The 54,858-nt window shown below is 60.1% G+C and carries 62 protein-coding genes, 1 tRNA gene and 1 pseudogene (2 of these 64 only partly in view); 49 read left to right on the top strand and 15 right to left on the bottom strand.

What is annotated here, in order from left to right; translation table 11 throughout:
* The 37 genes from ACLB1Z_RS12795 to ACLB1Z_RS12615 all read left to right on the top strand — a co-directional run.
* A protein-coding gene (locus tag ACLB1Z_RS12795) for a hypothetical protein (protein ID WP_409560204.1) crosses the window boundary here: on the top strand, positions 1-454 show its 3' portion. The gene continues 248 nt to the left of window position 1, outside the view; the window shows 454 of its 702 coding nt (coding positions 249-702); its start codon lies off the left edge, out of view; its stop codon occupies positions 452-454.
* Positions 384-2,429: a terminase gpA endonuclease subunit gene (locus ACLB1Z_RS12790; RefSeq protein WP_409560203.1), complete on the top strand. Its 2,046-nt coding sequence runs from the start codon at positions 384-386 to the stop codon at positions 2,427-2,429. The genes ACLB1Z_RS12795 and ACLB1Z_RS12790 overlap by 71 nt, the downstream gene beginning before the upstream one ends.
* Before the next feature lie 7 nt (positions 2,430-2,436).
* Positions 2,437-4,110, top strand: coding sequence for a phage portal protein (locus ACLB1Z_RS12785; protein WP_024275973.1), 1,674 nt, complete (start codon positions 2,437-2,439; stop codon positions 4,108-4,110).
* Positions 4,111-4,121: 11 nt separating this feature from the next.
* A complete protein-coding gene (locus tag ACLB1Z_RS12780) occupies positions 4,122-4,361 on the top strand; it encodes a hypothetical protein (RefSeq protein WP_024275972.1) in 240 nt (79 codons plus the stop codon).
* A 4-nt stretch (positions 4,362-4,365) separates the two neighbouring features.
* On the top strand, positions 4,366-5,415 hold the full coding sequence (locus ACLB1Z_RS12775) for a head maturation protease, ClpP-related (protein ID WP_409560202.1): 1,050 nt from the start codon (positions 4,366-4,368) through the stop codon (positions 5,413-5,415).
* Between the two features lie 52 nt (positions 5,416-5,467).
* Complete coding sequence (locus tag ACLB1Z_RS12770) at positions 5,468-5,839, top strand: head decoration protein (RefSeq protein ID WP_409560201.1); 372 nt, start codon at positions 5,468-5,470, stop codon at positions 5,837-5,839.
* A 91-nt stretch (positions 5,840-5,930) separates the two neighbouring features.
* The gene (locus ACLB1Z_RS12765) at positions 5,931-6,944 is read left to right on the top strand and encodes a major capsid protein (RefSeq protein ID WP_409560200.1); all 1,014 of its coding nucleotides are present in this window, start codon (positions 5,931-5,933) and stop codon (positions 6,942-6,944) included.
* 11 nt (positions 6,945-6,955) lie between these two features.
* The gene (locus ACLB1Z_RS12760; protein WP_409560199.1) at positions 6,956-7,345 is read left to right on the top strand and encodes a hypothetical protein; all 390 of its coding nucleotides are present in this window, start codon (positions 6,956-6,958) and stop codon (positions 7,343-7,345) included.
* Positions 7,346-7,348: 3 nt separating this feature from the next.
* Positions 7,349-8,140, top strand: coding sequence for a hypothetical protein (locus ACLB1Z_RS12755; RefSeq protein WP_409560198.1), 792 nt, complete (start codon positions 7,349-7,351; stop codon positions 8,138-8,140).
* Complete coding sequence (locus ACLB1Z_RS12750; protein WP_409560197.1) at positions 8,137-8,670, top strand: phage baseplate assembly protein V; 534 nt, start codon at positions 8,137-8,139, stop codon at positions 8,668-8,670. Before ACLB1Z_RS12755 ends, ACLB1Z_RS12750 begins: the two co-directional genes overlap by 4 nt.
* Positions 8,671-8,682: 12 nt before the next feature.
* Complete coding sequence (locus ACLB1Z_RS12745) at positions 8,683-8,865, top strand: hypothetical protein (protein WP_409560196.1); 183 nt, start codon at positions 8,683-8,685, stop codon at positions 8,863-8,865.
* Between the two features lie 2 nt (positions 8,866-8,867).
* On the top strand, positions 8,868-9,269 hold the full coding sequence (locus tag ACLB1Z_RS12740) for a GPW/gp25 family protein (protein ID WP_409560195.1): 402 nt from the start codon (positions 8,868-8,870) through the stop codon (positions 9,267-9,269).
* Complete coding sequence (locus ACLB1Z_RS12735) at positions 9,266-10,132, top strand: baseplate J/gp47 family protein (protein WP_409560194.1); 867 nt, start codon at positions 9,266-9,268, stop codon at positions 10,130-10,132. Before ACLB1Z_RS12740 ends, ACLB1Z_RS12735 begins: the two co-directional genes overlap by 4 nt.
* A complete protein-coding gene (locus tag ACLB1Z_RS12730; RefSeq protein ID WP_409560193.1) occupies positions 10,129-11,442 on the top strand; it encodes a phage tail protein I in 1,314 nt (437 codons plus the stop codon). The genes ACLB1Z_RS12735 and ACLB1Z_RS12730 overlap by 4 nt, the downstream gene beginning before the upstream one ends.
* Before the next feature lie 16 nt (positions 11,443-11,458).
* Positions 11,459-13,702: a hypothetical protein gene (locus tag ACLB1Z_RS12725; RefSeq protein WP_409560192.1), complete on the top strand. Its 2,244-nt coding sequence runs from the start codon at positions 11,459-11,461 to the stop codon at positions 13,700-13,702.
* Positions 13,703-13,759: 57 nt separating this feature from the next.
* On the top strand, positions 13,760-13,984 hold the full coding sequence (locus ACLB1Z_RS12720) for a hypothetical protein (RefSeq protein WP_024275960.1): 225 nt from the start codon (positions 13,760-13,762) through the stop codon (positions 13,982-13,984).
* A 40-nt stretch (positions 13,985-14,024) separates the two neighbouring features.
* Positions 14,025-15,917, top strand: a complete 1,893-nt coding sequence (locus tag ACLB1Z_RS12715) for a hypothetical protein (RefSeq protein WP_409560191.1) — start codon at positions 14,025-14,027, stop codon at positions 15,915-15,917.
* On the top strand, positions 15,917-16,477 hold the full coding sequence (locus ACLB1Z_RS12710) for a hypothetical protein (RefSeq protein WP_409560190.1): 561 nt from the start codon (positions 15,917-15,919) through the stop codon (positions 16,475-16,477). The genes ACLB1Z_RS12715 and ACLB1Z_RS12710 overlap by 1 nt, the downstream gene beginning before the upstream one ends.
* Before the next feature lie 21 nt (positions 16,478-16,498).
* Complete coding sequence (locus tag ACLB1Z_RS12705) at positions 16,499-16,867, top strand: hypothetical protein (protein WP_409560189.1); 369 nt, start codon at positions 16,499-16,501, stop codon at positions 16,865-16,867.
* A 45-nt stretch (positions 16,868-16,912) separates the two neighbouring features.
* On the top strand, positions 16,913-17,320 hold the full coding sequence (locus ACLB1Z_RS12700) for a hypothetical protein (protein ID WP_409560188.1): 408 nt from the start codon (positions 16,913-16,915) through the stop codon (positions 17,318-17,320).
* The gene (locus ACLB1Z_RS12695) at positions 17,320-17,715 is read left to right on the top strand and encodes a hypothetical protein (RefSeq protein WP_409560187.1); all 396 of its coding nucleotides are present in this window, start codon (positions 17,320-17,322) and stop codon (positions 17,713-17,715) included. Before ACLB1Z_RS12700 ends, ACLB1Z_RS12695 begins: the two co-directional genes overlap by 1 nt.
* The gene (locus tag ACLB1Z_RS12690; RefSeq protein ID WP_409560186.1) at positions 17,715-18,401 is read left to right on the top strand and encodes a hypothetical protein; all 687 of its coding nucleotides are present in this window, start codon (positions 17,715-17,717) and stop codon (positions 18,399-18,401) included. Before ACLB1Z_RS12695 ends, ACLB1Z_RS12690 begins: the two co-directional genes overlap by 1 nt.
* A gap of 12 nt (positions 18,402-18,413) precedes the next feature.
* The gene (locus tag ACLB1Z_RS12685) at positions 18,414-18,962 is read left to right on the top strand and encodes a DUF4376 domain-containing protein (RefSeq protein WP_409560185.1); all 549 of its coding nucleotides are present in this window, start codon (positions 18,414-18,416) and stop codon (positions 18,960-18,962) included.
* 34 nt (positions 18,963-18,996) lie between these two features.
* On the top strand, positions 18,997-20,316 hold the full coding sequence (locus ACLB1Z_RS12680; protein WP_409560184.1) for a hypothetical protein: 1,320 nt from the start codon (positions 18,997-18,999) through the stop codon (positions 20,314-20,316).
* Positions 20,313-20,660 (top strand): hypothetical protein, encoded by a 348-nt coding sequence (locus ACLB1Z_RS12675; protein ID WP_024275951.1) that lies wholly within the window; start codon positions 20,313-20,315, stop codon positions 20,658-20,660. The genes ACLB1Z_RS12680 and ACLB1Z_RS12675 overlap by 4 nt, the downstream gene beginning before the upstream one ends.
* Before the next feature lie 79 nt (positions 20,661-20,739).
* A complete protein-coding gene (locus ACLB1Z_RS12670) occupies positions 20,740-22,236 on the top strand; it encodes a phage tail sheath subtilisin-like domain-containing protein (protein ID WP_024275950.1) in 1,497 nt (498 codons plus the stop codon).
* A 76-nt stretch (positions 22,237-22,312) separates the two neighbouring features.
* Positions 22,313-22,825 carry a phage major tail tube protein gene (locus ACLB1Z_RS12665; protein WP_024275949.1) on the top strand — a complete coding sequence of 171 codons (513 nt, stop codon included), beginning with the start codon at positions 22,313-22,315 and terminating at the stop codon, positions 22,823-22,825.
* 75 nt (positions 22,826-22,900) lie between these two features.
* Entirely contained in the window at positions 22,901-23,497 is a 597-nt protein-coding gene (locus ACLB1Z_RS12660; protein ID WP_024275948.1) for a phage tail assembly protein, read from the top strand.
* 127 nt (positions 23,498-23,624) lie between these two features.
* Entirely contained in the window at positions 23,625-25,874 is a 2,250-nt protein-coding gene (locus tag ACLB1Z_RS12655; RefSeq protein WP_409560183.1) for a phage tail tape measure protein, read from the top strand.
* Positions 25,874-26,272, top strand: coding sequence for a phage tail protein (locus ACLB1Z_RS12650; RefSeq protein ID WP_409560182.1), 399 nt, complete (start codon positions 25,874-25,876; stop codon positions 26,270-26,272). Before ACLB1Z_RS12655 ends, ACLB1Z_RS12650 begins: the two co-directional genes overlap by 1 nt.
* A complete protein-coding gene (locus ACLB1Z_RS12645) occupies positions 26,272-26,493 on the top strand; it encodes a tail protein X (protein ID WP_409560181.1) in 222 nt (73 codons plus the stop codon). The genes ACLB1Z_RS12650 and ACLB1Z_RS12645 overlap by 1 nt, the downstream gene beginning before the upstream one ends.
* 4 nt (positions 26,494-26,497) lie before the next feature.
* A complete protein-coding gene (locus ACLB1Z_RS12640; RefSeq protein ID WP_409560180.1) occupies positions 26,498-27,547 on the top strand; it encodes a phage late control D family protein in 1,050 nt (349 codons plus the stop codon).
* 46 nt (positions 27,548-27,593) lie between these two features.
* Positions 27,594-28,604: a hypothetical protein gene (locus ACLB1Z_RS12635; RefSeq protein WP_409560179.1), complete on the top strand. Its 1,011-nt coding sequence runs from the start codon at positions 27,594-27,596 to the stop codon at positions 28,602-28,604.
* On the top strand, positions 28,604-29,200 hold the full coding sequence (locus ACLB1Z_RS12630) for a hypothetical protein (RefSeq protein WP_409560178.1): 597 nt from the start codon (positions 28,604-28,606) through the stop codon (positions 29,198-29,200). Before ACLB1Z_RS12635 ends, ACLB1Z_RS12630 begins: the two co-directional genes overlap by 1 nt.
* Positions 29,201-29,410, top strand: coding sequence for a hypothetical protein (locus tag ACLB1Z_RS12625; protein ID WP_409560177.1), 210 nt, complete (start codon positions 29,201-29,203; stop codon positions 29,408-29,410). It begins immediately after the preceding gene.
* 44 nt (positions 29,411-29,454) lie between these two features.
* Positions 29,455-29,889: a hypothetical protein gene (locus ACLB1Z_RS12620; RefSeq protein WP_409560176.1), complete on the top strand. Its 435-nt coding sequence runs from the start codon at positions 29,455-29,457 to the stop codon at positions 29,887-29,889.
* A gap of 11 nt (positions 29,890-29,900) precedes the next feature.
* Positions 29,901-30,086 (top strand): hypothetical protein, encoded by a 186-nt coding sequence (locus tag ACLB1Z_RS12615; protein WP_409560175.1) that lies wholly within the window; start codon positions 29,901-29,903, stop codon positions 30,084-30,086.
* Positions 30,087-30,340: 254 nt separating this feature from the next.
* Here the strand turns inward: ACLB1Z_RS12615 and ACLB1Z_RS12610 are convergent, their stop codons facing one another.
* On the bottom strand, positions 30,341-30,694 hold the full coding sequence (locus ACLB1Z_RS12610) for a response regulator (RefSeq protein WP_409560174.1): 354 nt from the start codon (positions 30,692-30,694) through the stop codon (positions 30,341-30,343).
* A gap of 247 nt (positions 30,695-30,941) precedes the next feature.
* Between ACLB1Z_RS12610 and ACLB1Z_RS12605 the strand changes: the two genes are divergently transcribed.
* The 3 genes from ACLB1Z_RS12605 to ACLB1Z_RS12595 all read left to right on the top strand — a co-directional run bounded on the left by ACLB1Z_RS12605 (position 30,942) and on the right by ACLB1Z_RS12595 (position 32,110).
* Positions 30,942-31,190 (top strand): hypothetical protein, encoded by a 249-nt coding sequence (locus ACLB1Z_RS12605; RefSeq protein ID WP_409560173.1) that lies wholly within the window; start codon positions 30,942-30,944, stop codon positions 31,188-31,190.
* A gap of 325 nt (positions 31,191-31,515) precedes the next feature.
* A complete protein-coding gene (locus ACLB1Z_RS12600) occupies positions 31,516-31,770 on the top strand; it encodes a type II toxin-antitoxin system RelE/ParE family toxin (RefSeq protein WP_409563273.1) in 255 nt (84 codons plus the stop codon).
* A gap of 10 nt (positions 31,771-31,780) precedes the next feature.
* The gene (locus ACLB1Z_RS12595; protein ID WP_409560172.1) at positions 31,781-32,110 is read left to right on the top strand and encodes a HigA family addiction module antitoxin; all 330 of its coding nucleotides are present in this window, start codon (positions 31,781-31,783) and stop codon (positions 32,108-32,110) included.
* A 348-nt stretch (positions 32,111-32,458) separates the two neighbouring features.
* Here ACLB1Z_RS12595 and ACLB1Z_RS12590 read toward each other — a convergent pair whose 3' ends face one another.
* Together ACLB1Z_RS12590 and ACLB1Z_RS12585 are read right to left on the bottom strand one after the other, a co-directional pair.
* Complete coding sequence (locus tag ACLB1Z_RS12590; RefSeq protein ID WP_409560171.1) at positions 32,459-32,896, bottom strand: calcium-binding protein; 438 nt, start codon at positions 32,894-32,896, stop codon at positions 32,459-32,461.
* The gene (locus ACLB1Z_RS12585; RefSeq protein WP_409560170.1) at positions 32,893-33,993 is read right to left on the bottom strand and encodes a linear amide C-N hydrolase; all 1,101 of its coding nucleotides are present in this window, start codon (positions 33,991-33,993) and stop codon (positions 32,893-32,895) included. Before ACLB1Z_RS12585 ends, ACLB1Z_RS12590 begins: the two co-directional genes overlap by 4 nt.
* Before the next feature lie 742 nt (positions 33,994-34,735).
* On the opposite strand from ACLB1Z_RS12585, the gene ACLB1Z_RS12580 reads away from it, so the two are divergent.
* A complete protein-coding gene (locus ACLB1Z_RS12580) occupies positions 34,736-35,644 on the top strand; it encodes a hypothetical protein (RefSeq protein ID WP_409560169.1) in 909 nt (302 codons plus the stop codon).
* Positions 35,645-35,733: 89 nt separating this feature from the next.
* On the opposite strand, the gene ACLB1Z_RS12575 is transcribed toward ACLB1Z_RS12580, so the two are convergent.
* Entirely contained in the window at positions 35,734-36,645 is a 912-nt protein-coding gene (locus tag ACLB1Z_RS12575) for a helix-turn-helix domain-containing protein (protein WP_409560168.1), read from the bottom strand.
* Between the two features lie 267 nt (positions 36,646-36,912).
* Here ACLB1Z_RS12575 and ACLB1Z_RS12570 point away from each other — a divergent pair, with 267 nt between their 5' ends.
* Complete coding sequence (locus ACLB1Z_RS12570; protein WP_409560167.1) at positions 36,913-38,529, top strand: DUF1254 domain-containing protein; 1,617 nt, start codon at positions 36,913-36,915, stop codon at positions 38,527-38,529.
* A 241-nt stretch (positions 38,530-38,770) separates the two neighbouring features.
* Here ACLB1Z_RS12570 and ACLB1Z_RS12565 read toward each other — a convergent pair whose 3' ends face one another.
* The 5 genes and pseudogenes from ACLB1Z_RS12565 to ACLB1Z_RS12545 form a co-directional block, all read right to left on the bottom strand.
* Positions 38,771-39,028: a hypothetical protein gene (locus tag ACLB1Z_RS12565; protein ID WP_409560166.1), complete on the bottom strand. Its 258-nt coding sequence runs from the start codon at positions 39,026-39,028 to the stop codon at positions 38,771-38,773.
* 69 nt (positions 39,029-39,097) lie between these two features.
* A complete protein-coding gene (locus tag ACLB1Z_RS12560; protein WP_409560165.1) occupies positions 39,098-40,051 on the bottom strand; it encodes a DUF2950 domain-containing protein in 954 nt (317 codons plus the stop codon).
* Positions 40,052-40,068: 17 nt separating this feature from the next.
* Positions 40,069-41,616, bottom strand: coding sequence for a DUF3300 domain-containing protein (locus ACLB1Z_RS12555; protein ID WP_409560164.1), 1,548 nt, complete (start codon positions 41,614-41,616; stop codon positions 40,069-40,071).
* A 106-nt stretch (positions 41,617-41,722) separates the two neighbouring features.
* Positions 41,723-42,142 (bottom strand): universal stress protein, encoded by a 420-nt coding sequence (locus tag ACLB1Z_RS12550; protein ID WP_409560163.1) that lies wholly within the window; start codon positions 42,140-42,142, stop codon positions 41,723-41,725.
* Positions 42,143-42,283: 141 nt separating this feature from the next.
* Positions 42,284-42,454, bottom strand: a pseudogene (locus tag ACLB1Z_RS12545) (SDR family oxidoreductase); the annotation flags it as partial.
* A gap of 84 nt (positions 42,455-42,538) precedes the next feature.
* On the opposite strand from ACLB1Z_RS12545, the gene ACLB1Z_RS12540 reads away from it, so the two are divergent.
* Together ACLB1Z_RS12540 and ACLB1Z_RS12535 are read left to right on the top strand one after the other, a co-directional pair.
* Complete coding sequence (locus ACLB1Z_RS12540) at positions 42,539-43,081, top strand: flavin reductase family protein (RefSeq protein WP_409560162.1); 543 nt, start codon at positions 42,539-42,541, stop codon at positions 43,079-43,081.
* Between the two features lie 441 nt (positions 43,082-43,522).
* The gene (locus tag ACLB1Z_RS12535) at positions 43,523-44,422 is read left to right on the top strand and encodes a Ku protein (protein ID WP_409560161.1); all 900 of its coding nucleotides are present in this window, start codon (positions 43,523-43,525) and stop codon (positions 44,420-44,422) included.
* Positions 44,423-44,668: 246 nt separating this feature from the next.
* Here the strand turns inward: ACLB1Z_RS12535 and ligD (ACLB1Z_RS12530) are convergent, their stop codons facing one another.
* Both ligD (ACLB1Z_RS12530) and ligD (ACLB1Z_RS12525) read right to left on the bottom strand, forming a co-directional pair.
* Positions 44,669-45,622 (bottom strand): non-homologous end-joining DNA ligase, encoded by a 954-nt coding sequence (ligD, locus tag ACLB1Z_RS12530; protein ID WP_409560160.1) that lies wholly within the window; start codon positions 45,620-45,622, stop codon positions 44,669-44,671.
* A 121-nt stretch (positions 45,623-45,743) separates the two neighbouring features.
* A complete protein-coding gene (ligD, locus tag ACLB1Z_RS12525) occupies positions 45,744-47,423 on the bottom strand; it encodes a non-homologous end-joining DNA ligase (protein WP_409560159.1) in 1,680 nt (559 codons plus the stop codon).
* Between the two features lie 354 nt (positions 47,424-47,777).
* On the opposite strand from ligD (ACLB1Z_RS12525), the gene ACLB1Z_RS12520 reads away from it, so the two are divergent.
* Positions 47,778-48,320 (top strand): hypothetical protein, encoded by a 543-nt coding sequence (locus ACLB1Z_RS12520; RefSeq protein ID WP_409560158.1) that lies wholly within the window; start codon positions 47,778-47,780, stop codon positions 48,318-48,320.
* Positions 48,321-48,411: 91 nt separating this feature from the next.
* Here the strand turns inward: ACLB1Z_RS12520 and ACLB1Z_RS12515 are convergent, their stop codons facing one another.
* Positions 48,412-48,738, bottom strand: coding sequence for a hypothetical protein (locus ACLB1Z_RS12515; protein ID WP_409560157.1), 327 nt, complete (start codon positions 48,736-48,738; stop codon positions 48,412-48,414).
* A 105-nt stretch (positions 48,739-48,843) separates the two neighbouring features.
* Positions 48,844-49,194: a hypothetical protein gene (locus ACLB1Z_RS12510; protein WP_409560156.1), complete on the bottom strand. Its 351-nt coding sequence runs from the start codon at positions 49,192-49,194 to the stop codon at positions 48,844-48,846.
* Positions 49,195-49,410: 216 nt separating this feature from the next.
* On the opposite strand from ACLB1Z_RS12510, the gene ACLB1Z_RS12505 reads away from it, so the two are divergent.
* Positions 49,411-49,486 (top strand) — tRNA-Arg (locus ACLB1Z_RS12505).
* A gap of 154 nt (positions 49,487-49,640) precedes the next feature.
* A complete protein-coding gene (locus ACLB1Z_RS12500; RefSeq protein ID WP_409560155.1) occupies positions 49,641-51,548 on the top strand; it encodes a murein L,D-transpeptidase in 1,908 nt (635 codons plus the stop codon).
* Positions 51,549-51,567: 19 nt separating this feature from the next.
* Here ACLB1Z_RS12500 and metC read toward each other — a convergent pair whose 3' ends face one another.
* A complete protein-coding gene (gene metC, locus ACLB1Z_RS12495) occupies positions 51,568-52,752 on the bottom strand; it encodes a cystathionine beta-lyase (RefSeq protein WP_409560154.1) in 1,185 nt (394 codons plus the stop codon).
* Positions 52,753-52,939: 187 nt separating this feature from the next.
* Between metC and ACLB1Z_RS12490 the strand changes: the two genes are divergently transcribed.
* Positions 52,940-53,977, top strand: a complete 1,038-nt coding sequence (locus tag ACLB1Z_RS12490) for an amino acid ABC transporter substrate-binding protein (RefSeq protein WP_409560153.1) — start codon at positions 52,940-52,942, stop codon at positions 53,975-53,977.
* Between the two features lie 53 nt (positions 53,978-54,030).
* The gene (locus tag ACLB1Z_RS12485; protein ID WP_409560152.1) at positions 54,031-54,609 is read left to right on the top strand and encodes a hypothetical protein; all 579 of its coding nucleotides are present in this window, start codon (positions 54,031-54,033) and stop codon (positions 54,607-54,609) included.
* Here the strand turns inward: ACLB1Z_RS12485 and ACLB1Z_RS12480 are convergent.
* Positions 54,596-54,858, bottom strand: the 3' end of a protein-coding gene (locus ACLB1Z_RS12480) for a hypothetical protein (RefSeq protein WP_409560151.1). It continues 811 nt past the right edge of the window; the window shows 263 of its 1,074 coding nt (coding positions 812-1,074); its start codon lies off the right edge, out of view — the gene reads right to left on this strand; the stop codon is at positions 54,596-54,598. The genes ACLB1Z_RS12485 and ACLB1Z_RS12480 overlap by 14 nt on opposite strands.

Raw genomic sequence — 54,858 nt, 5'->3', positions numbered from 1 at the left:
CGGCGTCGGCGAGCGTTGGGTCCAGCAGTTGGACGCGCAAGGCATTCTGACGAAATCGGCGCGCGGCCGATATCCGCTCGCGGCGTCGGTGCAGGCCTATACGCAATTCAAGGTCGAGTCCGAAGTTGCGCGAGCCATCCCCGAGGAAACATCGGCGGGTGAGCGCGTGAAAGCCGAACGGGCTCGCAAGCTCAAGCTTGAGAACGACGAAAGGGAATTGCTGCTGGTGGCGATGCCGGAAGCACTGACTGCGCTGGACGTCATCGTCGGGCCGCTGAAGGCGGGCCTTGCGGGCGTCCCGGCGCGCGTGACGGACGACATCGCGGAACGCCGGCGGATCGAAGATGCAATCGAGGTCGTCCTTAAGGATCTCGCCAAGCGGCTTGAACAAGCTGGCGACGCTATGCGACAGGGCCGCGACCCTTATTCGGCCGTCGAAGCGGCAGACGGCTGACGGCTGGGCGTTCGAAAACCGCATCTACCCGCCGAGCATGGATCGGCCGGGGCCACGTGATCCGAGGCTGACGCCTTACGTCATTGATTTCGAGCGCGCCTTTGAGGACCCGCGCTATTCGACCGTCACGCTCGTTTGCGGTTCGCAGATGGGCAAGTCGGAAACGGTGCTCGACGTGCTCGGGCATCGCTTCGATCAGCGGCCGACGCCTTCGCTCTACGTCGGGCCGAGCCAAGATTTCATCGTCGATGAAATCGAGCCGCGCGTGATGGACCTCATCAACAACGCGCCAACGCTGCAACAGAAGCTGGCGCGCGGAAAGAAGAACAAGCGGTTCCGCAAAGTCATCGGCGGCGTGCCGCTCAAGTTCGCATGGGCCGGGTCCGCGACGCAGTTGTCGGGCACGACTGCGGGCCTTGTGATCGTCGACGAATACGATCGCATGATGGGCAACGTCAAAGGCGAGGGCGATCCTCTCGTTCTGACGAAGGCTCGCGGCTTCACGTTTCGCGACCGCAAGTACGGCGTCACCTCAACGCCGCTCGTCGGTAACGTCGACGTCCTGAAGGACGCCAACTCAGGCTTAGAGTTCTGGAAACGCATGCCGCCCGAGGACATTGAAAGCCCGGTCTGGAAGCTTTTTCAGAGCGGCACGATGTATCATTTCGCGTGGCCATGCCCGCACTGCGCGGAATTCTTCATTCCGCGCTTTAAGCAACTCGCGATCGACGACAAGTGGTCGGCGTCCGAAGCGCTCGAAAACGCTTACGTCACCTGTCCGCGCTGCGGCGGTGTCATCGAGAACGACCACAAGGCGGACATGAACGCGCGCGGCGTCTACGTGGCGCCGGGACAGCGCGTCGAGCCTGATGGCACTGTTATCGGTTTGCCGCCGCGCTCGCCGACCATATCGTTCTGGGCGTCGGGTTTGTGCTCGCCGTTCGTGACATTCGGCGAACGCGCCGCGGCTTACGTCGAGGCGAAGCACTCGGGCGACCAGGAGAAGCTGCAGGGTGTCATCAACACCGGCTTTGGCGAACTATGGTCGCCGGGCGGTGGCGATGCACCGGAGTCAACGGAGCTCAAACGGCTCATCGTCCCCTACAAGCTCGGCGATCTCCCGGCGGGCTTGGTGCATCTGACGGCCGGCGTCGACGTGCAGAAGAACCGGCTAGTCTATGCCATTCGGGGCTGGGGCGCACGATCGACGAGCTGGCTGATCGAACGCGGCGAGCTTTATGGCGAGACGCACGAAGAAGAAGTTTGGAGCGATCTTTCGGATCTGTTGCAAACGCCCATCCACGGCATGTTGATCCGGCTCGCATTGGTCGACTCGGGCTTTCGTCCGGGCAAAGAATTCGGCGTCCCGGTCAACCGCGTCTATGAATTCTGCCGCCGCCATGCGCGGATCGCGCGTCCGTCGAAGGGCCGCGCGACGCAGCTTATGCCGGTGAAGAAGTCGAAAATCGACGTGACGCCCAAAGGCGACCCGCGAAAGTATTCGCTCGAACTGACGCTCATCAACACCGATTGGGCCAAGAGCTTCGTCCACGAGCATATTCGCTACCCGATTGACGCCAGCGGCGCGTGGCTTCTGCCCGAGGATATCGACGATGGGTACCTTGATCAGATCGTCTCGGAATCGCGCGTTAAGCGGCCGTCGGGACAGGTGCAATGGATCCAGCGCAGCCGGGAAAACCACTTTCTCGATTGCGAGGCATTGAACGCCGCGGCGGGCCACCTCTTAAACGTCCAGCGCATTCGCGAAGGTCGCGGGCTTCGCGAAGCGCTTTCGTCGGGCCACGGCGACGCCGCTCCGCTTGAAGACGACAAGGTAACGGTCGAGACGACCGAGCCGCCAGAGGGCGAGCGCTTACCAAATCCGCTGCCGGGATCGAGATCGGCAGCACGTACCGCCGCTGCACCTCCGCGGCGCAGAACATGGGCCGAGATTTCGGCGCTTCTGAACAAGTAGGATCGACATGGCTTATGCCGGCGAGATCAGCGGTTCCGCGCCACTAGCGGGCCGTTTCAAATCCGCGATCAACAGTATTGCGACGCGCCTCGTTTCGCAGTCGCAGGCCGTAGCGCGCGCGACGCGGGCCGCGCCGGTGGCGCGCTACATGCGCGACTCGTCGGCGGGCTTCCTGTCCTCATGGCAGCCCGCGCTGCGCGATGCGCGCGACGATGTTCGCGTCAGTTGGCGCAAGGCCGCCGCGCGCACGATCGATAGCCTGCAGAACTCTGGCTGGCTCGCCGGTGCGATCACGCAGGCCTCCGCCGACACCATCGGCACCGGCCTTCGCCTCAATGCCAAGCCCGATATTGAATCCCTGGGCTGGAACGATGAATTCGCGCACCAATGGTGCCGCCGCGTCGAACGCCGCTGGCGCATCTGGTCGAACAATCCGCTCGAATGCGACGCGCGCGGGAAGCTGACGGTCGCCGACATGACCGATGCGGCGATCATGCAGCATTTTGCGTTCGGAGAGGTGACGGCGTTGCTTCCCGCCATCAGCCGGCCGGAAAGTCAGTCGTCGACCAAGGTCATGATGTTCTCGCCGCACCGGATGGCGGATACGACTGAAGAACTCGGCCGCCTGTTTCATGGCGTGCGCACCGACGCCAACGGTTTGCCGACGGCCTATCGGGTTCTCCGCCGCACACCGCTCGGCGCCGACGAGGAAATCGAGATCAAGGCACGGTCGTCAAAAGGCCGCCAGCAGGTCATTCACATCTTTGACGGCACCCCAGATCAAATCCGCGGTATCTCGCCAATGACGCCGGTGCTCAAAGTGCTGCGTCAGTACGATCAGCTTGCCGACGCGACGCTGACGACGGCTCTGATCCAAACGATCATTGCCGCCACGCTGAAGTCTCCGAATTTGAGCGGCGAAGCGTTCGAAGGCTTGCAGGGAACGGCCGAGGCTTCCGGCGGTTCGGATTTGCCGGTGTCGGAGGAAGTGCAGGCCTACATGCTCGCGCGCGCGGCGTGGTGGCAGAACAAGTCGATCGACCTCGGCGTCCACGGTAAGGTGCAAAGCCTATTTCCCGGCGAGGAATTCCAGCTTCACAGCGCCAAACATCCGTCCGACACCTATCTGCCGTTCTCGAAAAACCTCTTGCGCGAGGTCGCGCGCTGCATCGGCACGACCTACGAAGCGATGACCGGCGATTACGAGGGCGCGACCTATTCGAGCGTCCGCATGGGCACGGCGTCGATCTGGTTTGTCACGATGCGGCGTCGCCAGCGCATCGCCATTCCCTTCGTACACTCGATCTATTCGACGTGGCTCGACGAGGAAATCCGCGAAGGGCGCATCGAATTTCCGGGCGGCTATGAGCGTTTCCGCGCCATGCGCAATGAAACGGTGCAGGCCGAATGGTTCGGACCGGCAAAGCCGACCGCCGACGATTTCAAGACGGCGCGCGCGCAGTCCGAACGCCTCACGAATGGAACGACCTCGCTCGCCTATGAGTGCGCCGAGTACGGTCTCGATCCCGAGACGGTCATGGAACAGCGCTCGCACGACCGCAAATTGGCCGAGCGCTACGGCCTGCCTGATCCTTATCCGCCGCGGCTTCCCGTCGGTGAAGCGGCCGAGCCGCCCGAGGATGACGACAATCAGAAGACGCCGCCGAAGCGGCTCAATTAACGGAGTGCGCGATGGCCGTCGAATGGGATGCCCTCGACTACAGCGATCCGGCTGCCCTGCTCGAAAAGCTGCAGCCGCTCTATTACCGGCTGCTTGCGGGCGACGGCGAAGAAGAAATCGAAGGCACCGACCGTCGCCGCGTTCGCTTCCACAAGCCGGATATCCCGCGTCTTGAGCGGCTGATCGCGGTGTTGAAAGCCGACGTCGCCGGCAAACGCAAACGCTTTGCCCTCGTCGGGCGCATGAGGTGAACACATGAACGTGCTGGTCGATGGTGAGATCGTGCTCTACGGCACGGTCGGCGATAGCTATTGGAGCGACGGCTTTTCGTCGATGGACGTCATCGAAGCGCTGGCAACGCTCGGCCGCGACAGCGACGTGACCGTCCGCATCAATTCCGGTGGCGGCGTCGCTTGGGAAGGCGCTGCGATCTTCAATGCCTTGAACGCGCATCGCGGCAGGGTGACGGTCTACATCGATGCGATCGCGGCGTCGGCCGCCTCGATCATCGCGATGGCTGGCGACGAGGTCGTCATGCGGGTCGGCTCCCTGATGATGATCCACGATCCGTCGACGATCACCTACGGCGACGCCGCCGATCATCAGAAGTCGATCGAAGTCCTGAGCAAGCTCGCCGCGCAAATGGCGTCGATCTACGCCGAGAAGACCGGCGAAAGCGCCGAAGCGATGCGCGAGGTCATGCGCGCCGAGACGTGGCTGACGGCCGACGAGGCCGTTGCGCAGAAGTTCGCAGACAAGTCGGACCAGGCGCAGGCCGAGGAAGTGACGGCATTCGATTATCGCGTTTACGCGCACGCCCCCGCCCAACTCACAGCGCTCGCCAGCGAGCGCAATTGGAAGCCTAAGCAAAAGGAGCCTGCAATGTCCGACAAGAAGGCGAAGCCCGCCGCTTCGGCCGTGGAAACCCCGGCGGCCAATCCGTCAACGGAACCGGCGGAAAAGGAAACGGCAACGTCAGATCCGTCAACCGCAGAGCCGGAAGCGTCAACGGCAAATGTGGACGCCCGCACTGCTGAACGCCAGCGCATTGCCGCCATTCTGCAGGCGCCCGAGGCCAAAGGCCGGGAGCAGCTCGCTGCGCACTTCGCGTATGAGACCGATTTCGCGCCCGCCGCCGCCATCGCCGCGATGGCGACCGCGCCGACGGCATCGGCGGCCGAGCCTGCGCGTACTTCGGCTCCCGGCACCGTGATTGCAGGCCTCGAACTCGCCGCACCCGTCGCGAGCGCCAAGAAAGAGACGTCCGCGCTCGATCACACCGCGATCTACGCCGCGCGCCGCTAACGCGGACCGGATTTTCACGGCCCAACGTCACCAAAAACGGAGGCACTAAACCATGACGACACTGACCGAAGGCCGTCACACGGCCGAATACCTGTTGAGCGAGGCCGAAGGCCACCGCTCGCGCGACAACATCAAGATCGCCAGCGGCGCCGGCGTCGTCGATCCGGGCACAGTGCTCGGCAAGATCACCGCATCCGGCAAATACGTGCCCCACGCGCCGGCCGCGGAAGACGGCTCGCAGACTGCCGTGGCGATCAATTACGCCCGCGTCGACGCCACCACGGCCGACGTTGTCGCTGCGGCTCACACCCGCGACTGCGAAGTCCGGGCGGATGCGCTCGTGTTGAACGTCGCCACCGATACGGACGCCGAGAAGGCAGCCGTCTTCGCCTCGCTCGCCAGCGTCGGCATCGTCGTTCGCTAATCCCTGCATTGCCGGGCCGTGCTTTGCGCGGCCTCGGCCCTGACGGGCCTGCCGCCCGCAACCTCACCCGGCAAAATGGAGATCCCTGCCAATGGCTACACTCGACATTTTCAACAACGATGCGTTCTCGCTCATCGAAATGACCGCGAAGGTCAACAAGCTCCCGTACGTACCGGGTCAGGTTTCTGCTACGAAGTTGTTCGAAGAAGCCGGCGTCGCGACGCGGACAATTGTCGTCGAAAGCCGCGACGGAAAACTGTCTCTGGTCGAGCCGTCTCCGCGCGGCGGCCCCGGTGAAAACGTAGCTAAGGACAAGTCAGAGCTGCGTCCCTTCACCATCCCACACTACCAGCGCGACGACGCCGTGATGGCGGACGAAGTCGACGGCGTCCGCTCGTTCGGCACCGAAGACGAGGTTCAGACGGTCGAGGGCATCGTCAACGACAAGATGGCCCGGCATACGCGCGATCTCGACGCGACGCTTGAATTCAGCCGCGTCGGCGCAATCAAGGGCATCGTCATGTCGAAGGGCGGTCAGACGCTCGCCGATCTCTATCAGTCGTTCGGCATCGCCGCTGCGGCCGATTACAATTTCGCGCTCGACAACGCGAACACGATCGTGCGCCAGCAGGCCGAGCAGTTGGTCATCCAGATCGAAGACGAACTGGACGCACCTTATTCCGGCATTCATGCGTTCTGCGGAAAGAACTTCTGGCAGGCGCTCGTCAACCACAAGAGCGTCCGCGAGACGTTCCTCTACGCCCAGAAAGTGGCCGAGAACCTCAGTCGGACGTTGAATACGTTCGACGTCGGCGGCATCACGTTCGAGCGTTACCGCACCGGCAAGAAGGCGACGGCAGCCGCCGGCGCAGCCTTCATCGGCGACAACGAGTGCCGCGTGGTGCCGATGGGCGTTCCGGAACTGTTCATCACCCGGTTCGCGCCGGGCGATTACATCGAAACGGTCAACACGAAAGGCCTGCCGCGCTACGCCAAGCAGATCCGGATGCGCAACGACAAGGGTGTCGAGATCGAGATCCAGTCGAACCACATCTCGATCTGCACGCAGCCCAACGTGCTGCGCAAGGGCGTCTTGAGCGCCTAAGCGCCGCCGTCATGGTAGATCGCTGGAAAGACCGCCTGGGCCGCGTGGACCGGGCGGTCGACCGCGTTATGAGCGAGGAAATCGTCATAACGCCGATGCTTCCCTCTGATTATGCGACGCCCGCGCGCGACGTGGCGCGGCCGATCATCACGACGATCGGGCTTCTCCACGTCGATCGCGACGAAAATGATATCGGCGGCAATTCCCGCCACGTCCGCAACGCACGGGTCCGTGTTTCGCCCACGCGCCTCGAAATTACGAAATCGATCCTGCCGCCCGGCGCCGACATTCGCGAAAACGATCTCGTCGACGCGACCGACAAAGGCGAGCACTACAAAGTCGACTGGATCGACCGGCAGCACCCCGGCCGCCTCGTCCTGATGCTCTCTAGCCTCGAGTAAACCATGAGCCTTTCGCGCCTCGCCCTCAGAATTGCGACCGTCCAGGCCCTGCGCGGGCGCACGTTCGCCGGTGAAATGGTCCGCGACAGCGAGATCGGGCCGATCGACGAGTCGGTTGAAGGCGCAGAGGTGCCATTCATCGTCGTCTATACCGACGAAAGCGACGCCGACACCGATGTGCCGAACGAAGAAACGAGCCTCTTTGGTCGCTGCACGACCATCGATCTGACCATAGAAATGGCCGTCACGTCGCGCATGAAGGGCGGCTGGGGCATCCCGTCGACCGATGCGGGCTTCGAAATCACGGTCGACGCCATCGAACGCCAGATCCGCACGGCGCTTTCCGATCCCGATAGCGCCTGGGCGGAGTTTTGGCGGCTGCTCGTGCGCGAAAAGAAGTCCGATAAGTCGTCGCGTGGCGCATCCGACCGCAAAGGCGTGCGCTTTGCCGGCCGTCAGATCGTCTTGACAGTGGACGTCACCCCGGAACCGACGCCGGGCACACCGTTGCGAGGCATCTGGTTGAAATTCGTCGATCTGCTCGCCGCCGACGATCAGCTTAAGACGCAAAAGGACCTGTTCGTCGCGCTCGCGACCGGCGGCGCCACAGATTGGAGCGAATTCAAGCGGCTGCGCGCTGCCCTCGGGCTCTCTCAGAGCACGGCCGGGGCATTGCGCCTTGGTCCGCTGCCAACGATCGCTCCGGACGCGCCAAACTTCGCAGCCGACGTCAAAACCGACGTCGACGATCAGGTATCGGTGCCGGAAGGATACGTTCCGCTGGGGGCGCAATGAATACGCTCGCCGATATCTTCGCCGATCACCGCCACCGCCTCGAAGAACTCGAACGACGGATGGAATTTCGCGAGTGGACGGGGAAAATATCGGACGTCGACGTCCAAAAAGGCCTGGCCCGCGTGCAATTCGACGTCGACGAGGAAACACGCCAACCGTTCAAGTCGCCGTGGGTGCCTTGGAAAGAGCTTGCGATGGGCGGCATCAAAACGCATTTCCCGCCCGTCGTCGGCGAGCAGGTGAAATTCGTTTCGCAGTCCGGCGATATCACCGACGGTTACATCGATTTCTCGATCCCGTCGAACGACAACAAGCGGCCTCACGACAAGGCAAACGAGGCCGTGATCGCGATCGGCAACACGCGCCTGCTGATGACCGGCGACAAAACCACAATCACGTCCGCAACGATCGTGCTCGAAGGTGACGTTCACCTCGGCGGGGAAGGCGGACAGCTTGTTCACCGCAAAGGCGACGTCGATAGCGCAGGCGACGTTGCCGAAACGTCCGCGACGAAGGTCTACGCAGTCTAACAGGAGCACCACATGGCGAAGCCCGCACCAGCACCCGCAAAGCCGGAAAAGCAGCTTTACGAATTCACCGAGGATTCGTGGTTCAACAACACGTTTTACCGCAAGGGCCAGCAGAAGAAGTTCTATCCGGCGCAGGTGCAGTTCCAATTGCACGCTATGAAGCTCGTCGCGCCTGAAACGACGTCACAGAGCTAACCGTGGCGGACAGCATCGGCATGGACCGGCGGACGGGCCGCGTCCTCATCGATTGGGCGCATGTCTGCCAGTCCATCGCCGACATTCTCACCACGTACAAGCTCACGCGCGTCATGCGCCGTGACTACGGCTCGGACAATCCGCTTCTGGTCGACAAGCCGATGACGGACGCATCGCTGATTAAGTTCTACGTCGCGACTGCGGATGCACTCGATCGTTGGGAGCCGCGTTTTGCGCTCGATACTGTGTATTTCACAGCGGTGAGTCGCGACGGCCAGACGACTTTGCGCCTTGATGGCACCTATCTGCCGCGCGGCCACCTTGGCGACCGCACGCCGGCGACGATTCCCGATCGGTCGGTGACATTGCTTCTCGTGGACGACGGTTGGATCCCCGCAACATGACCCGATTTGCTGCGACTGCTATCAATCTGTCCGAACTCGGTCCGCCCCCAGTCGTCGAAGTACTCGCTTTCGAAGACATTCTGGCAGAAGTGAAAGCGGATCTCGTTTCGCGCTGGCCGGATTTCAACGTCGGCACGCTCGAAAGCGATCCCGTTGTGAAGGTTCTGGAAGTGCTCGCCTATCGCGAAATCGCGTTGCGCGCACGCGTGAACGATGCCGCCCGCGCCGTGATGCTTTCGGAATCGAAGGGCGGCGATCTCGATCACCTGGGGCCGTACTACGGCGTCGTTCGCCTCGATGGCGAAACCGATGACGAATTGCTGCGCACGCGCATTCAGGAGGCACCCGAAGCCTTCAGTTCGGCCGGGCCGCGCGGCGCCTACATCTTCCATGCGCGCTCGGCATCGTCCGATGTGATCGACGCCGACGCTGTCAAATACGTCGACAGCCTTGGCCGCGTGCAAGTTCATGTCTTCGTTCTGGTCCGTGCCGGCGCCGACGTCGACGCCGTCCTGCAATTGGTGCGAACGCGGCTTGCCCAGGAGAACGTCGGCCCGTTGACCGACGATGTGCTGACGCTCGCGGCTACGCCGATCACTTTCAACGTCGAGGCGGTGCTCGAAATTGGGCGCGGTCCGTCGCCATCGGTCGTCGTCCAGAACGCCCAGACGGCGCTGACGAAGTACATCGCCGATCGGCGCAAGATCGGTCTTAGAGCTACGACGTCGGGAATTTCTGCGGCGCTGACCGTGGGCGGCGTTGAAAAGGTGCGGCTGGCATCCCCAACCGCCGATATCACCCCGCCTGACGGCGGCTTTCCCGAAGCCGTTACGATCACGATCACGAGCGAGGTCATCGGATGACGGACATTCCGCGCGCACTTCACCTGCTGCCGGAGACGTCAACCGACTTCGAGAAGGCACTGAGCGCTACGACTGCGCGCATAGACAAGGTGCCCACGCCGTTGCGCGACCTTTGGCGTTGGGACACGTGCCCGACGCCGTTGTTGCCGTGGCTTGCGTGGGCGCTCGGCGTCGATTTCTGGATCGATAGCTGGCCGGAAGAAAAAAAGCGGTGGGTGATCAAGAATTCGTTCGCCTTGAAGCGGATGAAGGGCACCCTTGGCGGCCAGCGCGCATACATCGACCTTGCGGGCTCCGAACTTTACCGTTGGGTCCGCCCTCCGGCCAAGAATTTCCTCGGGGCATCGACGACGCCGGCCGAGCGCGAGGTCTTTCTCGAAAAACTGCCGCAGATCCGGCTCTTTCCCTATCGGCGCGAAGGGAAAGCGGGCTTTCGTGCCTTCTGGCGGGGAAAACACGGCAAATTTTTCCGTGACGAGGCCGGAAAGCCAGACTGTTTCGCGTGCGACGTCGATCGAGGCACGAAGCAAACGACGCGTGCGCTGTACGTTTACGGGCCGGTGACGAAAGAGTTGACCTGGGCTGCGCTGTCCGACAGCGGCGAACAGGTGATGATCCCGGCGACGGCGCGTCGGTCGATCTTCACGACGAGCTTTATGGGCAACGGATTTTTCCGAAAGAGCGACTCGGAAAGCCGGATCATTACGCTCGACGTCGATCGCACAAGCGCTGTCGAGCAATTGCTCTATCGTTTTCCGGTCGTTCCGAAACTGACGCCGGTCAGCGTCATTCCAACGCGCCTCGGCGAAAAGGGATTCGCGCCGCGGTCCGTCATGTGCGGCACGCCGATCGGCGCGCCGAACCGGCTTGTCTTCGAGGGAGCGGTTCCGAAGCCGATGCCTGCTTTGCCGAACGGCGCATCGCGCAACGGCAAGCGCTATTTCGTACCAAGCGGCTCGAAATATCGAATTTACGATGTGGTTTATCTGAGCGATCCGGATCAGCCGCAGGTCGGCCGCGGCGCGCACAACTTCATGGGCCATGTGCGCTTCGGCATTCCGAACTTCACCGCCGAATTGACGGTCGTGGTGCCCGGCAAGCGCCCTAAGTGGGCGGCTGATCGGTTCGTCGGCGGCTACTTCTACAAGGCTCCGAAAGAGAATCTGCAAAATACCGTCACGGCGATGAATACGGCGCGAAGCCTTCGCGACACCGTCCTTCTAGACACCGAGGTCGCCCGCCCGCTCAGGATCGGTACGCCGCTCTTTTTGGGCAACGATTTGATCCTCGGCCAGTACACCCGATCCTAACAGGAGAAGAAAGCTCATGGAGCGCCTAGTCAATTTTCGCGACAATCAGGAACAGCAGGCCGACGATCACAATAATCTGCAGGCCTACGTTCGGGAGTCCTTCGATGATCTCGTTTTCGATGCCATCGAAAACAACAAGGCCTATGCGGGCTTCGACAGCACGGCGACGGCCACGACCGAGGTAACGTCGCAGCCGGGCCGCCTTTACACAAACGGCGCCGTCCATATCCAACTCGATGCGGTGAAGACGGAGCTTTTCACGTACTTGCCGACCGTCACGAAAAAGAAAGTCGTGCTCGTTACCTGGGCGAGCGAGACGGGCGAACTTCAGGTCGAAGGTCGCGACTTCCTGATCAACGTCGATACCGGCGAAACGCAGCCGAAGTCGGTGCCGATGGAAAGCCGCCGCGTTGCGAACGTAAGCCCGCGCGCCGGCGTCGAAAGCCCTGACCCGCAGTTGCCGCCGATCGCCGACACCGAATTGGCGTTCGCAATCGTCACGCTCAACCCCAACGGCATCGAAAGTGTCGAAATGGTCGCCGAAAACCGGCGGCCGCGCCTTTCCGACGTCGCCGATCAGCTCAAGCTCATCATCGACTGGAAAGAGATCACGGAGCCGCGCATCACGACGATCGCGTCGGACATTACGAACCTCGCGAACCAGGTCAACGGTGTCGCCAACAACCGCGATCTGTTCAATCTCTTTGCTGACGTCGCCCGTCTTAAGGAGATCGCCGAGCTTCCCGACGATTATGCGGCCTATGGAGCCGATCGCTTTCTGACGACGGATGAGTCCGATACCACGAACGTCAACTTTCTGGCGAAGGTTGAGGAAGGCATTCGCTTTTCCGATGCAAACGCCGGGCTTTCTGAACTCAACGTGTTCTCGGCGTTCGATCCGAACCAGAGCATCACGAACGGCCTCTTGCTGCCCGCCTATGACAACGTCACCCGCCTGAACATCACTGGTTATTCCGGCGAGGTTTCCATCAGCCAGTACGGCTATCAAACGGTCAGCGTGGTGCAGAAAATGATGTCGCGCCAGCGCATCCGTTACGGCACCACGTACACCTACTGCACGAACAGCGCATGGTGGCGGTCCGGCAGCTACGATCCGGTGACGCACATTTTCACGCGCAACGGCGAGACGTTCCTCGTGCTTTCTGGCGACACGTCGAAGAATCACCAGATGATCCGCTTGGAGCAATTCTGGGTCGACACCTACGAAGAGCCCTATTGGGATTACGTCGTCAATAATCTGTCCATCACTGGCGCGCTCGTCGCTCAGTCTTTCCTGAACTCGCAGGATGGCTGGCTCACCCAGATCGGCTTTTATCTCACGCGCAAGGCGGCGAACGGCAACATCACGCTAACGATCGTCGAGACGACGAATGGCGCCCCGGATCTCACCAAGGCGGTCATGAGCACGACGGTCGATTACACCAAGCTGAAGCTTTATCCAGCGCAAACCTTAGTTGACGTGCCGCCGACTTATCTTAAGGCTGGCACGCGCTATGCGCTCGTCATCACCACGAACGCGAACCACTGGATCGCGATGGCGTCGGGGAATTCCTACGCTCAGGGCACGTTCTTCTATTCGACCGACGGCGCATTCTATCAGGGCGATCTAACAAAAGATGCCATGATCACGTTGAATTTCGCCTCGTTCGACAACCCACGCGTCGTCATTACCATGCAACCGCTGCAGTTGGACGGCGGTATCGCGGCGATCGACATTAACGCCGACATGATCGTCTCGGCGGCGTGCCAGCTTGTCTTCGAGGTGCAGGTCAACGGCAATTGGATTCCGTTGAGTTCGGTCAACACGCAGGCCCTGATCGGGCTTCCGCCGCTGTTGCCGTTGCGCGCGGTCTTCGTCGGCACGAGCGATATCATGCCGGGCTTGAAGTTGGCGGGATCGCAGGTGCTCGTCTCGCGTCCGCGCACCGTTTTCAAGCACATCTCGACCGAGTGTGTGCGCGTCTCAACGACGACGGTACGCATTCAGGTTCGCTATGAGAATTGGAACACCGCGAACCATACGATCGCCTGCTCGCTGCTCGTCGGTGCTGCCTTCGACACGGTCGAGACGGCGGACGTCACGGAAACCGTTGTCGAAAGCGATTACGCCATCCACCGGACCTATACGTTCAATCTGGCGGCGGCCCACGACAGCTTTAAAATCGTTTTTGACGGCACCACGTCGTCTGCGCTTGACGTGTTCCACGTCTCCGAGCGCGTCGACGTTGAATTCGCATAAGCGGGCGCGGCAGCGTTTCCCGTCACTCGAACACTCTCAACATTTGGAGAATCCCTAATGGCTAAATCACCGGCCAATGCGACGCCTGCTGCTCAGGCGACGGAAGTTAGCATCGCACTGCCGATCCAGCCGGACGCCTTCTACAAGGTGAAGGTCAATCGCGTGGCGACGATCGGCAACCACAAGATTCGGCCAAGCGGCGACTACACGCTCAAAGGCCGCGCCGTGACCGCTCTCGGCGATGCGGTGAAGTCTTACACCCTCACCATGCCCGAAGGCTGACGCGAACCGCAGAAAACACTTCGGCTCACAGAGGCAAGTCATGAACAGGTTCGACGGTCAGTATAAACTGCGGCTTCGGGACAACATCGGCAATCCCGACGTTCTAAATTTCCGCTTCCAGGATATCGACAAGCGCGTCGGCTCGCTCGAAGACGTCGACAAAACCTGGGAAGCCGCAGTCGATAAGCTCAACAAGACCGGATCGGAGCAGGTCAACGCCGCCCTCGCGCCGGTCTATGCGCGCATTCAGGCGTTCGCGAGCCTTAACACGGTGTTCTCGGCCCGGTCATCGACCGAGATCCCGCTCGAAGAAGGCCGCGTGACGTTGATTGTCGACGCCGACGACCGGACGTATTTCGCGCCAGCGGCATACATTTCCGGCTTCGTCTTTAACGATCTGAGCCGGGCGTGGCTTGGCAAGACGGTCAGTTACGACAATACGACGGGGGCGCTCGAAGTCGATATCGACCGCGTGACCGGTGTGGGGCAGGGCGCGAACTGGCAGATCCACGCGGCCTCTGCGACGGACAACGCCTCTGCCGCCGCGGCTGCCGCGCAAGCCGCGGCCACTGCGACTACCGCGTCGGATGCCGCCGTCGCCGCTGCGGCCACGATCGGCGAGAAGACGACGCTTGCGACGACGGCCGCTACCGATGCCGTCGCCGCTCGCGATGCCGCGGCATCGAGCGCGACTCTCGTCTCGCAGATCCGCGCTGCCGTCCAGTCGATGAACGACGAGGTGCGCGCCAATTACTCGGCCTTCAACGAGCGCTATCTCGGTGCCAAGGCCGCAGACCCGATGAAAACCAATTCGGGTGCGGCGCTTACGAACGGCATCTTGTATTACAACACCACCGTCGGCGAGATGCGCATTTTCAAATCCTCGATCGGCGGTTGGGTGGCCGCCTATATCTCAGCACCGGACACGCCGGTCACGACAGTATTCGGCCGGGATGGTGTCGTTGGGGCGGCAGACGGCGACTATAACGCCGCGCAAATCGTTGTCGATCCGAGCGAGAACATCACTTCGACGCGCGTCGCCGCGGCGCTTGAAGAAATTGCCGCCGCCGCCGCAGCGAAGGCGAGCCCTGCGACGACGCTGGCCGGTTACGGTATCACCGACGCCTACACTAAGGATGAAATCGACGTCGCAATCGGCGACGGCATCACGGACAAAGCCGACAAGGCGACGACGCTAGCGGGTTACGGCATCGCCGATGCCTATACCAAAGACGAAATCGACACGGCTGTTTCAAGCAAAGCCGACGCATCCGCGGTCTACACCAAAGGCCAAGTCGATACCGCCTTGAGCGGCAAAGCCACCAAGGCGACGACGCTGGCCGGTTACGGCATTGCCGACGCGTACAAGAAAAGCGAAGTCGACACGGCAATGAACTCGATTTCTGGTTCAATCGCCACGGGACTCGGCAACAAGGCAGACAAAGCGACGACGCTCGCAGGCTACGGCATCGCCGACGCATACAAGAAGTCGGAAGTCGATAGCGCGCTTCAGGGAAAAGCGAATGCGACGGACGTAACGACCGCCCTTGCCGGAAAGCAGGCCACTCTCGGCTTTACGCCGCTTGATGCCGCCGCCTACACGGCCGCCGACGTCATGGCGAAAGTAAAAGCGAATGACGGTTCCGGAAGCGGTCTCGACGCCGACACTTTAGACGGGCTGCACGCGGCATCGTTTTACAGCAACGCCTCTCAAGTCGGCGCAGCGATGGTCAACCTCGGTCTTGGCGGCATCGGCACGTATGGCTTTTTCAATGGCCCGATGGGCGGCGCTGGCGCGACGGTCGCGGGTAGCACGTTGTCGTGGGCGGATGGCGACAACGAATGGGCGGGCACGCATCCGACCGGAACTTGGCGGCGGTGCGGTTACATCGCCGATAATGACGACACAACACTCTTTCAAAGGATCGCGTAATGTCCGATCAAGCTGCCTCCCCCGGCGCAGACGATGGCGCACAGATCGAAATCCAAAATCCAACGTACAACGTGCGGGGCACGATCGACTGCACCATCATTCATCCGGTTCATGGTCCATTGCCCTTTACCGCGAGCCCAGACGACGACGAGCCGTTCGGCCGTGAGATCTACGCGCGAGCGGTCGCAATGGGGCCGGCGTCCTTTGTCGCTTCACAGGATGATCTGATCGCGTACGCAGATCAGAAACACGCTGCCGTTATGGCCGGCGGATGCGTGATCAACGGTGTCCCGGTGGCGACGACGATCCGCGGTATGACGCTGTTGAATGGCGCTGTTTCGCGTGCGGAGAAAAACCCAAGCGCGATCGCCAATTGGGTCGTCGGGCCGGATCAAACCATTGCGCTGGACGCAGCGACGGCAATCGCTCTCGGCCTCGCCGTCGGCGATTGGATCCAAACAACTTACGATGCCCTTTCAGCGGTTTATGCGCAGATCCGCGCGACCACCATCACGACATTCGCGCAGATCGATGCTGCGCAATGGCCTTCGAACACCTGATCCAACATAGAGGAACGAAACATGGCCTTTATCTCTGACACCGCTCTCGATGCTGCGCTCGCAAAGATCAAGACAGCGACTCGTCTCGACATTTGCTCGGCTGAGCCGACGACCTACGCCGATGCTACGGGCACCGACTCGCTCGGCAACAAGACCGGCATCGCCATCGGCGACCCGGCCGACCGCGCTCCGGATGGCCGGAAAGTGACAGTCGCCGCGATCGCCGATGGAGCCGTGACGGCAACGGGTGAGGCGGCCTTCTGGGCGATCTCCGACGTCGCCAACAGCATCTTGCTCGCAACCGGCTCGATCAGCGATCCGCAGGAAGTGACGAACGGGAACGTGTTCACGCTCGCTGCCTTCGACGTCGGCATCCCGGACGCGGCGTAAGTCCGCTTCGCGCATCTAGGAATACAGCGGCAATCGAGGTGAGACATGGCGACCGACAAACTTGAAGTCGGTGAAGGAACGTCCGGCAAATTCGTCGCGACGAACACCATCACCGAGGACAGCGTAACGAAGCATATCGAGCGCGTGTCTCTAAACGAAGCGGACGGCTCGGCCGTCCGTTTCAGAAGCTCAACACCATCGCTCACGAGCGTGGCGGCGGCGACCGCAAGCAGGCAGATCCTTGCGGCGAATGCGGCTCGCGTTGGGTCAACGATCATGAACGAGTCGACGGCGACGCTCTATCTCGCGCTCGCGACGGCTGCGTCTCTGACAGCCTACACGGTGCAAATACCGCCCGGAGGCTACTATGAAACGCCCTTCGGCTATCAGGGCGCGATCTACGGCATTTGGTCGGCGGCCAACGGCTACGCCCGCGTGACGGAGTTGACCTGATGGCGCTCTATAATCCGCTGCTAACGCTCGTCGCGAACATCTGGAAAAAGCAGCAGTCCTTTTCGCTGGTGGCGCTCACAGATGCGGCGAACATCGCGTGGGACGTCGCGGGCGCGCAGAAAGCCAAGGTGACGCTTGGCGGCAATCGAACCATCAACGCGGTCTCGAATGCTGTCGAGGGCACCACGTATCTTCTCTGGGTCATTCAGGACGCCACCGGCTCGCGCACGCTGACGTGGGCGACGACGGGGACGGGGTCGTTCGATTTCGGCACAGCCGGCGCGCCGACGCTAACGACGGCGGCGAGCAAGGCTGATCTTTTGCAATTCGAAGCGGTGACGATCGGCGGAACGCTGAAACTGCGCTTCGTGGGCCTCGCGAAAGGGTACGGCTGATGATCGCGACATTCCCCATGGTCGGGCAGGGGCTCACTGCGCCATCTGCGGCGCCGGCCATCATCGGGGCTACGCAGTCCGGCGGCGCATCATCAAGTGCTTGGGCCGCTTGGCCAGATGACATACAGCCGGGCGACTTGATCGTGTCGTTTGTCGGGGCTCGCGGCGCTGCAAACAACATGGTTATGCATTCGGACGTTGGCTTTCTGACGCAACTGCATGGCCCGGATTTCAAACAGACCGACGACGGCTACATCGCGTCGTGGATATTCTATCGCTTCTGCGATGGGTCCGAGGATGGCGGTACATCGTATAGTGGCGATGGCGTGTCGCGCATCGGTATCTCGTACATTCTGATCCGTGGCGCCGATCCTGCCGCGCCATTCGGAACGATTGCCACGGCGAGCGGCGACGATCCTGATGAGCGCGTTCCGGTAACGGTCAATGTTGGGGCCGACGGCTCGCTCGTTCTGGTGTTTTCTGTCGGCTGGGACAACTGGAGCAACTCCGTGGCGGATGTGGTGACCGGCCTCGACACCGTCATAACGACAGGTGAAGACGCAATGGGCATCTACTCTGCGACGCCGCCGGCTGGGTCTTACACCTCTCCCGCCATCCCTCAGGACACATCCGACAACCCGCAAAACCTGCAAACAGCGTTCGTGATCTATTCGACGGCGCCATAAGCGAGGCACATCGTGGCATCTACGACCTACACCCTCAACGGCGCGAACTTAACGCCCGGCCAGCCATTTGTTGAAAGCGGCATTGCATATCCCGCGAATTGGCTGGCGCTCGCATCCAACGACGATCTGGCGGCGCATGGGATCGTAAAAACCGTAGTTTCCGATCCAGACCCAACACCGGAAGAAATCAAGGCTCGGCTCGTCGCTGTTGCCGATCGCAAGATCCTTGCTCTCCAAGCGTCGGGCGTGACGATCAACGGTGTCGCGGTAGAGACCACCGAAAAAGGCCTGATCATGATCGGCGGCGCCGCGCAGCGCGCTGACAAAGATCCAAGCGCCGTCTGCCACTGGACCATCGCGCCGGGGGTGGACGTCGATCTCAATGCTGAGACAACGACCGCACTGGGACTTGCTGTCAGCAATTGGGTCGATGCGGGATACGTCACGCTTCGCGCGGTCTATGCGGCGATCGACGCCGGGACGATCACGACGGCAGCACAAGTCGAGGACCCGACGACGGTTGGCGTTATGGGTTGGCCTGTGGCGACGATCACGACTTGATGCGCCGAAATTCCTGCTCTTGTAGGGCCTGAGCATGTTCCTACTGTTTTTCTCGCCTGAAAAAGCGACGGTCGTTGACCTTGCGGCCGATGGCATCGTTGCTTCGCCGCCTTCAGTCGGCGCTCCGGGCTTGGGCCAAAATCACGCGCTACATGCGAGCGCTGTTTCGTCGAGAAGTCCAGTCGTCGGCAGCCCAGCGACGGGACAGCGGCACGATCTCGTTGCACGATCGGTCGCATCCGCCGCTCCCGTGGCAGATAGCGTCACGCTCGGCCAGAAACACGCGCTGGCGGGCTTGTCGATTGGCGCAGGCACACCTCCAGCGGCACAGCCCGCCATCGGCCAGCGACACGCGCTTGATGCCATAGACATCACGACAGCAGAGCCGAGCGTCGGCGTCCCGGCGATGGGTGTTCGAGGCGAGCTTGTCGCGGACAGCATCGCGGCGGGAATCCCGGCGGTTGGCAGCCCGGCAATGAGACAGCGGCACGATCTCGCCGCTCTCTCGGTCTCGTCCGCCGCTCCCGTTGCAGATAGCGTCACGATCGGCCAGAAACATGCGCTGGCGGGTTTGTCGATTGCGGCAGGCTTGCCTACAGCGGCACAGCCCGCCGTCGGCCAGCGCCATGCGCTCGATGCGAGAGACCTTGCGACAACAGAGCCGAGCGTCGGCGCCCCGGCGATGGGCGTTCAAGGTCAGCTTGTCGCGGATAGCGTCGCAGCGGGATTTCCGGCCGTCGGCAGCCCGGCGATGGGGCAATGGCATGATTTCGCGGCGAACTCTGTCGCGTCCGGCGCTCCGTCGCCCGGCAACGTTGCGATCGGCCAGAAACACGTCCTGACGGCTTCGTCGAATGACGCCGGTGCACCTACGGCGGGGCGGCCCGTCATCGGCCAGCGCCATGCGCTCGCGGCGCAGAACATCGTTGCTAAATCGCCCGCCATTGATCGGCCGGTTCTGAGGCAGACGAACAAGCTCACCGCGGTCGAGACCACGGCCGGCGCGCCCGTCGTCGGATCTCCGACGCTGGGGAAAGTTCCCGTCTTTGAGGCGTCGTCGATTGCATCCGGTGCGCCGAGTGTCGGAGCGCCCGCACTCGGCCGCATCGTAAAGCTTCGCGCTGCGAATCTTGCGGGCGGCGCCCCGATTATCGTTCCGCCCGACCTGCGCCAGCGCCATGCGCTTGCGGCGCAGGGCATCGAGTTCGGATTTGTGATGCCCAGGCCGGTGCTCGGTGCGCCGACGGCCGGCCTGATCATTTCGGTTACGGCCGGGCTCAAAACATCGCCGTTCACGGCGACCGCAAAAGTCGGCTTCACGCGCGCCGACGTAACGATAGAGGTCAAATTGTGATTGACGTTCCAATCAAGACGCGGGCCGGCGACACGGTCGTTATCGACGTTGCCGTCGTCGACGAAGACACCGGCGCGCCTATCAATCTCTCAACGGCAATTCTGCGCTGGGGGATCAGGCCGCGCCTGATCGCAGGCGGCCGAACGGTTTCCAAGTCGTCTCTACCGAACGACGGAATCGTGATCATGGGCGCATCCTCCAATGTCGCCCGCGTGACTGTGCCGAAGGGCGAGTTGCCTGCTGGCAAGTGGACGCACGAACTTGAGGTGACGCTCGCATCCGGAGCGAGCCTAACCGTCGCCTCTGGCAATCTCGACGCCGACCCGGCGGTGTTCCCCGCCTAACCCTAACCGACAATCTGAAACGCCAATCAGGCCGCCTTTGCAGGGCGGCCTTTTTTTTCACCTGCAAGGAGCCCACACGATGGCAGTCGACATTTCTTTCCACCACGGCACGCGCACGTTCGAAGTCAACGAGGACGTGATCAGCATCCGCACGTCGCAGTCGGCGGTCATCTCGCTACACGGCACCGCGCCTGACGCCGACGAGGACACGTTCCCGATCGACATGCCCGTCCTCATCAAGGGTGCATCGAACTACTCGATCGCCGACAAGCTCGGGACGACAGGCACGCTCCGCAAGGCGCTCGATGCCATCTTCGATCAGGGCGGCGACAGTCGCCTCGGTGCCTACGTGTACGTCACGCGGCACGAGCAGGGGCAGACGAGCCAAGAGACGCTATCGAACATTGTCGGCGATGGCCCGACCATGACCGGCGTCCACGCGGCGTTCAAAATCGAAGGTCTTTATGGCCGCAACCTCGGTCCGCGGATCTTCATTGCGCCGGGCTTCACGCAGGCGCTGGCCTCGGACGGCGTCTCTGCCATCGCCGTCACGGCACCGGGCGAGAACTACGGCCCGGATACGACGTTGACCGTCGTCGGCGGCAGCGGTCATGGAGCAGAACTCACGCCGATCATTGTCGAGGGTGCATTCACCGGCGTCGCCATCGTCAAGCCGGGCTGGGGTTACCAGTCTGGCGAGGATGCGCCGACGATCCAAGTCAGCAACGCCGGTGCCGGCGCTGGCGTCACGTTTCAGGTCACGATCGGCACCGTGGGCAATCCCGTCGCCCATGAACTCGAAGGGATTTGCTCTCAATTGAAGGCCGTGGCTTTCATCGACGGTCCGAACACGACCGACGACGCGGCCGTCATCACGCGCGAAAAGTACGGCACCGATCGGTTCATGATCTGCGATCCGCAAGTACAGGTCTATGACACCGATCTCGACGCTTACGTTCCGGAGCCGTCATCGGCGCGCTTCGCGGGCGTCCAGTGCCGCGTCGACCGCGATCAGGGCTTCGTCAAGTCGGTATCGAACGAGCTGATCTACGGCATCGATGGCGTCACGCGGCCGATCGTGTACGGCAACCAGACTGATTACCTCAACGAAAATTGCGTCTCCACGATCGTCAATTTCGGCGAGGGCTATCGCACCTGGGGCAACCGCACGACGGCCAACACGTTCCTGTCGGTCCGCCGCACGCGTGACTTTGTGAACGAGGCGATCGAGAAGGCTTATCTTGAGTTCGTCGACAAGCCGCTCACCGAAGCCAATCTCAAGTTTCTCGTTGAAAGCGCCCGCGCCTTCCTGCGCACGCTCGAAGCCGAGGGCTACTTGCTGCGCGGTTCGGACGTGTGGCTCGATGAGGAACTGAATGCGCCGACCGAGCTTCGTCAGGGCCGCGTGACGCTGTCCATCAAGTACGAAGTGCCGCCGCCGATGGAAGATATCCGCATCGAAGCCTACCAGAACATTCAGGCTTACACGCTGCTGCTGCAGCGCGTCGGCGCGGCGATCGAAGGCGGTTCGATCTCTCTGAGCACGAGCACGAGCATCGGCTCAAGCGCCACCTAACAACTAGCGCGGTCGGCGCTCTCGTCGGCCACCTTTCACATCTACCGGCAACAATCGAACACAGGAGTTTCACGCAATGGCGAGTGAACGGCCGCGCTATTTGATGCGCAACGCTACGCTCTGGGTCAACCGCATCAGTCAGATCGGGCAGGCGAGCGAAATCGGCTTCCCATCTCTCAAGCGAAAGATGGAGAAGGTTTTCAACGCGGGTATGGAAACCGAAATCGAAGTTCCGATGGGCTATGAGGCTCCGGAGCTTGGTTTCAAAATGACGAGCTTCGACCCGGCCGTGCTGACGTTGTTCGGCCTCGCGATCGGCGTCGAGACGGAATACATGGCGACCGGCGCTCTCGTCGACGACGATGGCACCACGCATTCTGCGGTGGCCTACTTCCGCGGCATGCTGAGCGAATTGACGCCGGACGCTCACAAGCGCGGCGACGTGGCGAACGTCGATTACAAAATGTCGTTCCGCTACTACAAGCTCGAGATCGACGGCCAGCCGATCTACGAAATCGATCCGTTCGAGATCAAGATCGGCGGCGTGAGCCAAACGCAGAACATCCGTCGCGCCTTGCTCGTGAGCTAAACTAAACCGCAGTCACCAAACCAAAAGGTCCGGCAGGGGAAGCCGGGCCTTTTTCATTTTTGAGGGAGAGACACTATGACGACCAAACGTACCGGCCTCGTCGCCGCCACACAGGAACCTGCGCAGGAATCGACCGCCGGGGCGCTATTGCCACTTTCGCGGCCGATCAGCGACGGGGCGCAGATCTGGAACGAACTCACGATCAAGGAGCCGACGCTCGCCGATCACATTATGTCGGATCAGAAGCCGGAAGGCATGGCCCAAGTCATTGCGCTTTATGCGATCGTCTCAGGCGTGCCCGAGGAAGCGATCCGCCGGATGAAGACGCAGGATTCTCGAAAGCTTCAGGCGATCATCGAGCAGCGCGCAGAGGATGCGCCGGAACCGATCACCGAAGCAGACGGCGCTACGTTCACGCTTCTGCATCCGATCGATGCCGGCGGCCGGAAAGTCACCACGATCACACTGCGCGAGCCAGACCTTGAGGCCGGCATTGCTATCGAGAAGGTCAAGGGCGGTCCCAATCAGGTCACTGCAGCGTCGATCGCCGTTCTGTCTGGGCTCACCATCCCGGTTATCGCCAAGCTTCAAATGAAAGACGTTTGGCGGATGGAGGAATGGCTGCTCCCTTTTCTCAACGATACCGACCCGATGCCGGATGGCGAAATATAGCCGTCGCTCTCTGCGACGGCCTGCACTCGTCGATCTCGGACGTGCTTCGCATCAAGCTCGATGATGCCTTCCAATGGATTGAAGCCGTCAACTTCTATCGGAAACCTCCTAACGAATAGAGGCCCTCGTGGCTAATCTTAGTTCACGGCTCGTTATTAGCCTGACCGATCGCGTATCGGGTCCGGCGAAGAACATCGCCACTTCTCTGAAGCAATTGCGCAGTCGGGCCACGACGAGCTCGTTCCGCGTTATGCGCGAGGAAGCCGGACGTGCTCGCGAGCACTTCCGGTCGCTGGCGACGACGACAGCCGCCGCCGGCGTGGGCCTCTATGCCTTCATGCAATCGACTAAAAATTTTAACGAGTCGAAGTGGGGTTACGGCTTCGCACGGCTCTCCGATTACATGAAGGACGGGAAAACAGACTGGGCGGCGTGGCGAAAGGATATGGACGCCACGGCGAAAAGCGCCCGCGCACTCGCGACGCGCATTGGCACGACCGCCGATGAAACGATGAAGGCGCGCGAGGAAGTGCAGAAGGTCGGCCTATCCGGACCGGCTGCAGACTCCGTATGGAAAGCCGCGCTCGGACTTCACATGACCGAGCCCGAGGCGTTGGCGTCCGGAGACGCCGTGCAGTTCATGAACGCAATCTACAACGCCTACGCAAAGCAGCGCGAAGCTCTTGCCAAGAAGATGGGTAAAGACGCTAACGATCCAGGCTTCATTGACGCTTGGATTAAGGGCATTGCCGGAAAGGTTGCGGTCGCCGGCGCCGCCAGCGCGCTCGGTCCTGGCAGCATCATCGAGGGCATGCGACAGTTCGCGCCACAGTGGGCGTCGATGGGAATTTCGCCGGAGTTTGCGCTGGCAGCGCTTGCGCACGGCTCAAACTACGGATTCGGCGCTTCGGAACTCGGGACGTCCTTTAAGTCGATGGCGGCGCATGTCATCAAGCCGACCGCTGCGGGGCTGAAGGCGCTTGATGCGCTAGGCATCAATCGCGCCAAATATACAGACGGCGTCGCTGCCTATCCGGGGAAAGCCACGCAGCAGTTAAACAGTCTGCTCGGCGGCGGTCTTAGCAAACGGCAGAAGGCATGGGTCGAGAGGCAGCTAAAGCACGCGCAAGAGAAAGGGATTACGGCTAGCCCAGAATTCCAGCAGAACCTGACGAACCGGCTGATGAAATATCGCGGTTTGACGACGGAGGCCGATCGCGAGTCGGTTCGAAATGCAGTCGCAAACTCCGTGACGACGACCGGCTCAAATTTCGATCTCCAGGGTTTCATAAAAGAGCTGGTCGATAAAAAGGCCGGTCCTGGCGCATTGATGGATATCTTCGAAGGCAAGCACTATGCTCGCGATACGCCAATTTTTCAGTATTACGACAAGCTATACGCGCTCTTTCAGCAGCTTCAATCTGTAGACGGGTCGTTCCTCGACAACGCTATGAGTGCCCGAAAGGATTCTGAGGCAGGCACTGCCGATCAGGTCGCCGGCGCGTGGCAGGAATTGCAGCTAAAGTTGCAGGACACTGGCGCGATCGAGAAGGCGAAAGGCGCGATTATTGATCTCTCGACCGCCATCGGTGCACTCCCTGGCACCGTAACCACGGCGATCGGCGGGCTGCTTCTAGCAGGCTTGGTGGCTAGTCCGCTCATGGCGTTAGGAGGGTTGGCAAAGGCAGGCGGTCGCGCGGCGGTGGCCGGTGCGCGCTGGCTCGGCTGGGGCGGCGCAGCGGAGGGTGCCGCCGGTGGTGCTGCTTTATTCAGCATGAAAAATTGGAAAGCAGGATCGGCCGCCGCGAAGATTGCGAACCAAAGAATGATCCTCGGAATGACCGGCGCGCGTGGCGCGTTGGCTTCCGACCTTATGATTGCCGGCATGGGCGCTGCTGGCGCGACCGCTGCCACAACGACCGGCCGCAGCCTGCTGGCGCGCGCTGGCGCGCTTCTGATCCCTGGGCTCGGCTATGTCATGCTGGGCGCGTCTGCTGGCACCGGCATCTATGCTGCGTACAAGGACTATCAGAAAACCGGCAGCGTCCTGAGCGCCATCAAAGCGTTCGGGTGGGGATTCCTCACAATGGGGATGGGCGGTGACGCTCAAGCGGCTGAAGCTCCGAATGGCGGTGCACAAGGGCAAAACGGCCCAGCAGCCAGCGATCAGGTCATAGCGATCGCGCGACAGACTGCCGATCAAATTCGCTCGATCTTCGCGGGCGTCAATCTCTCGGCGGAAGGCCAGCGCCTCATGGAAAGCCTTGCCGCTGGCATGCGCGCGGGTATTCCCGCCGTTCAGTCCGCCGCATCGAGCGCCCAGGCCGCGGCGGCCGCGAATGCGCTTCGCGGCGCTTATCACGACGGAGCACGCTGATGGCCGCACAAGGTCCGACGCCGATGGCGCTGGGGGGCTTTGCCTTCCGCGCGCTCGGGTTCTCGTTCAACACCCAGGAAATCGATCTTGATACGCCGTGGGCGGAGATCGAAGTCTGTTATCGGCTGACCGCCCTCCAATGGACGGGGCCGCGCGACGATCGTTTCGCAATCAAGGGCATCGTGTTCGAGGAAGAATTCGGCGGCTTGTCGTCGCTCGAAGGCATCCGGGCGTCGGCCAAAAGCGGCACGCCGCTGATGCTCGTGACGTTCTCCGGAAAGGTCCACGGCCGCCATGCGATCCAGCGCGTCTCGCAGGAACGTGACGCGATCCGATACGACGGCCTTGCCCGCCGGACGAGCTATTCGATTGAGCTTCGAAGATTGGAGGCGCTCTGATGGCGAGGACCTACGTCACCGTCGACGGCGATATGATCGACATGATCTGTTATCGTTTCTACGACGGCAAACAATCCGGCGCAGTCGAGGCTGTGCTCGATGCGAACTACGCCGTGCGGCTCTCAGAACAACCGGCAATCCTGCCGCGTGGCATCAAGATCGTTTTGCCCGATCTCCCGACGACGCTTTCCAAGACACCGCTCGTGAAGCTCTGGGACTGATGCAATGTCGGCCGAACATCCGTCCATCATCATCACCGTAGACGGCAAGCCCGTCTCCGGTGTGTTTCTCGATCGCCTGATTTCAGTGACGATCACGGACAAAGAAGGGACGACGTCCGACACGATCGACCTTCAGCTCAACGCCGGGCCGCCGTTCCTAGCCGTGCCGCGAAAAAAGGCGATCATCGCCGCGTGGATCGAAGGCGAGTATTTTGGGGCCTTCACCGCCGACGACGTCGAACTGAAGTGTCTATCTTACACGCTTTCGATCCAAGGCAAGTCCGCCGACATGCGCGACGATCTCAAGCAGCATCGCAACCGGCATTGGGACGGCGCGACGTTCGGACAAGTGGCACAGCAGGTCGCCAGCGAGAACGGCCTTGTCGCGCAAGTTGATCCCGAGATCGCGGGTTTTGCCGGGAAAGATGGATACTTCGCGCAACTCTCGGAATCTGGACTGCACTACATCGATCGCATGGCGCGTCGGCTCGATGCGGTGTTCGCGATCAAAGACGGAAAGATGATCCTTGCGAAGAAGGGGTCGGGGGCAACGGCGAGCGGTATTTTGCTGCCTACGCTGATCGTCACGCCGCCCATGATCATCAAGGATACGTGCAGCATCAAATGGACGGAACGCGGTGCCTACAAGCAGGTGCGTGCCGCCTACCATGACACCGACGAGGGTAAGCGGAAGTATGAACTTGCGGCGAGCGCGCCGCGCGGCATGGCAATGTTGACGCTCCGGCACCAGGTCGCGAACCAGCAAGAAGCGAAGCGTGTCGCAACAGCGAAGGCCAATCAGCTTCAGCGAGACTCGATGACGACGAGCGTCGGGATCATCGGCAACACCGGCGCGCGCGGCGGCGCGACGATGATGTATGCGGGCGTGCATCCCGAAGCGGATGGCCAGCCAGTCATCATCGAGACGGCCTCGCACAAGTTCGACAAGGGCGGTGGCTACCGGGTCGATATTTCCGCCAAGACGCAAGTGCCCACAAAGGGCGGTGGCTCGGGTGGCGGGTCCGCCGGCGACGACTACTCAGATATCGCGTAACGCGCGGCGTTCTCGCGCACTTTTCTGCAAACATTGAGGGGTGACTATGACCTTGCCAGCAATGGCGGGCGCGACTGCGCCTGCGCCGGTGGAACCGCTTGTGCCGACTTTCTTCGATGAGAGTGAGCGAGAGCGGGCCGCAAAATACGAACAGGAATGGGACGTGATGCACCAGCGTCCGGAGCGCCTGGGCGGTACGATGGTCGCGGCCAAGCGCATTCTCGCGGGCAAAGAGCAGTACAAGAAAGTCGAACTCGCGCTCGGCATTCCGTGGCCGGTTGTCGGCTGCATTCATGAGCGCGAGTCATCGTGCGATTTCAAAACGCATCTGCACAACGGCGATCCGTTGACCAAGCGGACCACGCATGTCCCCAAGGGTCATCCGCAGGCGGGCTCGCCGCCGTTCGAATGGTTCGAGAGCGCCATCGATGCGCTGATGATGAAGCACGCCGACACGTTCGGGCCTTGGACGATCGGCGCAACGGGCGTCTTCCTCGAAGACTACAACGGCCGCGGTTACTTCAATCGTGGTTTGCCATCGCCCTACGTGCTCGCAGGTTCCGACCTCTACACGAAGGGCAAGTACGTCAAGGACGGAAAGTTCAGCAAGAATTTCGTCGACCCGCAGCCGGGCTGCTTCCCGTTGCTGCAGTGTCTGATCCAGCTCGACCCGTCGATCGTCGGCGAGCAGGAGCAGCCGCTGTTGCAGAAGGTCGCGGAGAAGCCGCTCGCGCTCGCGCCACCAGCGCCGCCTACCTCGGCGGTCGGCGAAGCTCTGAAATCCAAAACGGTGCACGCCACGTTCTGGGGCACGCTTCTTCTCAAAGCCGGAGCCGTCGCGAGCGTCATCGCTCAAGCATTCAATTCGGCGTTCTCATCGATGCCTGACATCAAGAACGACGTCGACACGCAGATGGGCGTGATCAACGGGCTGGCGTCCACCGCCCGGATCGATCTCACGACGGTCGCGACATGGCTGGGCGTCGTGCTGCTGCTCTGGGCGGTCAGCCGACACATCGATCTCAAAAAGTGGCTCAACCGAGGGGGTATCAACTAATGTGGATTCTTAATCTCATCGCCAAAGGCGGCCTTTGGGTCATCGGCAAAATAGGTCTGTCAGGTCTCCTGAAGACGGGCCTATCGTTCACATTCCCCGGATGGGGCACGCTTCTCTCGATGCTGATCGGCGGCATTCAGACCGCTGCCGCGTTCGTCTGGGAGCAACTCTCCAAGGCCATTGCTGATTGCGTGAAGAACCCGCGGGTTGGCATCATCATCGGCATAGCGCTCGTCGCGGGCAATTGGTACGGCTGGAACAACGGCCACAAGCAGGGCGAGGGCGATCTCGAAACCTACCGCCAGGAGGCCGTCGTCTATCAGCAGCAGGCCGACGCCACCGCGGCGGCTGCCAAGGCCGCGAAGGAAAAGGCCGAGGCCGCGGAGCTTGCGAAGATCGCCGCTGAAAAGAAGGCATCGAGCGCGACCTCGGAACTTGCCGAGGCTAAAGCCACAGCCGAGGCCAATGCGAAAGCGCTGGCAGACGCAAAGGCCGCCACCGCGAAGTCGAAGCGCACGCGATCGACAAGGGCGAAAAAGACGGTTGATCCGTGGTCGGCTTGGGTCACGCAGATCAAGAAAGCGTTCGGCACCTAAATGCGAGCCGCTCTTGTAATCTCCGCCACGCTGGCGCTTGCGGCGTGTGCGGAGACAAAGGCGCCGCCGCCGATGGTGAGGGAGCGCGCCTGCAGCGTTCTCGATCCATACACCGGCCGCGTCTCCGACATTAAGCCGGATGACGCGCGCGTGTGGACGGCGGGGACTAACGCCGCTCTAGCCGAGTTGTGCAAAGGCGAAACGAAGTAGCTCGATTGAGGGGACAATGACGCAGGTATCGGGGGCCGCGGGCCATGAATTTGCCGACCGGGGACGAGAACGACTCGCGGGTGCTTTTGGGTCGGCTTATCGAGCGGATCGACCAGACGGACAATTGGGCGACAGATTGGATCAATTACTACAACTTTCGACTGGAAGTTGGGGCGAAGGAGATGGCGAATTTGGGATCGCGCGTCGCTTCGCTCGAAACGCACCTCCGCCTAACAGGGCCGCCGGGGTCGGAGCGTCAAGAGGCGGAAAAGAAGCGGAGTATGGTACACGCGTTGATCGAACTTCTGATCGAACTCATCAAGGCGGCGAAGGAGTTCGTCGAAGCGGTCGCGTCTCTGAAGGAAGTCGCGATCGCCATCGCGATCATCGTGGCGGCGGCCAGCGTCGCGTCGCATCCGGAAGCATTGAAGGGCCTAATCGATACCTACGTTGCAAGTGGCCGCGAAGGGCACGAGTAGGGCTGTGGTTGATGGCGTTCGCCATGTCGATCGGCGCGGTCGTCGCCGTCGTCATGACGCCGACGCGCCACGCGAAGCTATCGAGCGAGTCGCGCCACGAACCAGCACAAGAGCGGATTGAGGCCGCCCGGCTCATCGCGGAAATGTCGGCCGGTGCCGCCCGAAGGCTAGACCGACCGCCAATCGTCCAATTTTGACTCTCGGCGGGCATCTAGGCCCTAGGCCGATACAGCCCTAGCTACTCACTGTTCAGGCCGACGGTGAGCAACCCCCTCGCGTACGTCGGCTCGAAGCGCGCGCCCTCTCTCCCGGTGCGTGTCACGCTCGCCTCTGCTACCATTCCCGCATGGTAGCGGAGGCGGGCCTTTTTTGCGTTTGAGGGGAGGTCCGTTGTGACTCACTCGAAACGGCGGCCCGCTCGTTCGGAGACGAGGGCTAACCAATCCAGGCGTTAAGACCCTGTCAAGCGACACGCGATGAGGCCGTTGACAAGCATGCGCACGTCATCCGAATCGTAAGGTTTCCCAAGGATCGGCGTGCGAGGGTAATATTCGCTAAGCTTATGTTCTTCCGTGCCGGTGCAAATCGCAAAAGGAATTCCTTTATCGTCCAAGTATTCAGCAAGGGGCTCCGCGCTGCCGTCCGCCAAAAGAAAATCAAGTATCGCCGCGTCGATGCTAGAAACTGCGATTAGGTCTATGGCTTCGCCGACGGTTGAGACGGGTCCGATAACTTCACAGCCGAACGCTGTGAGAATATTTTCGAGGTCCATCGCAATCAAAAGACTGTCTTCTGCGATCAACACTCGCGGCCGATTGCTCGAGAGCGTCGCAGGCATTTCCACGGTCATCTCGACGGATCCACGAATAAGCATTCTGGCCTCCGTGCATCAAGATGTAGGAAAAATCCAAAAAAACAATAACTTGCTTGAGCCTGTTATGCCAAGAGCGCCGGGAACCCAACAGCACACTATTGCGTTAAGGCAGCGCTTTGATCAAATTTAGCAGATTACTCATCCTTCGAATAGGCGAACTCGCGAAATGGAGGTCGCAATGGCTCGTGCGAACCGTGAACAACGTTTGCAGATAATGCTCGAAGCAGACGAGATGCGGGCGCTTGACGATTTTAGGTATAAATATCGACTACCAAGTCGCGCAGCGGCGGTACGCGAACTTTTGAAGAGAGGCCTAGCCATCGTTCCTTCTGGAGAGGTGGCCGAAGGTTCGCGATCTCAGGACTTTGGCGTGCTTGGAATTTCAAACGGCAGTCGCTTCCTTGGGGCGGATGGCGCCGACGAGTGACGCCCAAGCTTGGTATGTTTCCAGCAGCGCACGTCATGACTCGCCCCCAACTCCGCTTGTGTCTCACTTGAAACGGCGGTCCCAACAAAATCAATGCATTGGAATACTCCGCTTCACCGAGTTGAATGGAGACACGGCGTTGTTTTTCAACAAAATCGCCCAGACTTCTAAGCAGAGGGTCGCAGGTTCAAGTCCTGCCGGGATCGCCAATTAATTCAATAGGTTGTCCGGATCGCCCTTCGGTCAAAAAATTCCTTCGGTGCGAACAGGGTGCGACCGGGGAAGGCGCTTCCAAGCGCATAGCCTACCTCGGAAGATCGTCTGAATCACTTCCGCTTATCGGACGGGCAAAACCAGAAAAGGCTGGCAGAAGGTCAGCGCCATCGCTGAACGCACGCTCGGTCAGCTTGCAGCGGCGAAGCATCTGGCCGACATGGGCGTTCCTCCCGGCAATCGACTGGAACTGCTCACGGGTGACAGAGAGGGGCAGCACTCGATCCGCATGCACATTCGATGGCGGGTCTGCTTCAAATGGACGGATGCTGGCCCGAACGAAGTTGAGATCACGGATTATCGCTGAGGACGAAGCCATGACGAAGACGACTTATCCCGCGCCAAGTCTGCTCGACATGAAACGGGTCACAACGCACCCAGGCGAGATGCTGGACGAAGAGTTCCTGAAGCCGCTCGACATGAGCGCGCGGGCGCTTGCGAAGGAGATTGGCGTGCCGGCCAATCGCCTGACAGAGATCATCGCGAAGCGACGCGGCATGACGGCGGACACGGCGATCCGGCTGGCGCAGTATTTCGGTGGGTCGGCTGAGTTCTGGATGAACTTGCAATCGATGTACGATTTGACCGTGGCCGTCGTCAAAAAGCGTAAGATCTACGCTGCGATCTCAACGCGCGAGGCCACCTAGCGCGAGCGGCCTTGGAATGCTTGGTGATTTCCGAAGCCAAATGTCCGCTTCGCCCCGATTTTTGAGGCTTTTTCGTGCCGGCCACAGGTCGTTTAGGACCACTCCCAGTGGGGGAATCTATATCCCAGAAGCTGACTTGACCAGCCGCAGCATGACCCTTCGAACTACGACCGGGATGCCGAGAAAGCGGAAGTCTTATTGTCGAAAGCGCATGGTCTCCTGATGAGCAGACATCGCGTCAGCAATGCCTCCAAGAACAGACATCTGGCGAATGGGGCATAAGATCAGTTGAAGGCGGTCGGGCGTCTAAGGCATTGCCGCACATGCCCAAGGCAAGAATTCGCAGACCTAGATAAGAATGCGATAGACGATGAGCTTGACCAAGCTTTCTCCAGATGGAGACGAAAGTTCTTGAATGTCGAGTTTTTGATCGTGACTTGAATCGACGCCTTTGAATCGCAGATCCACGATCGCCAAGTCCTGATCTCTGGTTAGATTGTCCTTGTGGCCTGGGTCGCCTGCCTCGATTTCTTCTTTGGTAAGACGGCCACTCAGTTCGTCGATATTCAAAGTGCCATCTTTGTCGGAATCGAGTCGGTCGAACACCGCAGCCCCGGCTTGCCTAGCTTCGGCAAGATCAACGGTAGCATCGTTGTCCGTGTCCAGCATATGCAGGATCGCTGCTGAAGATATCCTCGCACTAATCGGCGTTGTAACGGTCAGAAATCCAATGCCTGACAACAGAAGCAGAGTTCTTAAACGCATGTTACCGTCGCGTTCGTTCATGGCGTTAGCGATTTTATGACCTCGTCGCCCGAGATCGAGATTTTGACGATGCCCTTGCCGTCGATGTCCATCTTCATCAGATCGACCATGCGGATCTGGCTGTTCTCGTGGGTGCGGAAAAAGTACTGCTTTGTCTTGAGATCGCTGGCCGAGGTCCACAAGGTATAGTCGGCAGGGATATTTCCGTGCTCGTCTTTCTGCTCGCGGGCGGCACCTTTTGGTATGTCGAATTGGTTTAGGATGTGGAAGGCTTGCAGAATGGCATCGCGCCCGGTCTTTGACGGAAAGACCGACTGACTGAAGGCGACCGCTCGAACAAAGCGCGACGGTGGCGTGAAGTCTCCCGGAAGGCCCGCCATGCCGGAGCCCTGGCCCGTCGGTAGCAGTGTGAGGGCGCCTAGATGCACGGGCGGCGCGTTCGTCATCGAGTAATTCACGAAGTTGCGAAGGTTTGTCATATGCCAGTCAAACGCTGGCGAGTTGGTAATCACACCCAGTGGATTATCGTAGACGTTGAGCTTGCCGCCCACATACTCGATGACGATGCTCTTGCCTGCAGCATCATGCACGATGTAGTGGGCCTCGGGCGCGAAGCCCCATCCAGCGAACACAACGGCTGGGACGACTACGCTAGCAATGTTGGCTTTAACCTCTTCGACGGTGGCGAAGTTCTCCAGAATCCACGATGCGACTTCCCACTGCGCAATGGTCTTGCCCGCGTCGCCCGAAGTGTAGGGCATGTATCCGGCGGAGGTTGGAAAGTAGAACATTCCGGCAGCTAGGCCCTTTTCGTTAAGTCCATCGAACAAGATCGGAAGTCCGACGCCGTTCATTCCGACACTTGCGTACTTTGTCGTCCACTTCAGTCCTTCTTTTCCGTCTGGAGTGGTGCCAATCCGCGCATAGCCGCGCGGGACCATTATGAGTTCGGAGTGAATATCGGTAGCGAATTCTAAAGTCCGGGCGTGAACGACGGTGCCGTCTTCCGCAATGAGACGAATGCCCGTGCAGGCCTGTACGGCTTGCGCCGAGGCACCGAGAAGGATCGTTACAATAGCAACTGCAGCTATTTTGGATGTGGCGCGATGCCTAAACATTTGGTGGACTTTCTTTTGCCGTTGACGCGACTGTCTCTCGGATAAGCTAACTTCCGCCTTCGGTCTCGAGAAACCGGTTGTCCGTTCTTTAGGCCCAGAATGGCGACGCCGCGATGAGATCGTTGATACCCACGCTGGAACTCGTGAAACTGCCCTAACAGTTCGTCAGCACTCGCCATGGTTTTCGATGAGAAATTTAATGAAGGGGCAACGGCGAACAAAGCTGAGTGAAGCGAAGACAGCGCGCATTCCCGAAAACCAAAAGGTGCTTAAGAGTACCGTCACGCGGCGGACGGCCCATCGCGCGGGCGCATGCTTTCGGCAACCAAAACGACACCATACATGTTCGATCTCCCTCGAACACGTGGTGACCAGCCCCATCCGCCGCCTTGGCGATCACGTTCTCGGGGAAATGATGCAGCGTCAAATACATTCGTCTCCGCATTGCGAAATGACGTTAAAAGGTCGAATTCGATGACTTTATGCGCCCGCGAACTTTGACTGCGAGTGTGCTTGTCGTTCTGCACTATCCAAATTCTGCAAAATAGAAATACGAAATAGCCCGAGAAGATTGTCATCCAGCGCGCAATGCGTTTCGCATTGATCCGACGGAAAAGCTCAATCTCGTTCGGTCGAGACTTTAATTTGCATACGTAGGATGTAGCAGATCGGTGACGGCGTTTCACACCGTGGAATGATAGATTTCGAATCATGGTCCCGGCTTCGTGAGGCGGTCTGACAAATGGATTTATCCACCAATCGCATGACCTCCGTTGTTGTCGCGCTTTTCTGCGGCGCATTCGGATATACCGACACCGGTTTCGGCGCGGATCTCGGGCAAGGAACAGCAGCGCGCGCAGCATCCGTCCAAAGCGCCGACGGCTGGTCGTTTGTCTTCACGAGCTATGGCTGGATCCCATGGATGAGTGGAAACTCCGTTGTCAAGGGGCGGAGTTTCGACGTGAACGTCGATCCCAGCGATGTCTTCGGACATCTCGATTGGTCCACGCTACCGGCATGGATGAGCTATGCTGAAGCGCGCAAAGGACCTATCGGGCTATTCAATGACGTCGTTTATGCAAGCCTCAGCGGTTCGCGGGGCTTCGACGCGGACCGGCGAAACTTAGACTTTTCAGGAAATGTTTCAGCAGACTATACGCAAGTAACCGTTGAGGCAGGCGGCGCGTATGAAATTTGGGCCGATCGCAACCCCGTGCTTTCCGGCACAACGGCATTGGATGTCTTGGCCGGTGCTCGCTATTGGCATCAAGACGCTGCGATTTCAGCCAGTACTGTCACCTCCGGCAACCTTGCGGGGCTCGTACTCGAAAATAACCGGTGGGTCGCGAAATCGGGATCGGTTGATTGGGTGGATCCGTTTGTCGGCCTGCGCGTGAGAAACCAACTCGGCCCTCACGAGGAGCTTGTTGTTCGCGCTGATTTTGGAGGCTTTGGAGTCGGAAGCGATTTTTCCTGGCAAGTCCTGGCGACGTATAACTGGCAGATATGTACGCTCTATGGCCATGTCCTCGATGGCTATGTCGGGTACCGCGCGCTGTCGGTCGACTACTCGCAGGGTTCCGGGACATCGAGATACGAATACGATGTCCTTCAGCAGGGCCCCGTCATTGGCTCTACGCTACACTTCTGAAAAAATCGTAGGCGGGCAATACATGGCCGCCAAGCTATCGTCATCGACTCCTGCGGCCCAACAAGAAGGTGGCTAGTCTGTCTTGGATGTTAGCGGCGCAAGACGAGACGTTCTCCTCGCGCCCGTGCGAGTGTCTGTGACGGACGCTCGCCGAATTGATTACGGTAATCGACTGCGAAGCGACCCAGATGCAAGAATCCGAATCGCAACGCGACCGAAGTCACATCGGTTTGTTCGGAAGGCTGGGAGAGCTGTCGCTTGACCGCGTTCAAGCGCATTTCATGTAACAATCGTTTGGGAGGTTTGCCGAATGCCTCTTGGCAAGCCAGATAAAGCGTGCGTTCACGGACCGCCATTCTCGCGCAGAGATCGGCGACTGTCATATGGCCTTCGAGGTTCTCCTTAAGAAGTGTGCGCATGGCCACCGAAACTTTGGCGCGGCGATGCAGCGGCTCAACAACCTCGAATGAGGGCACGATAGCAAGCACCGTGTCGAGCACCATCGAATGTGCTGCGTTGAGAACGTCCTGGCGAGCACTGGGCCCCTGATTCAAGAGTAAATTTAGCGTCTCATTCAGGAGTAGTGTGCGTTGCGAGACTTCGTGCTCACTGATCGGCCAAGATTGGAGAGTCTGCCGATCGATACCGTCAGTTCCGCGGCGCATTCGCATCCAGTGCTCGATTTGTGTCGTGTCAATCGCGACAACCATCAGGTCCGTCCGGCCATTCGCCGCGAACGCAATATCTTCGCCAGCGGGAACAAATAGTGGCTCGCTGGCGCTGGCCGGTCGGCCCCGGATGTGCAGCGAGCCTTCGGCTGCGACCGGTAGCGCCACAACCCAATTCCCTATGGGGGCCGTGCCCTGGTCTATAATACCCGGAGACCATCGCACTCTGCCGAGTTGAAGCGACGTTAGAATGACTTGCGTCATCCGTCCGGAAAAGGTGCCGGCTCCAATCTGCTCATAGTGGATGTCCCACTCTCGGGCATCCTGAGCCATCAAATCGAAATCGTCGTAGTAGTTGTCTTGAACGCCAACGAGTTCGAGCCTGTTTACGTTAGCGCGCATTTACTGATCTCAGCGCTCTTATTTTGCAGGTTCCGGATAGTGGCGGACTCACCATGATGTTACATTATATTCGTATTGCCTCTAAATCACCAATTCCCGAATTACGTTTCTGACTGTCCAAGTGCCAAACTCTGGATCGAATGGCATGCACGTCCCACAGACCGGACTCAAAATTTCCTGAAAAATCGAGAGCGAACTATGAAAACGACGTTCGGCAAATGCGGCGCTCTTCTTATGTCACTCGCGATAACAAATTTTGTTGGTGGCGTTGCGTCGGCCTCAGACCTGCCGCCTTCGCTGGTGACCCCGGACAAGCTCGAGACCTCGATTGGCACCCTGGAATTCAAAGACGGTGTGCCGGACAAAGCCACCTCGCAAAAACTCTATGACAACCTTGACCTTACTTACGCGTACCGCGCATTCATGGATAACATGCGGGGGGTCAGCATCGATGCATTGCGGAGAGGCATGCATGAGATTGGAGTCAAGGATAACGAGGTGCTCGTCTTCTCCAACCTGATGGACTCAAAATCGCTTTTCCTCACGGCCAATGCTGACACGATCTATGTCATGGGCTCGCTCGATCTCAGCAACGGGCCCGTAGTGGTGGAAACGCCACCGCAATTCTTAGGTGCAGTTCAGGACGCTTGGTTCCGCTGGGTCATTGACCTCGGCGTGCCCGGGCCCGATCGCGGAGAGGGCGGGAAGTATCTGATCGTGCCGCCCGACTACAAGGGGCAGCTCCCGGACGGCGCCTATTTCATTGCGCGCGCCCGCACCAACACCATCGTCTGGTTTGGCCGTTCGTTTTTGGAAAACCACAGCGATCCAAAACCCGTTGTCGAAAGTATCCGCAAATTCACGAAGGTCTATCCCTACGAACCGGGTGGTGTCGGCACTCCCATTGCGTCCTTCCTGGCTGGCGAGGCCAAGCTGGGTCGGGTGACTGAGCCCCCGCCGACGGTGTTTCACGAAGGCAGCGGCAAGGTGATAAACACCATTCCGCCGAACGACTGGACATTTTACGAGAGGCTCAACGAGGTCGTGCAGAAAGAACCTGCAACGTCGCTTGACGCGGAACTCATGGGTCCGATTGCAGCCCTCGGCATCGTCAAGGGTAAGCCGTTCGCGCCCGACGCGCGGATGAAGAAGATCATGACCGATGCGTTGGCACTTGCGAATGCCACGTCGCGCACGCTGTTCTTGAATCCTCGGGACCCGCGCTGGTTCTATTATCCGAATTCGTCCTGGTCGAACTATCTGTTCGAGACAGGATATGAGTTCGAGACACCGATCCCGATGGTCACGCGTGAAGGCGTCAAGCCGTTCCCGCCGACGGGCTATCGTACGATGGATGCGCGCACGAACTTCTTCTACGGCGTCACTGGCATCACACCGGCCATGGCGATGCGCCTGCCGGGCATCGGCTCGCAATATTTGCTCGTCATGTCGGATGCGAACAAAAACCACTTCGATGGCTCTAAAACTTACAAGGTGACCTTGCCTAAGGGCATCCCAGAGAAAAATTTCTGGTCACTTACGGTATACGACACGATGACCAGATCGATGCTCGAAACGCCGCAGCGCTATCCGCGCGCCGGCAGCCAGAGCTACCCGTCTCCGGCCGCTGAACCGGATGCGGACGGCTCAACCACGGTCTATTTCAGTCCGGCTCAACCCAAAGACGTCAGTCGCGGCAACTGGATTCAAACTACGCCAGGGAAGGGCTGGTTCACGATCCTGCGCCTTTACAGTCCGCTTGAGCCATTTTTCGCCAAGACGTGGAGACCAAGCGAGATCGAATTGGTCGAATAAGCGGACATGCTCTGCGTCGAGCTGAGCCCACACGAAACGATAGTGCCCAATTTCTGCTATTGGGACAAGGCGGCCATATCGATACTGTTGTGATGCCGAGAAAGCGGAAGATGGCTTGGCGTGGTCTAATAGCGGACGCGCTTTGCTGGCGTTGTCCGTTAACTCGATCAAAGCAGACGTTAAATGCGTAGCTGAGGCAAGCGTCGGGCGCTATTGCATTCTAATTGACCAACTCGACATGCTAGCCATGCGGTCGAGCGCAAGCCCGATCGTTGAGGAAACCCAATACGACAAGATTGAAAATTCCAAGAACCATCCAGATGATAAAATGTTGGTAACCGCGTGTTCGACAAACCTCCGGCCCCGCCAATTTGCACCAAAAATGTTCGACCAATGAAGTCATGACGTTGGTCGCATACGCCCACATGACAACTGCTAATACGACGAGGATAGCGCCGAGCACCATTACGGCGAGCCGTTTGACGAAGCTGGTGGCCATTCGATTGCCTCGTGCCTCTCAGTCATTCCTTCGCTGTGCAATGCTCCGCAACTCCGGTGCAGCTTGGGCCTAATTCGTGCTGACCTTTTTCCAATCTTCGTCGGGATCAAACGTGCGGATGCCCTGAACTTCCGCGGCGGTATCCGGGCCGAGATCGGATTCATAAACCGTCTGGTCCTGATTGATCATAAACGTCTTGTAGCCCGACGCGCCGTATTTTGCCGGCCACGCGATGACGGCGAAGCCACCGATCATTCTGCCGTTTACGAGATAGGAGTAGGCTCCGCCAGGAGCGTGTGCGCCTTGGGCCGTCAGCATGCGGAAGTAGTAGCCGTGATAGGGATTTTGCGACGTGTCTCCGCCCTCGGACGATGGCTTATAACCGGCCGTCACGGCGTCGGCTACGAGCGGTCCTAATGGACTTTCCGACTGCGACCCACTGCCGGGCGGCCAATAGAGGCCGTCATGCTTATCGGGTGAGCTGATGAAGCGCCGCGCGTAGGCGGGTGCTCCTTTGCCTAGCGGATTAAGTTCGACGTAATCGTTCTGCGCGTCCGCGATGGCGAGGAGTGTCTGAATTGTGTCGAGTTCGTTTGTGCCGACGCGGCGGTCGATGATTTCTTGTTTGCCCTGTTCGGGATCGAATGCCCACTCGTTGTCCTTTTTTACGATCGGAATCGGGAAGGGGAAGTCGTCGTCGCCGATGATCAGTACTGCCTTGTCTTTTTCGTCGGTGTCTATGGATTGCTTCTGTTCGTAATCCTTCACGAATTTATCTTTGGCCGCGCGATCTGCAACGGGATCTCCGGATTCGATCCACTGCTTGAGCGAGGGGCCAAGTATCGCCAGAAGCGCTTTTTGATCGTCGGACTTCGCTGCCTCGACGAGCGCCTTGGCAGCGTCCTCCGGCGTAGCAAATGTCTTCAGTTCGGCTCCGAATGCTGTGGCATGCGGCCCGGTCAGCAGCAACGGAACAGCACAAAGGAACATCATGAATTTCTTGAGGTCGCGCAACGCAAGCATGTCCGGATCCTCCCGGCCTAACGCGGATCAAGTTGGGGAATTTTGCCGCCCGACGCGAGCCAGCTTTGGTACGTTTCGAATGGAACGCCGAGCCGGTCGTAATTGACGGTCAGGTATCCTTGCGGATCGCGAGCAACAGTGCGCGGAGCAACTTTTCTCGCTTCTTGGGCGATGACGCCGACATAGAGCTTCGTGTCGCCGTTATATGCAAAGCGATAGAAGCCAATGCCATTCGAAAGTCGGCCGAGCAAAACGACTTCGTGCTTCACTCTGATATCAGACCGCCGCCCGCCGCCGCGTCCTCCGCCTCCCCGGAAGCCACCTCCGCCTCCTCGGAAACCGCCTCCGCCCCTGAAGTTCCCGCCACGGAAGCCGCCGCGGTTGAACGAGGCGGTCCGGCTTGCTCTGCCGCGTGCGCTGGAACGGCGAACATTTTGCCCGGCGGCCGGGCGATCAAAGGCTGTTGGCCTCGGACGGGCTTGACGATCGGCTCCCGCCGGGCGCTGTGCAGGCCGATTTTTGAGGGCTTGTCCTGCCAGCGCACCACCCGCGGCGCCTGCCAGTGCTGCGCGGCCCGCATCGGCTCGTCCTCGGAACTGCTCGCGAGAGGCCGAGAAATTGCCTTGATAAGGCCGGCGGAACTGGTCGTTGAGACGACGGTTCGCGTAAGGTACGCCCCTTCGATGGACGACGTTATGCTGCCATCTGCCGTTCGTTATGTTGGTTCGATTCCAGCGATTGTATCGGTTCGTGTTGATCCAAAGTTCCGACCTCGGCCAGTTCGCGATACCCCACAGAACGGCGCCAGCTAGAATGCCGCTTCCCCACCATATTCCCGGACCAGCGATATATCCGGGTGGATACCAATAGTACGGTGGATAATCGGGATAAGGCCAAGTGCCATAGACCACGTTCGGATCGTAGGCAGGGACATAGACGAGGTCCGGCTCCGTCGGCTCTATCGTGATGTAATTTTGCGATCCGCTTGTATCGCGCGCTACCGTTTGTTGCTTCGTCGACTTCAGCTTTCCGGCGTCGTCAGCCCGTTGCCGCAAACTCTGGACGGCACTGAGAACATCCTGTTGCTGCGCGAGAAACGCATTGCCGAGTTGCTGGGTCCAATCAAGCTTTTCGTTCATCATCGCCAGCACACTCGGGAACGCCGTCAACGATTTGACGCTCGCGTCCCATGACCGCTTTTGCATGGCGTTCTCGAGCGCTTTTCCTTTCAGTTTCGGATTGGCTTGCGACCAGCGGGCTGCCTCCACGACTTCGAGAGGATATGTCGATGCCATCAAGACCTGCGTGAGCAGGGGATCGGGATAAAGCGCGATCGGCGCGACAAGCTGCTCGAGCTGCTCTTTGCTGATGGTCTGCGTCTGATCTGCTTGAGACCCACTGGATTGTGACTGATCGGTTTGGGACTCACCAATGTCCGCGTTCGGTTCCGGCGGCGCGTCCTGGGCGTACGCGCGTTGGACCGGCTGTCCAAGAGACAGCCAGCCGATCAACGCCGCAGCAACAATCAACAGCACGTATGCATTTTTATTTTTTATCGTTTTCATGCGCAGATATCCAAATTTACGCATTATCGACGGCGTCGATCTCGAAATCACTTTGATGCAATAAAAGAGCAGCGAAGCCTCGAGGGACATCGCTGCTGCTGTGCTACTATCTTGCGATTGTCACTGGACAGTGAGCGCGAGCCACGACATCGCTCGAAACCGAGCCGAGCATGAAGCGCGCGATAGCGCCTTTGCCGCCCGTTCCCACGACGATGTGGTCGACGCCGTGGTCTTCCGCATAAATAACAATTGCCCGCGCGGCATCGCGGCTTTTAACGGAAACAGCTTTCGGATCGGAGACGCCTGCCTTCCGCGCGAGCTCAGTTGCCGAGTTGAGCACGCGCGCGGCGTCGCCATCTTCCCAAGCGTAAATCGTCGGAGCGCCTCGACCTTCAGCTCCAACAGGCAAATTGACGGCCAGTAGCGTGAGTTCCGAGCCGGTGGCCTTGGCTAGTTCTGCTGCTTGAGCCACTGCATTTTTGGAATGGTCGGTCTCGTCTACGGCACAAAGCACTTTATGGGTCATTCTTTTTCTCCCTTTTTAAGTATCGGCGTTCAGTATTTCGGACGGTCGGTTGTGCGCATTGACTGCCGTCAAACGAATGAGTTCTCGGTATCGATCACCTGGGATCGGGTCGGCAAAAATGCAAACCCTGGTTAGGTGGCTTCAATCGATGATGTGATATCCGCCGTCGATATGCAGTGTTTCTCCAGTAATGAGTTTCGCGCCGTCCATGCCGACGTCGTCGATCGACACGAGGCTTCGGGTCGGCGCCTTTGATTGGGCTTTCTGAAGAAATTTATCGAACTCGCCGATGCCGGAAGCTGCGCGGCGCGCGGAAAATCAAGTTTAATAAGCAAAATCCTTTGTTCCAGAAAAGTCGCCCGTGCGACTTCTTTCGACGGTGTAAGGGGCCGGGCGATGCACGAGATGAAGTTGAGCAGGGCTTTTACGCTGATCGAGCCGGGGCCCGTCGTGCTTGTCACCACGCGCGATGCGGAGAAAAACAACGTCATGACCATCTCGTGGACGATGGTCATGGACTTCACTCCCGTATTTGCGATCACGACAGGCGCCTGGAACTATTCCTTCTCGGCCCTGCAAAACACGCGGGAATGCGTCATTGCCGTTCCCACGATCGACATGCTGGACCGGGTCGTGGGCATCGGCACATGTTCCGGCAGCGATGTCGACAAATTCGCGAAGTTCAAGCTGACGGCGCGCGCTGGAAAGTCCGTCCAGGCGCCGCTGATCGAGGAATGCCTCGCCAACATCGAATGCAAAGTCGTCGACTTCGTCTCGCCGCACAATATCGTCGTGCTGGAGGCCGTCGCCGCTTACCTCAATCCGCAACGAAAAGAAAAGCGGATGATCCATGCCGTCGGCGACGGAACATTTATCGTCGATGGCCGCAAGTTCGATCGCAAGACGATGATGGCCTCAAAGCTTCCGTCCGGTCTTTGAAGCAAAGGCGACGGCTCCACGGACCGCAATCACCGTTCCATTCAGTTGAGGCGACATGTCAACAACCGTTGGCTACGTTCGAATCCATTTCACGATACCGGGCCATTTATCTTGGGCATGAGCCGCCTCATCGAAAGCTTCCAAGCCCGCCCGACGCTAAACAGCAACCGTCTAAAAAAGTTGGGCTAGATCAAATCTTGAGATTTTTGCAGCACGTTCACGCCGCCTAAATGTCGCTCAGAAAATGCCGGCGGGGGCGAGCGCATCAGGTTCGCTGGATGGGGAGCGCGGCAACGGCAATTCGAATTTAAGCAAGTTTGAGAGAACTCAAAATGCCCGGAACCGGGTCTTGTTAACGTGCGTTCGCCGTTTGGGCCCTTAGCCGCGACGCCGGTGGCGTGCTATATGGCTGTCAGTATCGCGTTCTTGAGGAGTTGAGCCATGGCAACGGCACGGTCCTTCTGGAAGGGACATTTGCGCCTCGCGCTCGTTACCATTCCCATTCGTCTCGTTAGCGCCACCGCTTCGGAAGACAAGATCGCGCTCCATCAGGTCGACCGCAAGACGAAGCAGCGCATCCGTTATCAGAAGGTCGCGGGCGAGGGGGGACGTGTCGTGCCGCAGGCCGACATCGTCCAAGGCTATGAGCTCGACGACGGCAACTACGTCCTGTTCGAGCCTGACGAGCTCGACAAGCTGAAGCTCAACACCCGCCACACGGTCGAGTTGACAGAATTTGTCGATGCCTGCTCCATCGACCCGCTCTATTTTGACAATCCTTATTATGTTCTTCCCGACGGCGACGTGGCGGAAGAGGGCTATCGCATCATTCGCGACGCGCTGCGCGCTACCGAAAAATATGGTGTCGGGCAGCTGACGATCCGCGGCCGCGAAAATCTCGTGGCGATGAAGCCTTGCGGCAATGGCTTGATGCTTGAGACGCTCCGCTATGCCAACGAGATCCGCGATGCTGACGAGATCTTCTCCGACATCGGCACGAGCAAGCTGCGACCCGAGTTGGTCAACATGGCGAAGCAGCTGATCGACGAGCGGACGCGAAAGTTCGAACCGTCGGATTTCAAAAATCATTATTCCGAAGCATTGCGCGCCCTTGTGAAGGAAAAGGTCGAGGGCGGCCTGTCGACGGAAGTCGCAGGCGGCGGCGACGAGCCTTCGGGCGGCACGGTCATCGACTTCATGGAAGCGCTACGTCGCTCGACCGAAAAGTCGAAAGCCAAGCCCGCGAGCACACGCACCAAAACGGCAGCCGCACGACAGAAGCGCGAGCCCGTCAAGCGGGCTCCGCCGAAAGCACAAAAGCGGAAGTCGCGCGGCCGCTGATTTTTGGTCCAAAATGTCGCAGACTCGTGATACCTTTCACGAACACTGCGAATTGCTCCGGCTCGCTGAGCGGACTTTGAAGGTCCACAGTGGTTTCTCGTAAAATGTGAGACGGGTCGCGATCTCGCCTGATTGCAACAGCAAATTCAGGAGGCTCGAAATGCACCCGTTCTTTGCGCTTTGGATGTGGATGTTCCTGACGCCGCACTTGGCTCAGACGATGTTCTTCCCCTTCACCTAAGATATCTAGGTCTCGATCACCTTGGTGACGGGACGGCGAACGTCTTTTGCGGGCTTGTCTTCTCGCAAGCCTTTGAACGCCGCGTGTCTCAGCAACCCATCGCCCGTCCAGGCGCGATACTCGATCTGCGCCACAAGATCGGGACGGACCCAGACGACGTCTCTGCGCTGCAGATTTGTCAGCGGTCCCTGGACCGGCGGCGCATCGACACGAAGCGGCCTCAGCTTGCGCATCAGGTCGGCCGCGGTGCGATGCGTGTACCCGGTGCCAACCCGTCCGGCATAGATCAATCGCTTCTTGTCGTAATAGCCGACGACCAGCGCGCCGACGGCGTTCGGCCCGGCGCTCGAGACGAGATAGCCGACGATCACGAACTCATCGACCTGAATACATTTCGATTTCAGCCAGTCGTCGTGACGGCCCGAGCGATAGGGCCTGTCGATCCGCTTCGAAATGATGCCTTCGAGGCCGAGACTGCAAGCATCTGAAAGCATGCGTGCACCGTCCACGGCGAGATGCCCGCTATATCGGATCGGCCCGGTCTTCGCTCGGCGGACGAAGAGCTTCTCAAGCAGACGTTTGCGATCTTGCAGCGTCGCGCCGATGAGATTGAGGCCATCGAGATAGAGAAGATCGAAGCAGTGCAGCACGAACTTTTCACTGCGCCCGCTTTTCAGCGCGGCGGCGAGCGCCGAAAAGCTCGAATGACCAGTCGCGTCTTCGACGACAAGCTCGCCGTCGATGATAGCATTTCCGCGATGAAATTCGGCGAGCGTCTTTGCAAGGCCGCCGAAACGATCGGTCCAGTCGAGCCCGTTGCGTGTCAGCAAGCGAACGTCGTTACGGTCGATGCGGGCTTGAATGCGATAGCCGTCGAACTTGATCTCGTGCACCCATTCCTCGCCAATAGGCGGCTTTGCGACGAGCGTCGCTAGGCAAGGCTCAACGAATGACGGCATAGCCGATTTAACGGCACCCTCGATTTTGGATGGAGAAACAAGACCGCCCCCCGATTTCAATGCCGAAGCCTTCAACGGGACCGATCGCGGGCGTTTTACCGGCGCTGCTTTTCGCACAAGCTCACGATCCCAGAAGCTTCTTGATCGCGGTCTTCAGTGGCCGCTCGCTGTCGCAATAGTCCTTCCATGCGGATGATTTTTTGAGGAGCGCGGGCACGCTGTGCACGGTGAAGCGCTTGGGATCGAGGCCCTGTTTCACTTGCGCCCACGTCAGCGGCATCGACACGGTCGCCCCCGGCCGCGCACGCGGAGACAATGGTGCAACGGCAGTCGCCATGCGATCATTGCGCAGGTAATCCAGAAAGATGCGGCCCTTGCGCAGCTTCTTGGTCATCTTGATGAGATAGGCATCGGGGCTATCCTTGGCCATCTGTTGGCACAGGGCGCCCGCGAACGCTTTAGCTTCATCCCATCCCACGCCCGCGCCGCCGCGCGTCTTCAGGGGCGTTACGACGTGAATTCCCTTGCCGCCAGTGGTCTTGCAGAATGCGACAAGACCGACATCTTCGAGCCGCTCGCGCAGTTCGTTGGCCGCAACGACAACGCGGCCGAAATCGACATCCGGCGCCGGATCGAGATCGAACACGAGCCGCCCCGGAACATCGGGCTCGAACGGAGCGCAGTTCCACGGATGAAATTCGAGCGCTGCGATTTGGCCGAGCGCGATCAGGCCTTCCACCGAATTGACTTCGATATAAGGCTCTCGATCGCCGGAGATTTTCACGAGGTCGATTTCCGGCGACATCCCGCGCATGGCGTGACGCTGAAAGAAGCTCTGCCCGTCGATACCGTCGGGCGCGCGAATGACGGAGCAGGGCCGCCCCTTGATGTGGGGCAGCATCCACTCACCCACAGTTTCAAGATAATGCGCAAGATCGAGCTTGCTGACGGCCTCTCCCGTACCGCCGGGCCAAAGCTCTTTCTCTGGGTGAGAGATCGCGATGCCGAGCACTTTGTCGGCGGTTGACGGCGCATCCGATTGCGACTTGGTTCCTGTCTTGCGCATCTTGCGAACGGGTGTCCGTTTCAGCGGTTTCTTTCGGGCTGCAGGCTCAGGCTCATCGTCATCGGACGATGCGTTCGAATGCCAGACCGCATCGGGCCGCTTGGCGCGTCGCCCGCGAAGAATGAAAGGTTCGGGTCCACGGCCTTCGCCCGCCGCGATCTGCGTCATCGTCCGCTTCGAGGCGACGGAGCGATCCTGCGACAGGATCTTGTCGGCGTCACCCGCGTGCGCGCCTTCGTCCTTATGCTTGATGAGCAACCAGTTATTGCGTTTTCCGCCGCCGTAGCGATCGTTCTTCATTTTGACGAGTACCCAGCTGCCTTTGAGCTTCTCGCCTGCGAGCACGAATTTCAATTCGCCGTCGCGCAGTTGTTGTTCTGGGCTCTTGTCTCCGACGGGCGCCCAGAAACCGCGGTCCCACAGCATCACGGTGCCGCCGCCATATTGACCTTTGGGAATGGTGCCTTCGAAATCGCCGTAGTCGAGCGGATGATCTTCGACCTCGACGGCAAGGCGCTTATCTTTCGGATCGACGGAGGGACCGCGCGTCACGGCCCACGATTTGAACACGCCGTCGAGTTCCAGCCGGAAGTCATAATGCAGCCGTGTCGCGTCGTGTTTCTGAATGACGAAACGCAAATGCTGCGCCGGACGGACCGCCGCCGTGCCGCTGGGTTCCGCCGTTTTGGTGAAATCACGCTTGGCGCGGTATTCGGAAAGCTTTCTCTTCGCCATTCGACTGCATCCGGACCAGGGCTTGCGCGATAAATGTAAGGCTCGGCGAAGCCTGCGCGCTAGACGTAGATCAAAGCAAAGCCGCTGGGAGCGCAAGGCTCCCGAGCGGCCCGGGCGCCGTTTGACAGGCGCCTGACGTACGCTGGTGCATCCGTCTGGCTATCCAACGGCGACCGGACACGTCTTGTTCCACAACATTTCGGCCGCGTGGCTATTTCAGTTCCTTGCAACGAACGACCTCGCGTTTGCGCCAGCTCAAAGAGTTCCCTTCCGGAACTGCGACATTTACCCGGAAGTTTAGTCGCTAAGGATGTCGTGAGGGCATCCATCCGAGAGACCCAAGGAGTTTTTAGTATGAACCTCAAGATGATCGCGGCGCTGGGAGCTGCTTTGCTCCTGGCGCTCGGCAGTGTGACTGCCGAGGCGCGAAGCGGAGGTGGCGGCTTCCATGGCGGCGGTGGCTTCCACGGTGGAGGTGGCGGCTTCCGTGGTGGCGGAGGACACTTCGGCGGCGGCCGCATGGGTGGCGGCGGCTTTGCAGCGCGCTCGTTCCGTGGCGGACCGGGCTTTAACGGGCCGCGGGCTTTTCGAGGGCAAGTGTATCGCGGTCCGCGCAATTTCGCGCGCGTTCCGAACGGCGGCCGTGCCTTTCGCCCCGGCAGGAGATACGGATATGCCAACGCAAATCGCTGGCGTGGTGGCGGCAAGTATTGGCGGCACGGACGCCGTTGGCGCGGCTATCCGATTTATGCCTATGGCGGATGGCCATATTACGGTTACGGCTATTATGACGATTACTATTATGACGCCGGTGACGATTGCGGCTGGCTGTATCGCCGTGCCGTGCGCACGGGTAGCCCGTACTGGTGGCGACGCTATCAGGCATGCGTAGATTGAACGCGCCTCGATAGAGAGACAGCGTCCAAGCAGAAGGCTCCGGATGCATTCCGGAGCCTTCATTATTTTTTATACCGATTTGAAGATCGAGTTACGGGCTGGAGCTTCCCGTTCCCTGCGGCGAGCTCGGGACGCGCGCGCCTGGGTTCGACCCTGCCGCGGGGTCATTCGGTGTTCCCGTCGAAGGGCCGGGCTGAACATTTTCGTTCGTTGTCGGATCCGCCGGGATGCCTGCCGGGCTCGTCGCGCCGGATTCGCCCGTGCTCGCGCCTTCGTTGGCGGGAGCAGGCGTCACCGTTGTTGGCTTGCTGCCCGGCACCTCAGGTCTGACGCCGGAACTATAGTCCGCAGCCATTGCGCTGAGCGAGCCGGCTGCCACGAGGGCCAATGCAGTGGTGCCGACTTTGAAGCCTTTCATCGCGTTTCTCTCCTTTTCTTGTTGCCGTTTGCAGTCCGGAAACGGACCCCGGACGCGGATGGTTCCGCGTCCCGTTGGCTTGAAAAGAAGGTAACGAGATAGCCACTAACGCCCGCGTTCCGGCAGCATCCGCGCCACAATCTCGCGATGGAGACGAAGCTCGTCTTCGGCTTTGGCATAGAACTCAGTCAGTTTGCGCACGAGCATCTGCGGTTCGGACGCCAGCGAATGCCGCAGCTCCGATAATGCTGGAGCATTCTTGCGGTAGGCATCTGCCCCCACCGCTGCCATGCCTCTGAACAACACGATGGATGCCGATGTGGTCGGGCGCTCGCCGGAAATCTCGCAATACCGCAAAATTTGCGAAAAGATGCGCAGACGCCAGTCGTGCAGATTCGGCCGGTTTCTCCAAAGCTCAACGGCCTGCCGATGGCAGGCTTGCTCGATGAAAGTCATATCTCGACAGTGTCCCCCTGACGAAAAAAGCCAACATCCCCGCTTTCTTCGCTAACGCGAACGTTGATCGCTGGTTCCACTCATGATCGCGTTTATCAACCGTCTGGAATATGCAATCATTGCGATGGAATCGCACCGTTCGCGTTGCGAAGACACTGACTTCAGAAAGCGGCGATTGTTGGTTTCACGCAGTCGTCGCATACAGGCGTCACATCTGGTCCCGTGGCTCAATGGATAGAGCGTCGGAATTCGACTCCGAAGGTTGCAGGTTCGAGCCCTGCCGGGATCGCCACACGTTGGCATCTGTTGCGAAGGAAATTGCAACGGTGCCCGTTATTAACATTTAACCTTGGAGCACGATTTAAAATCTTATGCTGGAAGCCGAGCGAAGCTTGCTTAGGTTAGCTTTGCCCACGGTCACCACCGAAATGTAGCGAGTGCGTACCATGATCTTGTCCCCCCGCGGCCCTCACGTTCTATCCAAGTCCTGGAGCGCCCGGTCGCTCATCGGGTCGCTCGTAAGGCCGTTCATGATATGCGGCGCCCTTGCCGTCGTGCCGATCCCTGGGCTCGCCGTTGCCGAAGATGCCGCGCCGCCCCCCAACGTTCCGAACATCGAAGCCGCGCAAGCCATTTCGACACCGCCCGCGGAAACGCCAGCTCCCCTGACCGGTGTCCCGGCGGCGCTTTGCACCAAGCTTTCGACCACGCTGGCCTTCGATACAAGCGACCGCGCCGACGTCGTCTCATTCTATCAAAGTCGGCAATGCCGACCGCTGTGGGTCGATGATAAGGGACTGACGCACGCCGCTGATCTCGTGATCGCCGAATTGGGTCGCGCTGGCGAATGGGGTCTCGACGCCTCCGATTTCAACGTCACTGCCGCTACGAAAATGCTCGGTGTCGGACAATCGTCGCCCGAAGAACTCGCTGCAGCCGACATTGCAATCACCGGTGCAATTCTGCGCTACGCCCATCAAGCCGAAGGCGCACGCATTCCGGACCCCGAAAAGCAGCTTTCCTATTATCTCGATCGCAAGCCGGTCATTACGCCAGCCTCCGGCGTTCTGGCACAGATTGCTGACAAGCCCGACCCTGATGCAGTGCTGCGCGGTTTCCAGCCCCGGCAGGATCAGTTCCTCAAGCTGAAAGCTCTGCTCGCCAGCCTGCGCGGCGAGCATGAAAGCAAGCCGGTCGTGCCGCAAATTCCGAAGCGCGGCGCAATGCTCGCGAATGGCGTTCGCTCGCCCGACGTCGCAATATTGAAGCAGCGCTTTGCGATCGCAACGTCAGGCGACGATGCTTCACTGTTCAACGATGTGCTCGAAACGGCGATCAAGCAATTTCAGGAACAGAACGGCCTTGCCGCTGACGGTTTCGTAGGTCCTGCGACGCGCGCGGCGCTGGCTGGTGACGATACGAAATCGACAGCCGACAAGATCGAAGCTGTCATTGCCAACATGGAAGAGTGGCGCTGGATGCCGCGCTCTCTCGGCGATACGCACATCCTGGTCAACGTGCCATCATTCTCAATTGCACTGACAGAAAATGGTAAGACGCTGTTCAGCGATCGCGTCGTCGTCGGCACCGCCGACAAGGAGACCCCGATCTTCTCCAAGGATATGACGACAATCGTCCTCAATCCGCGCTGGAACATCCCAGATTCGATCAAGCTCTCGATGCTGCTGTCAGGCCGCTCCATCGAAAGCCAGGGCTATGTCGTCATGCGCAACGGCCGCCGCATCGACAGCACCAAGGTCAACTGGGCGAAAGCCAACTTGAGTGCCTACAACTTCTATCAGCCCGCAGGCGACGACAACGCGCTCGGCGTCGTGAAGCTGCTCTTTCCGAATAAGCACTCGGTCTACCTGCACGACACGCCGTCGAAATATCTCTTCGACAAGCCCGTCAGGCTCTACAGCCACGGCTGCATGCGTGTACGCAATCCGCAGGTCTTCGCCCAGACCATCCTGGAGATCGATAGGGGCGACGCCGCGCCCAGCGTGAAACAGCTCATCCGTCGCGGACCGATGGACAACGAGATCAAGCTCGAACGGCCGATTCCCGTCCACGTCGGCTATTTCACGGTCTGGGTCGATGATGGCGGCAAGGCCCACTACTACGACGATTGGTACGGCCATCAAAAGCGCATCGAGCAGGCGCTTGCGGGCAAGTGGGACGCAATCGACGTCGCGACGGCGCCGCCGCTCGATACCGCGGCTTTGAAAGCGGTGCGCTTCACTCGCAGCAGCGACAGTCTCAGCCCGCCGATGGGCCTGACAAATAGCGGCAGCAGCTATCGCAAGTACGATGGCGGCGTCGGCGATATCATTCGCCAGGTGCTTGGCTTCTAAATGGAAAAGAGCGCCATCATTAGGCGCTCTTCATCCGTTCGAATCCAGCGGCAAGGTCAGCAATGAGATCCTCGACCGCTTCGAGACCGATGTGGAATCGCAGTGCCGGCCCCGGACCCTGCCAGCGCGTCGCCGTGCGGTAGGATGTCGGGTCGAACGGCACGACGAGGCTTTCGTATCCTCCCCAGGAATATCCCATCCCGAACAGCTTCAATCCGTCAAGCAACGCCGCCAGCGCTTTCTGCGGCACGGGCTTGAGAACGATCGAGAACAAACCGCAGGCGCCGGTAAAGTCGCGTTTCCAGATCGCGTGGCCCGGATCGTTCGGCAAAGCCGGATGGAGAACACGGTCAACCTCGGGCCGCGCCGCCAGCCATTCCGCGACCGCAATGCCTGAGCGCTGATGCTGCTGGAGCCGCACCGCGAGCGTTCTCAGCCCGCGCAAGCCGAGGTACGTTTCTTCCGAGCCGGGACAGGTGCCGAGACGTTCTTTCGCATCGTCGATGAACTTTGCGGCTCGCGCATTGGCCGTGACAGTGCCGAGCATCGCATCGGCATGCCCCACGATGTACTTGGTCGCCGCCTGGATGGACACGTCCGCGCCGAGCGCCAGAGGCTTGCAGAAGAGCGGCGTCGCCCAGGTGTTATCGGCCAGCACCCAGATGTTCTTGGCGTGAGCCGCCGCCGCAATCGCTGGAATGTCCTGCATCTCGAACGTCTGCGATCCCGGCGCTTCGACCATGACGAGGCGCGTATTCGGGCGGAACAGCTTCGCGATGTCCGCGCCGATCAGCGGATCGTAATAGCTGACCTCCACGCCGAGCCGCGTCAGCATTTTGTCGGCGAACGTGCGGGCCGGCTGATAGACGCTGTCGAGGATCAGGACGTGATCGCCCGCCTCGGCGAATGCCAAAATCGCCGTCGAGATCGCGCCGAGGCCTGACGACGTCAAGATCGTCGCGGTGCCGCCTTCCAACTGCGTGATCGCCTCTTCGAGTGCGCGCGTCGTCGGCGTGGCGCGGCGGCCGTAGGTGTAGGGCTGCGAATAGGCGCGAAGGGCGTCGAGCGTCGGATAAAGAACCGTCGATCCCCGATAAACGGGCGTATTGACGAAGCCGTGCTGTTCGAACGGCTTTCGCCCCAGGTGCACGACGTCGGTCTCGGGACGCTCTCCGCGCTCGGAACCTTCCTTCTTTACAGTCATTCTAAAGCTCTCCGGGCGGGTTCGGCCGTCGTGACGCAAGTTTGGTTGCCGGTCAAGGCCTTGACCATTGCGCGCTGACGCGAGATGTCTGGCTGCGCACTAGGACCGATGGGCGCTCCCGTCGCTTTTGTCTGCTCCGTGTATGGAATGATGAGACCCGAGTGAAGCATTGGCCGGAAGAGTGCAGATGAGCATCGTTGTGCGGGTCTTGGCGGCAGCAATCGCGCTGTTCGTGGTCGCGCTGGGGGTGGCTTCAGAGGCCGAGAGCGCACCGATCAGTATTCTCGACGCAATCAAAGCCCGTGGCAAGGTCGTCTGCGGTGTCCAGGACCATGCACCCGGCTTCAGCGAGGTGAGCCCGCGCGGTGCCTGGAGCGGCATGGACGTCGAATTCTGTTCAGCGCTCGCCGCCGCCATCTTTGGCGACCGTGACGCAGTGAAGCTCCTGAGCCTCAACGCCAGCGATCGCTTCAAATCATTGCAGGATGATGAGGTTGACGTTCTTCTTGGCGCGACGGCATGGACGCTGACGCGCGATACAGAACTCGGTGCGCGCTTCGTGGGTACGCTCTATTACGATGGCCAGGGCTTCATCATTCCACGCAATCACTCGATCGCCAGCGTTCTTGAGCTGTCTGGCGCTTCGATCTGCGTTCTGGCCGGAACGAGTGATGAGACCGCAATCTCCGATTACTTCGGCAGCCGGAAGATGCGTTACCAACTCATACAGTCCGATCGCTGGGAGGATCTGGTCAAAACCTATTCCGACGGCGGCTGTACGGTGCTGACCGGCGACATGACATTGCTCGCCTTCGAAAAGAGCCGCTTGGCCAGCGGCGCCGATCAGATGCTGCTGCCGGAATTGATTACGAAGGAACCGTACGGCCCGGCCGTGCGGCTTGGTGATGATGGCTGGTTCGCCGTCGTCCGCTGGGTGATGATGGCACTCGTTGCCGCGGAAGAAATGAATATTTCCAGCAGCAACGTCGACACCATGAAGGCTTCGCCCTCGCACGAGGTCCGGCGCTTCCTGGGTCTCGATGCCGATCTAGGCGCGCCGCTCGGATTGCCGCGCGACTGGGCCTATCAGGTCGTTCACGACGTCGGCAACTATGGCGAGATCTTTGAACGCACGCTCGGCCAAAGCTCATCGCTGAAACTCGATCGCGGCCTCAACAACTTGTGGAGCAAGGGCGGTCTCATGTACTCGGCGCCGTTCCGCTGATAGTTTCGCCGCAGGGGGAATTGCGGCCGCAGGCGTGACGATGGGGGAGGGTGATGGGAATCCCAGCGACGTATCACATGTTGCTCGAACTGATCGTCTTTGCGATCCCGGTCGCCGTCATCCTGATGCTCCTCTACCTGTGGCGGTCATCCCGGCGTTATCGCCGCGGCGCTTTGCCTCCGGATCGCCTCATCGAGCCTTTCCACGCCGTTGCGCAGCCGTCGCCGGAAGCCGCAGCACCGCCTTTGCAGAAGCCACTCGAAACCGCTGAGACGATTGCAGCGAAAATCGACAGTGCGGCTGCCCACGGCGACAAGACGGCGCTTGCCGGACTTTATCTCGATCTCGCCGCCGCTTACGCCCGCGCAGGCGATCAGAGTGCACGGATGGAAGCGCTTCGCTCGGCCGCCGGGAATGGCGCGCTTCACGGCCCCCATTCGGCTCATGCTGCAGCGCGCCTGGCGCTGGGTGAAGCAGCGCAAGAAGCGGGCGATCTCACGAGCGCCTGCGAGCAATGGCAGTTGGCGCGCACAGCCTGCCTCGAAGGCGGTGATACCGCGCAACATGCATTAATCGAAAAGCGCATGCGCGATAACGGCTGTCCAACCGACTGGGTCCTTACGGATTTCTGAAATCCATCGGCATGCCGCCGGACGTTGGCGCGATTGTTGGAGCGATCGTCGTCGCGCCGCTCGACACCCGATTGCTGTTGTCGTCGGTCGCGCTGGCCATCAGCACTTCGACGCTGATGTTGTCGCCGTCCTTGATCTCGAACGAGTTCTGGTAGAGACGGCCGCCCGACGACGCTGTCACTAGGTATTTCCCAGGCGCCAGCACATGCGTCGGCAGTGCGCCGACGCTCTCTTTCACAGTATCGCCTT

The sequence above is a fragment of the Hyphomicrobium sp. MC8b genome (genome assembly GCF_905067615.1).
Lineage (GTDB): Bacteria > Pseudomonadota > Alphaproteobacteria > Rhizobiales > Hyphomicrobiaceae > Hyphomicrobium_B.
Note: the sequence above shows the minus strand (reverse complement) of the source record. Positions and strands in the feature narration are given on the sequence as shown.

Coding starts and splice junctions, on each gene's coding strand:
- ACLB1Z_RS12750 (WP_409560197.1), top strand. CDS start 8,137: ATGAATACGCTCGCCGATATCTTCGCCGATCACCGCCACCGCCTCGAA.
- ACLB1Z_RS12555 (WP_409560164.1), bottom strand. CDS start 41,616: ATGAAAACGATAAAAAATAAAAATGCATACGTGCTGTTGATTGTTGCT.
- ACLB1Z_RS12550 (WP_409560163.1), bottom strand. CDS start 42,142: ATGACCCATAAAGTGCTTTGTGCCGTAGACGAGACCGACCATTCCAAA.
- ACLB1Z_RS12765 (WP_409560200.1), top strand. CDS start 5,931: ATGGCTACACTCGACATTTTCAACAACGATGCGTTCTCGCTCATCGAA.
- ACLB1Z_RS12640 (WP_409560180.1), top strand. CDS start 26,498: ATGTCGGCCGAACATCCGTCCATCATCATCACCGTAGACGGCAAGCCC.
- ACLB1Z_RS12715 (WP_409560191.1), top strand. CDS start 14,025: ATGAACAGGTTCGACGGTCAGTATAAACTGCGGCTTCGGGACAACATC.
- ACLB1Z_RS12515 (WP_409560157.1), bottom strand. CDS start 48,738: ATGAAAGGCTTCAAAGTCGGCACCACTGCATTGGCCCTCGTGGCAGCC.
- ACLB1Z_RS12780 (WP_024275972.1), top strand. CDS start 4,122: ATGGCCGTCGAATGGGATGCCCTCGACTACAGCGATCCGGCTGCCCTG.
- ACLB1Z_RS12725 (WP_409560192.1), top strand. CDS start 11,459: ATGGAGCGCCTAGTCAATTTTCGCGACAATCAGGAACAGCAGGCCGAC.
- ACLB1Z_RS12775 (WP_409560202.1), top strand. CDS start 4,366: ATGAACGTGCTGGTCGATGGTGAGATCGTGCTCTACGGCACGGTCGGC.
- ACLB1Z_RS12590 (WP_409560171.1), bottom strand. CDS start 32,896: ATGAACGAACGCGACGGTAACATGCGTTTAAGAACTCTGCTTCTGTTG.
- ACLB1Z_RS12735 (WP_409560194.1), top strand. CDS start 9,266: ATGACCCGATTTGCTGCGACTGCTATCAATCTGTCCGAACTCGGTCCG.
- ACLB1Z_RS12645 (WP_409560181.1), top strand. CDS start 26,272: ATGGCGAGGACCTACGTCACCGTCGACGGCGATATGATCGACATGATC.
- ACLB1Z_RS12660 (WP_024275948.1), top strand. CDS start 22,901: ATGACGACCAAACGTACCGGCCTCGTCGCCGCCACACAGGAACCTGCG.
- ACLB1Z_RS12535 (WP_409560161.1), top strand. CDS start 43,523: ATGGCAACGGCACGGTCCTTCTGGAAGGGACATTTGCGCCTCGCGCTC.
- ACLB1Z_RS12745 (WP_409560196.1), top strand. CDS start 8,683: ATGGCGAAGCCCGCACCAGCACCCGCAAAGCCGGAAAAGCAGCTTTAC.
- ACLB1Z_RS12650 (WP_409560182.1), top strand. CDS start 25,874: ATGGCCGCACAAGGTCCGACGCCGATGGCGCTGGGGGGCTTTGCCTTC.
- ACLB1Z_RS12700 (WP_409560188.1), top strand. CDS start 16,913: ATGGCGACCGACAAACTTGAAGTCGGTGAAGGAACGTCCGGCAAATTC.
- ACLB1Z_RS12485 (WP_409560152.1), top strand. CDS start 54,031: ATGGGAATCCCAGCGACGTATCACATGTTGCTCGAACTGATCGTCTTT.
- ACLB1Z_RS12690 (WP_409560186.1), top strand. CDS start 17,715: ATGATCGCGACATTCCCCATGGTCGGGCAGGGGCTCACTGCGCCATCT.
- ACLB1Z_RS12510 (WP_409560156.1), bottom strand. CDS start 49,194: ATGACTTTCATCGAGCAAGCCTGCCATCGGCAGGCCGTTGAGCTTTGG.
- ACLB1Z_RS12730 (WP_409560193.1), top strand. CDS start 10,129: ATGACGGACATTCCGCGCGCACTTCACCTGCTGCCGGAGACGTCAACC.
- ACLB1Z_RS12630 (WP_409560178.1), top strand. CDS start 28,604: ATGTGGATTCTTAATCTCATCGCCAAAGGCGGCCTTTGGGTCATCGGC.
- ACLB1Z_RS12595 (WP_409560172.1), top strand. CDS start 31,781: ATGACGAAGACGACTTATCCCGCGCCAAGTCTGCTCGACATGAAACGG.
- metC (WP_409560154.1), bottom strand. CDS start 52,752: ATGACTGTAAAGAAGGAAGGTTCCGAGCGCGGAGAGCGTCCCGAGACC.
- ACLB1Z_RS12785 (WP_024275973.1), top strand. CDS start 2,437: ATGGCTTATGCCGGCGAGATCAGCGGTTCCGCGCCACTAGCGGGCCGT.
- ACLB1Z_RS12705 (WP_409560189.1), top strand. CDS start 16,499: ATGGCCTTTATCTCTGACACCGCTCTCGATGCTGCGCTCGCAAAGATC.
- ACLB1Z_RS12565 (WP_409560166.1), bottom strand. CDS start 39,028: ATGGCCACCAGCTTCGTCAAACGGCTCGCCGTAATGGTGCTCGGCGCT.
- ACLB1Z_RS12760 (WP_409560199.1), top strand. CDS start 6,956: ATGGTAGATCGCTGGAAAGACCGCCTGGGCCGCGTGGACCGGGCGGTC.
- ACLB1Z_RS12580 (WP_409560169.1), top strand. CDS start 34,736: ATGGATTTATCCACCAATCGCATGACCTCCGTTGTTGTCGCGCTTTTC.
- ACLB1Z_RS12560 (WP_409560165.1), bottom strand. CDS start 40,051: ATGCTTGCGTTGCGCGACCTCAAGAAATTCATGATGTTCCTTTGTGCT.
- ACLB1Z_RS12500 (WP_409560155.1), top strand. CDS start 49,641: ATGATCTTGTCCCCCCGCGGCCCTCACGTTCTATCCAAGTCCTGGAGC.
- ACLB1Z_RS12625 (WP_409560177.1), top strand. CDS start 29,201: ATGCGAGCCGCTCTTGTAATCTCCGCCACGCTGGCGCTTGCGGCGTGT.
- ACLB1Z_RS12670 (WP_024275950.1), top strand. CDS start 20,740: ATGGCAGTCGACATTTCTTTCCACCACGGCACGCGCACGTTCGAAGTC.
- ACLB1Z_RS12710 (WP_409560190.1), top strand. CDS start 15,917: ATGTCCGATCAAGCTGCCTCCCCCGGCGCAGACGATGGCGCACAGATC.
- ACLB1Z_RS12680 (WP_409560184.1), top strand. CDS start 18,997: ATGTTCCTACTGTTTTTCTCGCCTGAAAAAGCGACGGTCGTTGACCTT.
- ligD (WP_409560160.1), bottom strand. CDS start 45,622: ATGCCGTCATTCGTTGAGCCTTGCCTAGCGACGCTCGTCGCAAAGCCG.
- ACLB1Z_RS12490 (WP_409560153.1), top strand. CDS start 52,940: ATGAGCATCGTTGTGCGGGTCTTGGCGGCAGCAATCGCGCTGTTCGTG.
- ACLB1Z_RS12635 (WP_409560179.1), top strand. CDS start 27,594: ATGACCTTGCCAGCAATGGCGGGCGCGACTGCGCCTGCGCCGGTGGAA.
- ACLB1Z_RS12620 (WP_409560176.1), top strand. CDS start 29,455: ATGAATTTGCCGACCGGGGACGAGAACGACTCGCGGGTGCTTTTGGGT.
- ACLB1Z_RS12615 (WP_409560175.1), top strand. CDS start 29,901: ATGGCGTTCGCCATGTCGATCGGCGCGGTCGTCGCCGTCGTCATGACG.
- ACLB1Z_RS12520 (WP_409560158.1), top strand. CDS start 47,778: ATGAACCTCAAGATGATCGCGGCGCTGGGAGCTGCTTTGCTCCTGGCG.
- ACLB1Z_RS12585 (WP_409560170.1), bottom strand. CDS start 33,993: ATGTTTAGGCATCGCGCCACATCCAAAATAGCTGCAGTTGCTATTGTA.
- ACLB1Z_RS12570 (WP_409560167.1), top strand. CDS start 36,913: ATGAAAACGACGTTCGGCAAATGCGGCGCTCTTCTTATGTCACTCGCG.
- ACLB1Z_RS12695 (WP_409560187.1), top strand. CDS start 17,320: ATGGCGCTCTATAATCCGCTGCTAACGCTCGTCGCGAACATCTGGAAA.
- ligD (WP_409560159.1), bottom strand. CDS start 47,423: ATGGCGAAGAGAAAGCTTTCCGAATACCGCGCCAAGCGTGATTTCACC.
- ACLB1Z_RS12755 (WP_409560198.1), top strand. CDS start 7,349: ATGAGCCTTTCGCGCCTCGCCCTCAGAATTGCGACCGTCCAGGCCCTG.
- ACLB1Z_RS12575 (WP_409560168.1), bottom strand. CDS start 36,645: ATGGCTCAGGATGCCCGAGAGTGGGACATCCACTATGAGCAGATTGGA.
- ACLB1Z_RS12770 (WP_409560201.1), top strand. CDS start 5,468: ATGACGACACTGACCGAAGGCCGTCACACGGCCGAATACCTGTTGAGC.
- ACLB1Z_RS12720 (WP_024275960.1), top strand. CDS start 13,760: ATGGCTAAATCACCGGCCAATGCGACGCCTGCTGCTCAGGCGACGGAA.
- ACLB1Z_RS12605 (WP_409560173.1), top strand. CDS start 30,942: ATGGCTCGTGCGAACCGTGAACAACGTTTGCAGATAATGCTCGAAGCA.
- ACLB1Z_RS12540 (WP_409560162.1), top strand. CDS start 42,539: ATGCACGAGATGAAGTTGAGCAGGGCTTTTACGCTGATCGAGCCGGGG.
- ACLB1Z_RS12665 (WP_024275949.1), top strand. CDS start 22,313: ATGGCGAGTGAACGGCCGCGCTATTTGATGCGCAACGCTACGCTCTGG.